The organism is Kitasatospora sp. NPDC024654, from assembly GCF_055559155.1.
The window spans coordinates 3,379-61,049 of sequence record NZ_JBVHLF010000012.1; the positions used below are offsets into that span (position 1 = coordinate 3,379).

General features: G+C 72.9%; 46 protein-coding genes and 3 tRNA genes (1 of these 49 running past the window's edge). 41 read left to right on the forward strand and 8 right to left on the reverse strand.

Annotated elements, in window-relative coordinates:
- Positions 1 to 131: 131 nt before the first annotated feature.
- Positions 132 to 974, reverse strand: coding sequence for a hypothetical protein (locus ACZ38L_RS09905; RefSeq protein ID WP_465691071.1), 843 nt, complete (start codon positions 972 to 974; stop codon positions 132 to 134).
- Between the two features lie 182 nt (positions 975 to 1,156).
- On the opposite strand from ACZ38L_RS09905, the gene ACZ38L_RS09910 reads away from it, so the two are divergent.
- From ACZ38L_RS09910 to ACZ38L_RS10020, 23 genes are all read left to right on the forward strand, one after another.
- Positions 1,157 to 3,787, forward strand: coding sequence for a valine--tRNA ligase (locus tag ACZ38L_RS09910; protein WP_465691278.1), 2,631 nt, complete (start codon positions 1,157 to 1,159; stop codon positions 3,785 to 3,787).
- Positions 3,788 to 3,965: 178 nt separating this feature from the next.
- Positions 3,966 to 5,000: a rod shape-determining protein gene (gene mreB, locus ACZ38L_RS09915; RefSeq protein WP_396564254.1), complete on the forward strand. Its 1,035-nt coding sequence runs from the start codon at positions 3,966 to 3,968 to the stop codon at positions 4,998 to 5,000.
- A gap of 201 nt (positions 5,001 to 5,201) precedes the next feature.
- Complete coding sequence (locus tag ACZ38L_RS09920; RefSeq protein WP_465691073.1) at positions 5,202 to 5,711, forward strand: hypothetical protein; 510 nt, start codon at positions 5,202 to 5,204, stop codon at positions 5,709 to 5,711.
- The gene (gene murQ / locus ACZ38L_RS09925) at positions 5,705 to 6,688 is read left to right on the forward strand and encodes an N-acetylmuramic acid 6-phosphate etherase (protein ID WP_465691075.1); all 984 of its coding nucleotides are present in this window, start codon (positions 5,705 to 5,707) and stop codon (positions 6,686 to 6,688) included. The genes ACZ38L_RS09920 and murQ overlap by 7 nt, the downstream gene beginning before the upstream one ends.
- Positions 6,689 to 6,727: 39 nt before the next feature.
- Positions 6,728 to 8,092, forward strand: a complete 1,365-nt coding sequence (gene folC / locus ACZ38L_RS09930) for a bifunctional tetrahydrofolate synthase/dihydrofolate synthase (protein WP_465691280.1) — start codon at positions 6,728 to 6,730, stop codon at positions 8,090 to 8,092.
- Between the two features lie 3 nt (positions 8,093 to 8,095).
- Complete coding sequence (locus tag ACZ38L_RS09935; protein ID WP_465691077.1) at positions 8,096 to 8,434, forward strand: DUF4233 domain-containing protein; 339 nt, start codon at positions 8,096 to 8,098, stop codon at positions 8,432 to 8,434.
- Between the two features lie 74 nt (positions 8,435 to 8,508).
- Positions 8,509 to 8,922, forward strand: a complete 414-nt coding sequence (ndk, locus tag ACZ38L_RS09940) for a nucleoside-diphosphate kinase (RefSeq protein ID WP_396564247.1) — start codon at positions 8,509 to 8,511, stop codon at positions 8,920 to 8,922.
- Positions 8,923 to 9,282: 360 nt separating this feature from the next.
- A complete protein-coding gene (locus tag ACZ38L_RS09945) occupies positions 9,283 to 10,308 on the forward strand; it encodes a rod shape-determining protein (protein ID WP_396564329.1) in 1,026 nt (341 codons plus the stop codon).
- A 69-nt stretch (positions 10,309 to 10,377) separates the two neighbouring features.
- A complete protein-coding gene (mreC, locus tag ACZ38L_RS09950) occupies positions 10,378 to 11,472 on the forward strand; it encodes a rod shape-determining protein MreC (RefSeq protein ID WP_465691079.1) in 1,095 nt (364 codons plus the stop codon).
- 3 nt (positions 11,473 to 11,475) lie between these two features.
- Positions 11,476 to 12,096: a rod shape-determining protein MreD gene (gene mreD / locus ACZ38L_RS09955; RefSeq protein ID WP_465691081.1), complete on the forward strand. Its 621-nt coding sequence runs from the start codon at positions 11,476 to 11,478 to the stop codon at positions 12,094 to 12,096.
- 39 nt (positions 12,097 to 12,135) lie between these two features.
- A complete protein-coding gene (mrdA, locus tag ACZ38L_RS09960; protein ID WP_465691083.1) occupies positions 12,136 to 14,373 on the forward strand; it encodes a penicillin-binding protein 2 in 2,238 nt (745 codons plus the stop codon).
- Positions 14,370 to 15,572, forward strand: a complete 1,203-nt coding sequence (gene rodA, locus ACZ38L_RS09965; protein WP_465691085.1) for a rod shape-determining protein RodA — start codon at positions 14,370 to 14,372, stop codon at positions 15,570 to 15,572. Before mrdA ends, rodA begins: the two co-directional genes overlap by 4 nt.
- A gap of 75 nt (positions 15,573 to 15,647) precedes the next feature.
- Positions 15,648 to 17,576 carry a TIGR03960 family B12-binding radical SAM protein gene (locus ACZ38L_RS09970; protein ID WP_465691087.1) on the forward strand — a complete coding sequence of 643 codons (1,929 nt, stop codon included), beginning with the start codon at positions 15,648 to 15,650 and terminating at the stop codon, positions 17,574 to 17,576.
- Between the two features lie 225 nt (positions 17,577 to 17,801).
- Positions 17,802 to 18,602, forward strand: a complete 801-nt coding sequence (locus ACZ38L_RS09975; protein ID WP_465691089.1) for a TIGR03936 family radical SAM-associated protein — start codon at positions 17,802 to 17,804, stop codon at positions 18,600 to 18,602.
- Between the two features lie 419 nt (positions 18,603 to 19,021).
- Entirely contained in the window at positions 19,022 to 22,453 is a 3,432-nt protein-coding gene (locus ACZ38L_RS09980; protein ID WP_465691091.1) for an Rne/Rng family ribonuclease, read from the forward strand.
- Positions 22,454 to 22,728: 275 nt separating this feature from the next.
- On the forward strand, positions 22,729 to 23,043 hold the full coding sequence (gene rplU, locus ACZ38L_RS09985) for a 50S ribosomal protein L21 (protein ID WP_465691093.1): 315 nt from the start codon (positions 22,729 to 22,731) through the stop codon (positions 23,041 to 23,043).
- A gap of 16 nt (positions 23,044 to 23,059) precedes the next feature.
- Positions 23,060 to 23,317, forward strand: coding sequence for a 50S ribosomal protein L27 (rpmA, locus tag ACZ38L_RS09990; protein ID WP_030058248.1), 258 nt, complete (start codon positions 23,060 to 23,062; stop codon positions 23,315 to 23,317).
- Between the two features lie 122 nt (positions 23,318 to 23,439).
- Entirely contained in the window at positions 23,440 to 24,915 is a 1,476-nt protein-coding gene (gene obgE, locus ACZ38L_RS09995; protein ID WP_465691095.1) for a GTPase ObgE, read from the forward strand.
- A 100-nt stretch (positions 24,916 to 25,015) separates the two neighbouring features.
- Positions 25,016 to 26,152: a glutamate 5-kinase gene (proB, locus tag ACZ38L_RS10000; RefSeq protein WP_396564210.1), complete on the forward strand. Its 1,137-nt coding sequence runs from the start codon at positions 25,016 to 25,018 to the stop codon at positions 26,150 to 26,152.
- A gap of 29 nt (positions 26,153 to 26,181) precedes the next feature.
- Positions 26,182 to 26,691 (forward strand): hypothetical protein, encoded by a 510-nt coding sequence (locus ACZ38L_RS10005; RefSeq protein WP_465691097.1) that lies wholly within the window; start codon positions 26,182 to 26,184, stop codon positions 26,689 to 26,691.
- Between the two features lie 59 nt (positions 26,692 to 26,750).
- Positions 26,751 to 28,049, forward strand: a complete 1,299-nt coding sequence (locus tag ACZ38L_RS10010) for a glutamate-5-semialdehyde dehydrogenase (RefSeq protein ID WP_465691099.1) — start codon at positions 26,751 to 26,753, stop codon at positions 28,047 to 28,049.
- Between the two features lie 67 nt (positions 28,050 to 28,116).
- Positions 28,117 to 28,689, forward strand: a complete 573-nt coding sequence (locus ACZ38L_RS10015; protein WP_465691101.1) for an SCO2584 family spore wall biosynthesis protein — start codon at positions 28,117 to 28,119, stop codon at positions 28,687 to 28,689.
- A 77-nt stretch (positions 28,690 to 28,766) separates the two neighbouring features.
- Complete coding sequence (locus ACZ38L_RS10020) at positions 28,767 to 29,831, forward strand: SCO2583 family membrane protein (protein ID WP_465691103.1); 1,065 nt, start codon at positions 28,767 to 28,769, stop codon at positions 29,829 to 29,831.
- Between the two features lie 9 nt (positions 29,832 to 29,840).
- Here ACZ38L_RS10020 and ACZ38L_RS10025 read toward each other — a convergent pair whose 3' ends face one another.
- Positions 29,841 to 30,938 (reverse strand): M48 family metallopeptidase, encoded by a 1,098-nt coding sequence (locus ACZ38L_RS10025; RefSeq protein ID WP_465691105.1) that lies wholly within the window; start codon positions 30,936 to 30,938, stop codon positions 29,841 to 29,843.
- A 185-nt stretch (positions 30,939 to 31,123) separates the two neighbouring features.
- Here ACZ38L_RS10025 and ACZ38L_RS10030 point away from each other — a divergent pair, with 185 nt between their 5' ends.
- From ACZ38L_RS10030 to ACZ38L_RS10070, 9 genes are all read left to right on the forward strand, one after another.
- Positions 31,124 to 31,270, forward strand: a complete 147-nt coding sequence (locus ACZ38L_RS10030) for a hypothetical protein (protein WP_396564200.1) — start codon at positions 31,124 to 31,126, stop codon at positions 31,268 to 31,270.
- 135 nt (positions 31,271 to 31,405) lie between these two features.
- Entirely contained in the window at positions 31,406 to 31,552 is a 147-nt protein-coding gene (locus ACZ38L_RS10035) for a hypothetical protein (protein WP_396564198.1), read from the forward strand.
- A 105-nt stretch (positions 31,553 to 31,657) separates the two neighbouring features.
- Positions 31,658 to 32,278 (forward strand): nicotinate-nucleotide adenylyltransferase, encoded by a 621-nt coding sequence (gene nadD, locus ACZ38L_RS10040; RefSeq protein WP_465691108.1) that lies wholly within the window; start codon positions 31,658 to 31,660, stop codon positions 32,276 to 32,278.
- Positions 32,279 to 32,347: 69 nt separating this feature from the next.
- Complete coding sequence (locus ACZ38L_RS10045) at positions 32,348 to 34,072, forward strand: LytR C-terminal domain-containing protein (RefSeq protein ID WP_465691110.1); 1,725 nt, start codon at positions 32,348 to 32,350, stop codon at positions 34,070 to 34,072.
- A gap of 85 nt (positions 34,073 to 34,157) precedes the next feature.
- Positions 34,158 to 34,601 carry a ribosome silencing factor gene (gene rsfS / locus ACZ38L_RS10050; protein ID WP_396564192.1) on the forward strand — a complete coding sequence of 148 codons (444 nt, stop codon included), beginning with the start codon at positions 34,158 to 34,160 and terminating at the stop codon, positions 34,599 to 34,601.
- Complete coding sequence (locus ACZ38L_RS10055) at positions 34,598 to 35,245, forward strand: histidine phosphatase family protein (RefSeq protein ID WP_465691283.1); 648 nt, start codon at positions 34,598 to 34,600, stop codon at positions 35,243 to 35,245. The genes rsfS and ACZ38L_RS10055 overlap by 4 nt, the downstream gene beginning before the upstream one ends.
- Before the next feature lie 127 nt (positions 35,246 to 35,372).
- Positions 35,373 to 35,445, forward strand: a tRNA-Ala gene (locus ACZ38L_RS10060).
- A gap of 37 nt (positions 35,446 to 35,482) precedes the next feature.
- Positions 35,483 to 35,555 (forward strand) — tRNA-Ala (locus tag ACZ38L_RS10065).
- A 171-nt stretch (positions 35,556 to 35,726) separates the two neighbouring features.
- A tRNA-Ala gene (locus ACZ38L_RS10070) sits at positions 35,727 to 35,799 on the forward strand.
- Between the two features lie 65 nt (positions 35,800 to 35,864).
- Here the strand turns inward: ACZ38L_RS10070 and ACZ38L_RS10075 are convergent.
- A complete protein-coding gene (locus ACZ38L_RS10075) occupies positions 35,865 to 37,142 on the reverse strand; it encodes an MFS transporter (RefSeq protein WP_465691112.1) in 1,278 nt (425 codons plus the stop codon).
- A gap of 197 nt (positions 37,143 to 37,339) precedes the next feature.
- Between ACZ38L_RS10075 and ACZ38L_RS10080 the strand changes: the two genes are divergently transcribed.
- The 8 genes from ACZ38L_RS10080 to holA all read left to right on the forward strand — a co-directional run bounded on the left by ACZ38L_RS10080 (position 37,340) and on the right by holA (position 50,420).
- Complete coding sequence (locus tag ACZ38L_RS10080; RefSeq protein WP_465691114.1) at positions 37,340 to 38,638, forward strand: hypothetical protein; 1,299 nt, start codon at positions 37,340 to 37,342, stop codon at positions 38,636 to 38,638.
- Between the two features lie 89 nt (positions 38,639 to 38,727).
- Positions 38,728 to 39,729 (forward strand): UDP-glucose 4-epimerase GalE, encoded by a 1,002-nt coding sequence (galE, locus tag ACZ38L_RS10085; RefSeq protein WP_465691116.1) that lies wholly within the window; start codon positions 38,728 to 38,730, stop codon positions 39,727 to 39,729.
- Positions 39,730 to 40,017: 288 nt separating this feature from the next.
- Positions 40,018 to 42,900: a leucine--tRNA ligase gene (gene leuS, locus ACZ38L_RS10090; protein ID WP_465691118.1), complete on the forward strand. Its 2,883-nt coding sequence runs from the start codon at positions 40,018 to 40,020 to the stop codon at positions 42,898 to 42,900.
- Positions 42,901 to 43,102: 202 nt separating this feature from the next.
- A complete protein-coding gene (locus tag ACZ38L_RS10095; protein ID WP_465691120.1) occupies positions 43,103 to 43,882 on the forward strand; it encodes a hypothetical protein in 780 nt (259 codons plus the stop codon).
- Positions 43,883 to 43,962: 80 nt separating this feature from the next.
- Positions 43,963 to 44,808 carry a DegV family protein gene (locus tag ACZ38L_RS10100; RefSeq protein WP_465691122.1) on the forward strand — a complete coding sequence of 282 codons (846 nt, stop codon included), beginning with the start codon at positions 43,963 to 43,965 and terminating at the stop codon, positions 44,806 to 44,808.
- 103 nt (positions 44,809 to 44,911) lie between these two features.
- The gene (locus ACZ38L_RS10105; protein ID WP_465691124.1) at positions 44,912 to 46,033 is read left to right on the forward strand and encodes a ComEA family DNA-binding protein; all 1,122 of its coding nucleotides are present in this window, start codon (positions 44,912 to 44,914) and stop codon (positions 46,031 to 46,033) included.
- Between the two features lie 54 nt (positions 46,034 to 46,087).
- Positions 46,088 to 49,450, forward strand: a complete 3,363-nt coding sequence (locus ACZ38L_RS10110) for a ComEC/Rec2 family competence protein (RefSeq protein ID WP_465691126.1) — start codon at positions 46,088 to 46,090, stop codon at positions 49,448 to 49,450.
- Positions 49,425 to 50,420: a DNA polymerase III subunit delta gene (gene holA, locus ACZ38L_RS10115; RefSeq protein WP_465691128.1), complete on the forward strand. Its 996-nt coding sequence runs from the start codon at positions 49,425 to 49,427 to the stop codon at positions 50,418 to 50,420. Before ACZ38L_RS10110 ends, holA begins: the two co-directional genes overlap by 26 nt.
- 300 nt (positions 50,421 to 50,720) lie before the next feature.
- On the opposite strand, the gene rpsT is transcribed toward holA, so the two are convergent.
- Both rpsT and ACZ38L_RS10125 read right to left on the reverse strand, forming a co-directional pair.
- A complete protein-coding gene (gene rpsT, locus ACZ38L_RS10120) occupies positions 50,721 to 50,984 on the reverse strand; it encodes a 30S ribosomal protein S20 (RefSeq protein ID WP_465691130.1) in 264 nt (87 codons plus the stop codon).
- A gap of 211 nt (positions 50,985 to 51,195) precedes the next feature.
- Positions 51,196 to 51,501, reverse strand: a complete 306-nt coding sequence (locus tag ACZ38L_RS10125) for an antibiotic biosynthesis monooxygenase family protein (protein ID WP_465691132.1) — start codon at positions 51,499 to 51,501, stop codon at positions 51,196 to 51,198.
- A 248-nt stretch (positions 51,502 to 51,749) separates the two neighbouring features.
- Here ACZ38L_RS10125 and lepA point away from each other — a divergent pair, with 248 nt between their 5' ends.
- Positions 51,750 to 53,618, forward strand: a complete 1,869-nt coding sequence (gene lepA / locus ACZ38L_RS10130) for a translation elongation factor 4 (protein ID WP_465691134.1) — start codon at positions 51,750 to 51,752, stop codon at positions 53,616 to 53,618.
- 112 nt (positions 53,619 to 53,730) lie between these two features.
- On the opposite strand, the gene ACZ38L_RS10135 is transcribed toward lepA, so the two are convergent.
- The 3 genes from ACZ38L_RS10135 to ACZ38L_RS10145 form a co-directional block, all read right to left on the reverse strand.
- A complete protein-coding gene (locus ACZ38L_RS10135) occupies positions 53,731 to 54,801 on the reverse strand; it encodes an NAD(P)/FAD-dependent oxidoreductase (RefSeq protein ID WP_465691136.1) in 1,071 nt (356 codons plus the stop codon).
- A 220-nt stretch (positions 54,802 to 55,021) separates the two neighbouring features.
- Complete coding sequence (locus tag ACZ38L_RS10140) at positions 55,022 to 56,920, reverse strand: ABC transporter ATP-binding protein (protein ID WP_465691285.1); 1,899 nt, start codon at positions 56,918 to 56,920, stop codon at positions 55,022 to 55,024.
- A gap of 71 nt (positions 56,921 to 56,991) precedes the next feature.
- Positions 56,992 to 57,671, reverse strand: the end of a protein-coding gene (locus tag ACZ38L_RS10145) for an ABC transporter ATP-binding protein (protein ID WP_465691138.1). The gene runs 1,054 nt beyond the window's last position; only the last 680 of its 1,734 coding nucleotides appear in the window; its start codon lies off the right edge, out of view — the gene reads right to left on this strand; the stop codon is at positions 56,992 to 56,994.

A 57,671-nucleotide genomic window follows, 5' to 3' on the forward strand; every position in this document is an offset into this window, starting at 1 on the left:
GCCCACGGCTTGAGCCCGGAGAAAGGGAAGAAGGGGGGAGGGAACAAAAAAGGGTCGGGGCCTCTAGGAACGGGAGAGGAGGACAAACAGGGGGGGGGTGCGCCCTTCCCCCGCGCCTGTGCCAACGGCGGTTACTTGGTCACCATGGCGTCGTGGATCGCCCAGGCCTGCTTGGCCGCGTCGGCCGGCGGCACCGTCTGCATCTGGATGCCGGACATCTTGGTGAAGCTCACCGAGGCGAAGGTCGAGCTGCTGGACCAGACGCAGACCGTCTGGCCGGTGGCCGGCGCACCGGCGATCTGCACCCCGAGGATGCCGCACTCCATGGTCGCGCCGTCCTTGTCGCTGCCGCCGGAGTACGCGGTGAGCGGGGTGGTCCAGGTGGCCCCGCTGGAGCCGGTGACCTGGCTGGAGTAGTCGCTGAGCGCCTTGGACGGGTTGGTGAGGTCGCCGTAGCGGCCGGCGATGCTGAGGCTGTCCAGCGCGTTGCCGCCCTTGGTGTAGCTGGCGCCCAGCGCGGTGACGTTGGTGCCGATCGCGGCCGCCTGGCCGGGGTCGGCGGGCTGGGTCTTGGCGGTCTTCTGGGTGTAGCCGCCGGGCAGGCTCTGCGGGGTGGTCAGCTGGTAGCTGCCGGCCGTGGCCGAGCCACCGCCCCCGCCGCCGGCCAGCTCGACGGCGGCGAACGCGCCGCCGCCGATCACCAGCACGCCGATCACCAGCCCGATCACCAGGCCGCCCTTGCCCTTCGGCGCCGGAGCCGGCGGGTAGCCGCCGTACTGCGGCTGCTGGGGGTAGCCGTACTGCGGCGGCGCGGGCTGCTGGGGGTAGCCGTACTGCGGGGGCGCCGGCTGACCGTACTGCGGTGGCGGCGGCTGCTGGGGGTAGCCGTACTGCGGCGGCGCGCCGTACTGCGGCGGCTGCCCGTAGGGCGGCTGGCCCTGTTGCGGATACTGCGGTTGACCCTGGCCGTACATCTGTGTGTCGACTCCCCCGCCGCCGTCGCGGCCTGTTACCGATTTGTCCGTACTCGCCCGATCACATGAACGAGTACCGGGGCACGGTACCGTACGGCCGCTCGGGCTGTCCCCGGAGTCCACCGGCCCTCCGGCGGACGGAGGGCGCCTTCGGGTTCCGTAAACTGTGTGTCGTGAGCGACATGACGAACCAGCGCCCCGACCTCGCGTCCGGGGACCAAGCGGCAGCCCTCCCGACCACCTACGCCCCGGCGGAGGTAGAGGGCGAGCTGTACGAGCGCTGGGTAGCGCGCGGCTACTTCACGGCGGACGAGAAGAGCGAGAAGCCCCCGTACACCGTCGTCATCCCGCCGCCGAACGTCACCGGCTCGCTGCACCTCGGCCACGCCTTCGAGCACACCCTGATCGACGCGCTGACCCGCCGTAAGCGGATGCAGGGCCACGAGGTGCTCTGGCAGCCCGGCATGGACCACGCCGGCATCGCGACCCAGAACGTGGTCGAGCGCGAGCTGGCCAAGGAGGGCAAGTCCCGCCACGACCTGGGCCGGGAGGCCTTCGTGGACCGGGTCTGGCAGTGGAAGGCCGAGTCCGGCGGCCAGATCTCCGGCCAGATGCGCCGCCTCGGCGACGGCGTGGACTGGTCGCGCGAGCGGTTCACCATGGACGAGGGCCTCTCCCAGGCCGTGCAGACCATCTTCAAGAAGCTCTTCGACGAGGGCCTGATCTACCGCGCCGAACGCATCATCAACTGGTGCCCGCGCTGCCTGACCGCCATCTCCGACATCGAGGTGGAGTACCAGGACGACGACGGTGAACTGGTCTCGATCCGCTACGGCTCGGGCGATGCGGAGATCGTCGTCGCCACCACCCGGGCGGAGACCATGCTCGGTGACACCGCCGTCGCGGTGCACCCGGAGGACGAGCGCTACGCCCACCTGATCGGCCGGGAGATCGAGCTGCCGCTCACCGGGCGCCGGATCCCGATCGTCGCCGACGCCCACGTCGATCCGGAGTTCGGCACCGGCGCGGTCAAGGTCACCCCGGCGCACGACCCGAACGACTTCGAGATCGGCCAGCGCCACGACCTGCCCAGCGTCACCGTGCTGGACGAGCGCGGCGTGATCACCGCGCACGGCCCGTTCGAGGGGCTGGACCGCTTCGAGGCCCGCTCGGCGATCGTCGCCGCGCTGCGCGAAGAGGGCCGGATCGTCGCGGAGAAGCGCCCGTACGTCCACTCGGTCGGTCACTGCTCGCGCTGCAAGACCACCATCGAGCCGCGGCTGTCGATGCAGTGGTGGGTCAAGGTCGGCCCGCTGGCGCAGGCGGCCGGCGACGCGGTGCGCGACGGCCGGGTGAAGATCCACCCGCAGGAGATGGAGTCCCGCTACTTCGGCTGGGTGGACAACCTGCACGACTGGTGCATCTCCCGCCAGCTCTGGTGGGGCCACCGGATCCCGGTCTGGTACGGCCCGGACGGCGAGGTGGTCTGCGTCGGCCCGAACGAGCAGCCGCCGACCGGCGAGGGCTGGCACCAGGAGACCGACGTCCTGGACACCTGGTTCTCCTCCGGCCTGTGGCCGTTCTCCACCCTCGGCTGGCCCGAGCGCACCCCCGCGCTGGAGAAGTTCTATCCGACCTCCGTGCTGGTCACCGGCTACGACATCCTCTTCTTCTGGGTCGCCCGGATGATGATGTTCGGCCTCTACGCGATGGACGGCACCCCGCCGTTCCACACCATCGCGCTGCACGGCATGGTCCGCGACCAGTTCGGCAAGAAGATGTCGAAGTCCTTCGGCAACGCGGTCAACCCGCTGGACTGGATGGACGCCTACGGTTCGGACGCGCTGCGCTTCACGCTGGCCCGCGGCGCCAACCCCGGCACCGACGTGCCGATCGGCGAGGACTGGGTCCAGGGCTCGCGCAACTTCTGCAACAAGATCTGGAACGCCACCCGTTTCGCGCTGATGAACGGTGCGACGGTGGACGGCCCGCTGCCCGCGCCGGAGGAGCTGACCGCGGCGGACCGCTGGATCCTGTCCCGGCTGAACGCGACCGTCGCCGAGGTGGACGACCTCTACGAGGACTACCAGTTCGCCAAGCTCTCCGAGGCGCTGTACCACTTCGCCTGGGACGAGGTCTTCGACTGGTACGTCGAGCTCTCCAAGACCACGCTGGCCAAGGGCGGCGCGCAGGCCGACGCCTCGCGCCGGGTGCTGGGCGAGGTGCTGGACGTGACGCTGCGGCTGCTGCACCCGGTGGTCCCGTTCGTCACCGACACGCTCTGGACCACGCTCACCGGCGCCGAGTCGGTGGTGATCGCCGAGTGGCCGACCGCCGACCCGACCCGCCGGGACGCCGCGGCCGAGGCCGAGATCGCCACGCTCCAGCAGGTGGTGACCGAGGTCCGCCGGTTCCGTTCCGACCAGGGTCTGAAGCCGGGGCAGAAGGTCCCGGCCGGCCTGGAGCTGACCGGTACCGTGCTGGCCGCGCACGAGGACGCGATCCGCTCGCTGCTGCGGCTGACCCTGCCGGAGGAGGGCTTCACCGCCACCGCCTCGCTCCCGGTGGCCGGCGCCACCGTGGCGCTGGACCTCTCCGGCGCGATCGACGTGGCCGCCGAGCGCAAGCGGCTGCAGAAGGACCTCGCGGTCGCCGAGAAGGAGAAGACCCAGACCGCCGCCAAGCTCGGCAACGAGGGCTTCCTGGCCAAGGCGCCGGAGGACGTGGTGGTCAAGATCCGCGCCCGGCAGGCCGCCGCCGAGGCCGACATCGCCCGGATCACCGCGCAGCTGGCCGCACTGCCGCAGGGCTGACGCCGGACGGTTGGTCAACACCGGGGCCGCATCTCCAACCGGAGCTGCGGCCCCGCGCCGTTTCCTTGCGCGGCAGGGGAGTTGGGGGCGCCGATTCGCCGTCCGGCCGGGCCGCGGACACGATGACGTAGGCTCGGGAGGGACCTGGTCGGCGGGGAAAAGGGTGAGGTGGCGCGGGATGCTGGGCAGTCAGTACGGGCGGGGACGCGACCTCGGGATCGACCTCGGCACGGCCAACACGCTGGTCTACCGGCAGGGTCAGGGCATCGTGCTCAACGAGCCCTCGGTGATAGCGCTGGACCGCCGGACCGGGGAGGTGCTGAGCGTCGGTGCCGAGGCCAAGCGGACCTTGGGTCGGACCCCCGGTGACATCGTGGCGGCCCGCCCGCTGCGCGGCGGTGTGATCGCCGACTTCGAGGGCACCCGGCACCTGCTGCGGCACCTGCTGCGCAAGGCGATGGGGGAGAAGAATCGTTTCGGCCCGCGACCGCGCGTGGTGGTCTGCGTGCCCAGCGGCATCACCGGGGTCGAACGGCGGGCCGTGATCGAGGCGGTGAGCAGCGCCGGCGCCCGCTCGGTCCACCTGGTCGAGGAGCCGATGGCCGCCGCGATCGGGGCCGGTCTGCCGGTGCAGGAGCCGACCGGCTCGATGGTGGTGGACATCGGCGGCGGTACCACCGAGGTCGCGGTGCTCTCGCTCGGCGGGATCGTCGCGGCCCGCTCGATCCGCACCGGCGGGGACCGGATGGACACCGTGATCGCCAAGCGGGTGAAGGCCGACCACGGCCTGGTGATCGGTGAACGGACCGCTGAGGAGGTGAAGTTGGCGATCGGCTCGGCCCAGGAGGTGGACGGGCTGCCGGAGGCCGCCGAGGTGCGCGGCCGGGACAGCGTCAGCGGGCTGCCACGGACCAGGGTGATCACCGCCGAGCAGGTCCGGGCCGCGTTGCACGAGCCGATCGAGGAGATCATCACCGCGGTCACCGGCACGCTGGACGAGGTGCCGCCCGAGCTGGCCGGCGACGTGCTGGACGACGGCATCGTGCTGACCGGCGGCGGCGCGTTGCTGCGCGGACTGGCGGAGCGGATATCCCGGCAGACCGAACTGCCGGTCCGGGTGGCCGAGAACCCGCTGGACTGCGTCGCGGTCGGTTCCGGCCGCTGCGTCGAGGAGATGGAGACCCTGCGCCGGGTCTTCGCGGTGAGCGGCTGAGCGGCTGCCGGTTCACTTCGCCCTTCTCCCGACGCGCCCGCCGAAGGCCGGATTCCCTCTCGAATTCCCCGATACGGAAATCGGTGGTGAATTTTCCGCTTTCTCGAACTTCTTCCGGCCCGGTCCGGTGACCTGGGAAGGCCTCCCGTATACGGTGTTCGGAAGTTCCGGGCGGTGGTGTTCGTGAGGGGAAGGCAGGGCATGGTGGCAGTGCACAAGTTGGCCGGCGAACTTCCTGCGCAACGAGTGGAGGAGGCCAAGGGGCGGGCCGCGACAATGCTGCTCGCCTTCCGGCACGGCAATCAACTCGCCTATGACGCCGCGTTGGACCGGTTGTTGGAGGACCAGGTCGAGCGCGAGGTATTGACCCTGCTGACCTGGATCGCCGCCGAGGCGGTCCGCAAGGCCTATGCGCCGGCGGTCGGCGACAAGGTGTTGCGGGCACTGGCCCGCCGGGCGCCGGCCGGACCGATCGGGGTCGCGGTGGACGAGGAGTCGGCCGACGCGGCCCGGCTGATCGAGGCGGTCCGCGGCGGAGAGGTCGAGACCGTGAGGGAGTTGGTCTCCTGCACCGCGGACACCACGTTCCTGCTCGGCGGGCTGCTGCAGGGGGTGGCGATGATGCTGCCGCTGCTGCCGGAGGAGGAGATCGACGAGGTGGTGGCCGAGTTGCGGGCCCGCCAGTCGCCCGAGGTGCCGGCGCCGTGTTGAACCGGCCGGCCGTCGGCGGGTCGCGGCCCGGGCTGCGGGCCGAGCTGGCCGAGCTGGCCACCGAGGCGGTCCGGCCCGAACTCGCCGAGCTGGACCGGCTCTCCACGCTGGAGATCGCCCGGCTGATGAACCGGGAGGACGCGCTCGTCCCGGCGGCGATCACCCCGCTGCTGCCGCGGATCGCCCTCGTGGTGGACGCGATCGCCGAACGGATGGCCCGCGGCGGCCGGCTGGTCTACGCGGGCGCCGGTACCGCCGGCCGGCTCGGCGTGCTGGACGCCGCCGAGTGCCCGCCGACCTTCCGCACCGGACCCGACCAGGTGACCGCGCTGCTCGCGGGCGGGCCGGCCGCGCTGCTGACCGCGGTGGAGGGCGCCGAGGACTCCGCGGCGAGCGCCGTCGCCGACCTGGAGGCGCTCGGGCCGCGGCCGGTGGACACCGTGGTCGGCATCTCCGCCTCCGGGCGCACCCCGTACGCGGTGGCGGTGGTGGCCCACGCCCGGGCGCTCGGCGCGCTCACCGTCGGCCTGGCCGGCAACCGGGGCTCCGCGCTCGGCGCGGCGGCCGAGCACCCGCTGGAGGTGGTGACCGGCCCGGAGCTGCTGGCCGGCTCGACCCGGCTGAAGGCCGGCACCGCGCAGAAGCTGGTGCTCAACCTGCTCTCCACGATCACCATGATCAGGCTCGGCAAGACCTACGGGAACCTGATGGTCGACCTGCTGGCGAGCAACGAGAAGCTCCGGGCCCGCGCCCACCGGCTGGTCGAGCAGGTCACCGGGGCGGGGGAGGCGGAGATCGAGGCCGCGCTGGCCGCGACCGGCGGGGAGGCCAAGCCGGCCGTCCTGGTCCTGCTCGCCGGGGTGGACGCCGCCACCGCCGCCGGTCGGCTGGCCGAGCACGGTGGTCGGCTGCGCGAGGCGCTGGCCGCCACGACGCTGCCACGCCCGGACGCGGGGGGCGGGCCCGGCACTCCGTAGACTGGGCACGTGAGCAGCGCCGAGCAGAACCCCTACACCATCCGCCCCAGCGGCGGGGACGCCGACCAGCCGTCCGGGCTGCGTGAGGTCGAGGCCGAACTGGCCAAGCGTTGGCCGGAGAACAAGCTGGAGCCGTCGCTCGACCGGATCGCGGCGCTGATGGACATCCTGGGCCAGCCCCAGCGGTCCTACCCGTCGATCCACATCACCGGCACCAACGGCAAGACCTCCACCGCCCGGATGGTCGAGCAGCTGCTGAACGCCTTCGAGCTGCGCACCGGCCGCTACACCAGCCCGCACGTCGAGTCGGTGACCGAGCGGATCAGCCTGGACGGGCAGCCGATCAGCGAGCAGCGGTTCGTCGAGGCCTACCAGGACATCGAGCCCTACCTCGGGATGGTCGACGCGGCCCAGCCGGTCCCGCTCTCCTTCTTCGAGGTGCTCACCGGCATGGCGTACGCCGCCTTCGCCGACGCCCCGGTCGACGTGGCCGTGGTCGAGGTCGGGATGGGCGGTACCTGGGACGCCACCAACGTGGTCGACGCCGCGGTCGCCGTGATCACCCCGATCTCCCTGGACCACACCAACTACCTGGGCGGGACCACCGGCGAGATCGCCGCCGAGAAGTCCGGGATCATCAAGCCCGGTGCGCTCGCGGTCGTCTCCCAGCAGCCGCTGGACGCCGCGCAGGTGATCCTGGAGCACGCCGTCCGGGTGGACGCCACGGTGGCCCGGGAGGGCATGGAGTTCGGCGTGCTGCACCGCGAGGTCGCGGTCGGCGGCCAGCTGGTGACGCTGCGGGGGCTCGGCGGCGCCGAGTACGACGACATCTTCCTGCCGCTGCACGGCGAGCACCAGGCGCACAACGCGGCGGTGGCCCTGGCCGCGGTGGAGGCCTTCTTCGGCGTCGGCGCCGCCCGCGAGGGCCGGCTGGACGTCGACAAGGTGCGGCAGGCGTTCTCCGGGGTCAGCTCGCCGGGCCGGCTGGAGGTGGTCCGGCGCAGCCCGACCATCGTGCTGGACGCCGCGCACAACCCGGCCGGCGCCGAGGCGACCGCGGCCGCGATCGGCGAGTCCTTCGGCTTCACCAAGCTGGTCGGGGTGATCGGAACCAGCGGGGACAAGGACGTCACCGGCCTGCTGGAGGCCTTCGAGCCGATCCTGGCCGAGGTCGTGGTGACCCAGAACTCCACCCACCGCGCGATGCCGGTGGACACCCTGGCCGCCCAGGCCGTCGAGGTCTTCGGTGAGGACCGGGTGCAGGTCGAACCACGCCTGGACGACGCCATCGACGCCGCCGTCACGCTCGCCGAGGAGGAGGGCGACCTCGGCGGCGCCGGCGTCCTGATCACCGGTTCCGTCATCACGGTCGGCGAGGCCCGGCTGCTCCTCGGGAGGAAGTGACCGATGCGCACCCTCTGCTCCTCGACGCTGATCGGCGAGGCGTTCGTGATCCTGTTCGCCGGGCTGGTGGCGATGCAGCTGTCGCACGTGTCGACCGGCACGATCTGGACCGTCAGCGGCATCGCGATCGCGCTCTGTGTGCTCCTCTGCGGTGTGATCACCCGCCCCGGCGCGGTGGCGGTCGGCTGGGCGCTGCAGCTCGGCCTGGTCGCCAGTGGTCTGGTGCTGCCCACCATGTACGGCCTCGGCCTGGTCTTCGCCGGCCTGTGGTGGTGCTCGGTGCACTACGGCCGGAAGATCGACGTGATCAAGGCCGAACGGGCGGCGGCGGCCGCCGCCTGACCCGTTGCTCACGCAAGGTAACCTCGGGGGCGGTGGCATACACCATCCCGCCCCGAAACACCTGGAGCCGCACCGTGTCCCAGCGCACTCTCGTCCTGCTCAAGCCCGACGCCGTCCAGCGCGGCCTGGCCGGCGAGATCATCAGCCGGATCGAACGCAAGGCCGGCTGGCGGCTGACCGCGGTCGAGCTGCGCACCTTTGACCGCGAGACGCTGGAGCAGCACTACGCGGAGCACGTCGGCCGGGACTTCTACGAGCCGCTGCTGGCGTTCATGACCTCCGGCCCGTCGATCGCGCTGATCGTGGAGGGCGAGAACGTGATCCCGGGCATCCGGGCGCTGGCCGGTGCGACCGACCCGCTGGTCGCCGGCGCCGGCACGATCCGCGGCGACTACGCCACGATCACCCGGGAGAACCTGATCCACGCCTCCGACTCCGAGGCCTCCGCCGAGCGCGAGATCAAGATCTTCTTCCCGGCCCACGCCTGATCAGTCCTCCTCCGGCGCGCGTCCGATCCGCTTTCCCGCGGACCGGCCGCGCGCCTGACTGTTTGTGGGCCTCCGGGTGACCGATCAGAATCAGCCAACCGTGGGAATTTGATCCTCAAATATGGAACTGGATCCGCCGACACGGCGTCCCAATGCTGGGAGAACTGATCCGCCGACGGAGAATGGACGCCATGCCCAGCCCGCCGACGCGATCGCCGGGCGTGGCTACGATGGAGACAACTCGCGGGCCGGACAGGTCTGGTGGTGTGCGTACGGCTGCCATTGCGGGTGACTGCGCGAGGCCTCTCCCTGCCCATGACATCTCGTTCGGAAGGCGTTCCTCACCCCATGGCCAACAATCTGTCGTTCATCGGGCGTGACCTGGCGATCGACCTCGGCACTGCCAACACGCTGGTGTACGTCAGGGGCAAGGGGATCGTCCTGAACGAGCCGTCAGTCGTGGCGGTCAACACCAACACCGGGGGCATTCTCGCGGTCGGTTCCGAGGCGAAGAAGATGATCGGGCGTACGCCCGGCAACATCATCGCCATCCGGCCGCTGAAGGACGGGGTGATCGCCGACTTCGAGATCACCCAGCGGATGCTCCGCTACTTCATCCAGAAGATCCACCGCCGCCGCTACCTGGCCCGCCCCCGGGTCGTGGTCTGCGTGCCGAGCGGGATCACCGGCGTCGAGCGCCGGGCCGTGGTCGAGGCCAGCCATCTGGCCGGCGCCCGTCAGGTGCACATCATCGAGGAGCCGATGGCCGCCGCGATCGGCGCCGGCCTGCCGGTCCACGAGGCGACCGGGAACATGGTGGTGGACATCGGCGGCGGCACCACCGAGGTCGCGGTGATCTCGCTCGGCGGCATCGTCACCGCGCAGTCGATCCGGGTGGCCGGCGACGAGCTGGACAACGCGATCGTGCAGCACATCAAGAAGGAGTACTCGCTGTTGCTGGGCGAGCGCAGCGCCGAGCAGATCAAGATGAGCATCGGCTCGGCGTACAGCTCGGAGACCGAGAAGGACGAGCACGCCGAGATCCGCGGTCGCGACCTGGTGAGCGGCCTGCCGAAGACCGTGGTGATCTCCGCCGCCGAGGTCCGCGAGGCCATCGACGAGCCGGTGAACTCGATCATCGACGCGGTCAAGACCACCCTGGACCAGTGCCCGCCGGAGCTGGCGGGCGACGTGATGGACCGTGGCGTGGTGCTCACCGGCGGTGGCGCGCTGCTGCGCGGCCTGGACGAGCGGCTGCGTCGGGAGACCGGGATGCCGATCCACATCGCGGAGAACCCGCTGGACTCGGTGGCGCTCGGCTCCGGTCGGTGCGTCGAGGAGTTCGAGGCGCTCCAGCAGGTGCTGGACGCGCAGCCGCGTCGTTAGACATCGGGTGCGGTCACCTGCGGCACCCGAGGACATCCGCCGACTCCCAGAAGGGGCAGCTCCAGCGTCGTGAGGGACACCCGAGAGAGCCGACTGCTGCTCGTTGTGCTGGTGGCGGTTGCCTTCGCGCTGATCACCGTGGACATCCGGGGCAGTGCGAACTCCCCACTGGGCGGTGCCCGCCGGGCCGCGGCCGGGGTGCTCGGCCCGGTCGAGCGGAGTGCGGCCGGGGCGGTCGACCCGATAGCTCGTACGGTTCGGGCGATCCGGGACTCCGGCACCCAGCAGCAGCGCCTCGACCAGCTCGGGGCCGAGAACACCGAGCTGCGCCAGCGGCTCGCCTCCTCCGACGCCGCGACCGGCCGCACCAAGCAGCTCGACGACCTGCTGCGGACGGCCGGCACCGGCGGGTACACGATCAAGGCCGCGCAGGTGATCGCCATCGGCGCGGCCCAGGGCTTCTCCTGGACCATCACCATCGACGCGGGCAGCGACGACGGCCTGCAGCGGGACATGACGGTGATCGACGGAGAGGGCCTGGTCGGCCGGGTCACCACGGTGGCCCGCGGCACCGCCACCGTGCTGCTCGCCACCGATCCCGGATTCACCGCGGGCACCCGGATGGAGAGCAGCGGTGAGATCGGCTTCGCCACCGGCCAGGGGAACGGCCCGCTACGGGTCGAGCTGCTCAACGGCAAGGCCCAGGTCAAGCCGGGCGACCGGATGGTCACCTTCGGCTCGCAGGGCGGGCGGCCGTTCGTTCCGGGCGTGCCGGTCGGCAAGGTGGTCTCGGTGGAGGCCACGCCCGGCGAGCTGACCAAGACCGTGCTGGTGGAGCCGTTCGTCTCGTTCACCCGGCTCGACCTGGTGGGCGTGGTGGTGGTGCCGCCGCGGACCGACCCGCGGGACTCGGTGCTGCCGCCGATGCCCAGCGGCACGCCTTCCCCGTCCGCCGCCGGCGCTCCCTCGCCGTCCGGCCAGCCGTCCGGCCAGCCGTCCACCCAGCCGTCCGGCCAGCCGGGCGGGTCGCCGGGGGCGGGCCCGTCGGCCGGTGCCGGCGCGTCCGCCACCACGTCCACGGCCACGGCGCAGGCGGCCGGCGCGTCACCGCCGGTGGCGCAGCCGTCGTCCTCGCCGTCGTCCTCGCCGTCCGGGGGGAACTGACCGATGCTCATCAGGCGCGTCCTGCTCGCCGCCGTCCTGGTCCTGCTCGCCCTGGTGCTCCAGGTGAGCGTCCTCGGAAGGCTCCAACTACCCGGCGCCACACCCGACTTGCTGCTGCTGGTGGTGGTCGGGCTGGCCCTGGTGTTCGGGCCGTCCGGCGGTTGCCTGACCGGCTTCGCGGCCGGGCTGCTGGCCGACCTGGCGCCGCCGTCCGACCACGCGATCGGGCGGTTCGCGCTGGTGCTCTGTGTGATGGGCTACGCGGCCGGGATGTGCCGGCCCGAGCCGGGCCGCCCCCGGTCGATGACCCTCCCGCTGCTGGTGGTGGCGGGGGCCGCGGTGTTCTCCACCCTGCTGTACGCGCTGGTGGGGGCCTTGGTCGGGGACACCGCCGCCCGGCACGTCGGGCTGTCCGGGCTGGTCGCCAGCGCGCTCCTCTACGACCTCCTGCTGGCCCCCTTCGTGGTACCGGGGGTGCTGCTGCTGGCCCGCCGGGCCGACCCGGGCGCGGTGGGGAGCGAGGTCACCGGCCCGGGCCTGGGCACCATCGCCCGCTACCGCACCACCCGGGAGGCCTCTCCGATGCCGCCCTCGAGCCGCAAGAAGCGCGTCACCGGCGTCTGAAATGTTCGGCATCCCCCGGTCACTATGGAGTCCCGACACGTGAGCAACATCCCGGAGAGCGGCCGCACCCGCCGGGTGACGATCCGTCTGGTCGTGCTGCAGATCCTGGTGCTCTCGCTGCTCGCCACCCTCGGCGGGCGGCTCTGGTACCTGCAGATCCGCAACGGCAGCGAGTACATCGCCAAGGCGTCCAGCAACCACATCCGCGAGGTGATCGACCCGGCCGTGCGCGGCGAGATCCTGGACGCGGACGGCCGGGTGCTGGCCGGCAACCAGACCAAGCTGGTGGTCTCGGTGAGCCGGACCTCGCTGCTGCAGCAGAAGGACCACGGCAGGGCGGCGCTCACCCGGCTCGCCCAGGTGCTCGGGATGGCGCCGAAGGACGTCGAGGACAAGGTCCGGCTGTGCGACGCCAAGACGCCGCAACCCTGCTGGAACGGTTCGCCGTACCAGCCGATCCCGGTCACCGACCAGGCCACCACCCAGCAGGCGATGCAGATCATGGAGCGCGACGAGGACTTCCCCGGGGTCAGCGCCCAGCCCACCGCCCTCCGGCAGTACCCCGGGCCGGACGGCGCCAACGCGGCGCAGGTGCTCGGCTACCTCTCCCCGGTCACCGACGACGAGGTGAGCAAGACCGCCAAGAAGACCGGCCGGGACAAGTACCTGCCGTCCGACCAGATCGGTCGGGCCGGCCTGGAGTCGGTCTACGACAACGACCTGCGAGGCACCAGCGGGGTCACCAGGCTGGAGGTGGACAACCTCGGCCGGGTGATCGGCAACGCGGGCGGGAACCCCGCCCAGCCCGGCGACAACGTGGTGACCAGCATCGACGCCCGGGTGCAGAAGGTGACCGAGGACAACCTGCTGCAGGCGATGGCGGACGCCCGGACCCAGTGGGACAAGGAGACCGAGAAGAACTACGTGGCCGACTCCGGTGCCGCGGTGGTGATGGACGTCCACACCGGACGGATCATCGCGATGGCCAGCGCGCCGAGCTACGACCCCAACCTCTGGGTCGGCGGCATCTCCGCCCGTGACTACGCCAACCTGACCAGCCAGGCCAGCAACTACCCGCTGCTCAACCGGGCCATCCAGGGCCAGTCCGCGCCCGGCTCCACCTTCAAGGTGGTCTCCACCAGCGCCGCCGTGCAGGCCGGCTACCCGCTGGACGGCCACTACCCGTGCCCGACCAGCCTGACCATCGGCGGTCGCGAGTTCAAGAACTTCGAGGGTGAGAGCTTCGGCGACATCTCGCTGGAGAAGGCGCTGGAGATCTCCTGCGACACCGTCTTCTACGGCCTGGCCTACAACGAGTGGCAGAAGGACGGCGGGATCAGGCCGAAGAACCCGAACGACTGGTTCTTCAAGACCGCCCACGAGTTCGGGCTCGGCACCAGGACCGGGATCGACCTGCCGGGCGAGGTGACCGGCCGGGTGCCGGACCGGCAGTGGAAGCAGGCCTTCTACGACGCCAACAAGGACGCCTGGTGCAAGCAGGCGGCCAGCGGCGGCACCGACTTCGCCACCCAGATCGCCCGCGAGAACTGCGTGGACGGCAACGTGATGCGCGCCGGTGACATGGTCAACTACGCGATCGGCCAGGGCGACACCTTGGTCACCCCGGTCCAGATGGCGCGGATCTACTCGGCGCTGGCCAACGGCGGCACGCTCTACCGGCCGTCGGTGGCCAAGGCCGTGGTCACCCCCAGCGGCCAGCTGGTCCGGAACATCGCGCCGCACGCCGACGGCAAGCTGCCGGACGACGACAAGACCCTGCAGTACATCGACGAGGCCACCGCGGGCGTGATCACCAGCGGTACCGCGGCGTGGAAGTTCACCGGCGCGGGCTGGCCGCAGGACAAGATCCAGCTGCACGCCAAGACCGGTACCGCCGAGGTCTACGGCAAGCAGACCACCTCCTGGCTGGCCACCTACAGCAAGGACTACGCCGTGATCATGACGATCAGCCAGGGCGGCACCGGCTCGGGCGGTTCGGGTGACGCGGTCCGCCGGATCTACCAGGCGCTCTACGGCGTGGACGACAAGGGCAACATCGACGCCGGCAAGGCGCTGCTGCCCTCGCCGCAGGCGGACCTGCCCAAGTTCAATCCGGACGGCACCGCGATCCTGAAGACCGCGAGCTACTCGATCGACCTGCCGCCGTCGGTCGGGACGCCGTCGGCGCCGGCGCGGACCGCCGGGTACACCGACCTGGTGGCCGTCGAGCCCACCCGGGCCGGCGGTGCCCGGAGCCACGGAAGGAGCCGGGCATGACCTCCTCCTACGGAACGTACCGGCAGGTCCGGCTCTCCCCGCGGCGGAGCGCGGTGACCCGGGCCTTGGCCAAGGACGCTCCGCTGCGGCGGATGGACTGGGTGATGGTGCTGAGCGCGCTGGCGCTGTCGCTGGTGGGTTCGGTGCTGGTCTGGTCGGCCACCCGGGGCCGAGACTCGCTGACCCACGGGGACCCGCAGTACTTCCTCTACCGCCATCTGACCAATCTGATGATCGGTCTGGTGCTCTTCGGGGTGCTGGTGTGGATGGGGCACCACCGGGTCCGGGCGGCCGTGCCGGTGCTGTACCTGTCGGCGCTGCTGATGCTGTTCGCGGTGCTCAGCCCACTCGGCTCGACCATCAACGGCGCGCACTCCTGGATCCAGTTCGGCGGCGGCTTCTCGATCCAGCCCGCCGAGTTCGCCAAGCTGGCGATCGTGCTGGGGATGGCCGTGGTGCTCTCCTCCCGGGTGGACTCCGGAGAGCGTGAGATGCCCACCGACCGCACGGTGGCACAGGGGCTGCTGCTGGCCGGGATCCCGATCGGCATCGTGCTGCTGATGCCCGACCTGGGCTCGGTGATGGTGATGGTGGTGACCATCCTGGGCATCCTGCTGGCCTCCGGCGCGCCCAACCGCTGGGTCTTCGGCCTGCTCGCGGCGGGTGGCGCGGGGGCGGCGGTGATCTGGAAGCTCGGGGTGCTGAGCAAGTACCAGATCGACCGCTTCGCGGCCTTCGCCAACCCGGCGCTCGACCCGGCCGGAGTGGGCTACAACACCGCGCAGGCCCGGATCGCGATCGGTTCGGGCGGGCTCACCGGCAAGGGGCTCTTCCACGGTACCCAGACCATGGGCCAGTTCGTGCCCGAGCAGCAGACCGACTTCGTCTTCACGGTCGCGGGGGAGGAGCTCGGCTTCGTCGGCGGGGCGGCCATCATCCTGCTGCTCGGCATCGTGCTCTGGCGCGCCTGCCGGATCGCCCGGCAGGCCGGTGACCTCTACGGGACCATCGTGGCGGGCGGGGTGATCGCCTGGTTCTCGTTCCAGGCCTTCGAGAACATCGGGATGACGCTGGGCATCATGCCGGTCGCCGGGATCCCGTTGCCGTTCGTCTCCTACGGCGGGTCGTCGATGTTCGCCGGCTGGATCGCGATCGCGCTTCTGCAGTGTGTGCGCACGCAACGGTTCGTGCTGGCCTGAGCGGCGGTCGGGCCGGCCCCGCGCACCGCGTTACCCTTGAGGGTCACCCCGTCCACGTCACGAAAGTCCCGGTGCATGACTGTCGAGTCGGTCTTCCCACGCCTGGAGGCCCTCCTCCCGCACGTCCAGAAGCCGATCCAGTACGTCGGCGGCGAGCTCAACTCGACCGTCAAGGACTGGGACGCCTGTGACGTCCGTTGGGCACTGATGTACCCCGACGCCTACGAGGTCGGCCTGCCGAACCAGGGCGTCATGATCCTGTACGAGGTGCTCAACGAGCGCGAGGGCGTGCTCGCCGAGCGGACGTACAGCGTCTGGCCGGACCTCGAGGCGCTGATGCGGGAGCACGGCGTGCCGCAGTTCACCGTGGACGCGCACCGGCCGGTCCGCGCCTTCGACGTGTTCGGGCTGTCCTTCTCCACCGAGCTCGGCTACACCAACATGCTGGCCGCGCTCGACCTGGCCGGGATCCCGATGGAGGCGGGGGACCGCACCATCGACGACCCGATCGTGCTGGCCGGCGGTCACGCGGCGTTCAACCCCGAGCCGATCGCGGACTTCATCGACTGCGCGGTGGTCGGTGACGGCGAGGAGGCCGTGCTCCAGATCACCGAGATCATCCGGGTCTGGAAGGCCGAGGGCCGCCCGGGCGGCCGCGACGAGCTGCTGCTGCGCCTCGCCCGCACCGGCGGGGTGTACGTGCCGCGGTTCTACGACGTCGAGTACCTGCCGGACGGCCGGATCGGCCGGGTCGTCCCGAACGCCCCCGGCGTGCCGTGGCGGGTCTCCAAGCACACCGTGATGGACCTGGACGAGTGGCCGTACCCCAAGCAGCCGCTGGTCCCGCTCGCGGAGACGGTGCACGAGCGGATGTCCGTGGAGATCTTCCGCGGCTGCACCCGCGGCTGCCGCTTCTGCCAGGCCGGCATGATCACGCGCCCCGTGCGGGAGCGAAGCATCACCGGCATCGGCGAGATGGTGGAGCGCGGGCTGAAGGCGACCGGCTTCGAGGAGGTCGGGCTGCTCTCGCTCTCCTCCGCGGACCACACCGAGATCGGTGACATCGCCAAGGGGCTGGCCGACCGCTACACCGAGGACAAGGTCGGCCTCTCGCTGCCGTCGACCCGGGTGGACGCCTTCAACATCGACCTGGCGAACGAGCTGACCCGCAACGGGCGCCGCTCCGGCCTCACCTTCGCCCCCGAGGGCGGCAGCGAGCGGATCCGCAAGGTGATCAACAAGATGGTGTCGGAGGAGGACCTGATCCGCACCGTCGCCACCGCCTACGGCAACGGCTGGCGCCAGGTGAAGCTGTACTTCATGTGCGGCCTGCCCACCGAGACCGACGAGGACGTGCTGCAGATCGCCGAGATGGCGAAGAACGTCATCCAGAAGGGTCGCGAGGTCACCGGGCAGAACGACATCCGCTGCACGGTCTCGATCGGCGGGTTCGTGCCCAAGCCGCACACCCCGTTCCAGTGGGCGCCGCAGCTCAGCTCGGCGGACACCGACGCCCGGCTGGCCAAGCTGCGCGACGCGATCCGCGGCGACCGCAAGTACGGCAAGAACATCGGCTTCCGCTACCACGACGGCAAGCCGGGCATCGTCGAGGGCCTGCTCTCGCGCGGCGACCGGCGGCTCGGCGCGGTGATCCGCGCGGTGTACGAGGACGGCGGCCGGTTCGACGGCTGGCGCGAGCACTTCTCCTTCGACCGCTGGATGGAGGCGGCCGAGAAGGGCCTGGCCGACAGCGGCGTGGACGTGGACTGGTACACCACCCGCGAGCGGACCTACGAGGAGGTGCTGCCCTGGGACCACCTGGACAGCGGCCTCGACAAGGACTGGCTCTGGGAGGACTGGCAGGACGCGCTGGAGGAGGTCGAGGTCGACGACTGCCGTTGGACCCCGTGCTTCGACTGCGGGGTGTGTCCGCAGATGGACACGGCCATTCAAATCGGCCCGACGGGCAAGAAGCTGCTGCCGCTGACGGTCGTCAAGCAGTAGCTCGATCCGGGTGAGGGCGCGGGCCACGGCGCGCGCTCCCACCCGGGGTCGCGTCCGCCGGAGCGCGCCGGGCTCGGCGCGAGCCCGCCGGCCGGGCGCGTACCCTTTGACCTGACAGAGTCCGGACGAACGCGCAGGACAACGCGCTGCCGGACGCGGCCACTGACGAAGGACTGAGCGACCCTGGCACGCCGCATGCCCGACGGCCCGCCTCCCGCACCGACGGTGCAGCGCATCCGTCTGCGCTACACCAAGCGGGGCCGTCTGCGTTTCACCAGCCACCGTGACTTCCAGCGCGCCTTCGAGCGGGCGCTGCGCCGGTCCGCCGTCCCGATGGCGTACTCGGCCGGGTTCACCCCGCACCCCAAGGTGTCGTACGCCAACGCGGCGCCCACCGGGGTGGCCAGCGAGGCCGAGTACCTGGAGATCGGTCTGGCCGACTTCCGCGATCCGCAGGAGCTCCGTGCCCAGCTGGACGAATCGCTCCCGGCGGGGCTGGACGTCATCGACGCGGTCGAGGTCCGCACCCCGAACTTCGTGGAGCGGCTGGAGGCCTCCCAGTGGGAGATCCGGCTCGACGGGGTGACCGAGGAGGAGGCCGGCCGCGCGGTCGAACTCTTCCTGGCGGCCGAGCGGGTCGAGGTGGAACGGCAGACCAAGAACGGATTGCGGGTCTTCGACGCGCGCGGTGCGGTGGCCGGCTTCGAGCTGGTCCCCGGCGGGAGCGGTGTTGGTCCGCTCGGGGAATCCGTGGCCACCTCCGATGTTCGGACCACCGGTCCCTGTGCGATACTGCGCCTGGTAGTACGACACGCCACACCCGCCGTACGACCAGACGACGTCTTGTCCGGTCTTCGTGCGACGGCCGACCTCGCGCCGCCGGTCCCCGCTGAGGTGACCAGGCTGGCGCAGGGGCCGCTCGACGAGGAGACCGGCACGGTGACCGACCCGCTGGCGCTCGACCGCGCTGCGGCCCAGGCCGTCCCTACCGAGACCGCCGGGCCGCAGGCCGTAGCGTCCGCCTAGCGGGCGGAGCCGAGGACCGGTCCAACCACCCGGTCCTGCGTGCTCCAGGCCCCCGCGGCTCCCCAGGGGAGCGAGCGTCGTCGCGCAGAGGCCATTCCTCCGGTGGCTCATCGGCCCGAGGGCAGATGGGCCCCAGGAAACCCCGCCGCCCGCAGGGCCGGCGGGACCCGCCCAGGGAGCCACCCGGGGTTGTGGGGCGGCGCAGCTAGGGAAAACCTGAGAAGACTGGTCAGACCAGAAGACTTTCGACACCCCGCACCAGCGGGGCGCCGAGCGAGACTACGAGCCCCTGTGCGGCCTCGCGTCCGCACGGCGGCGCTGTGGAGAGTCGGCCGGGGCGCCGAGCGCCCGGGGCCGGCCACCGGTGCCGCGCCGTGCCCGGATGCGGAGCCCGGGGGCCTGACGGGAGATCCACCCGCATGCCTGAGAACAACGACCCGCAGCAGAGCGCGGGCGACGATACCGCCGGCGACACCTCCGCCACCCCGCCGCGCCGCCGCCGGCGCGCGGTGTCCCGCCCGGCCGGCGCCCCGCAGGGCGCGGCCGCGGAGAGCGCCGAGACCGTGATTCCGGCGGAGACCGCCGCCGAGGTTCCCGCCGTCGAGACCCTGGCCGCCGAGGTGCCGGTCGTCGAGGCGGAGAAACCGGTGCGGGCGCGCCGGACCCGTAAGCGGGCGGAGGCGCCGGCCGGTGCCCCGGTGGTGGCCGAGCCGGCCCCCGTGGAGGTCGTCGAACCGGTGGCCGAGCAGCCCGCCGAGCCGGAGAAGCCGGTGCGGGCTCGGCGGACCCGCAAGCGCGCCGAGACCGCGCCGGTCGCCGAGACCCCCGTCGCCGAGACCCCGGTCGTCGAGGCCGAAACCCCCGCCGCCCCGGCCGCCGAGGCCGCTGAGCCGGAGAAGCCGGTGCGGGCGCGCCGGACCCGTAAGCGGGCGGAGGCGCCGGCCGGTGCCCCGGTGGTGGCCGAGCCGGCCCCCGTGGAGATCGTCGAACCGGCGGCCGAGGTCGCCGAGCCCGAGGAGACCGAGGAGGAGCCGGTCGCCGAGCAGCCGGTCGAGCCCGCCCCGGAGCCGGTGGCCGAGGCCCCGCGCGCCCGCCGACGGGCGGTCCGCCCGTCCACCGCGATCTTCCAGGCGCCGGTCTTCCAGGAGCCGACCGCCTACACCCCGCCCGCCGCGCCGGCACCCGCCGCCACCCCGGCCGAGGCCCCCGCCGCGCCGGCCGCCGCGGAGGACGAAGAGTTCGAGTACAGCGGCGTCGGCCGGCGCCGCCGCGGCCGCACCCCGGTCCGAGTGGCCGGCCCGGTCCGCCCGCCGGTCGCCGAGGCGCCGGTCGCCAAGGCCGCCGAGACCCCGGCCGTCGAGGCCGAGGCCGTCGAGGCCCCCGCCGCCGGCCCGGAGCAGGAGGCGGAGTGGGAGGAGGACGGCCGTCCCTCGCGTCGTCGTCGCCGGGGCGGCCGCCGCCGCCGCCGTGGTGAGGCCGAGGAGTTCGAGCCGGAGGCCCAGGAGGCCGAGCAGGCCGCCGAGGCCGAGGCGCCCGTCGAGGCCGGCGCCGAGGAGGAGGAAGAGGACGAGCTGGCCGGTGGTCTGGCGTCCTCGCGTCGCCGCCGTCGCCGTCGCCGCCGCAGCGGGGACACCGGTCCGGAGCTGGCCGCGGAGACCGCCGAGGACGGTGTCCGCACGGTCGTGAAGGTTCGCGAGCCGCGTCGCCGCTCCACCGAGCCGTCCTTCGACCCGGACGAGGTGCAGTCGATCAAGGGCTCCACCCGCCTGGAGGCCAAGAAGCAGCGCCGCCGCGAGGGCCGCGAGCTGGGCCGCCGCCGGGTGCCGATCATCACCGAGGCCGAGTTCCTGGCCCGCCGCGAGTCGGTCGAGCGGGTCATGGTGGTCCGGCAGAACGGCGAGCGCACCCAGATCGGCGTCCTGGAGGACGGCGTCCTGGTCGAGCACTACGTCAACAAGGAGCAGGCCACCTCGTACGTCGGCAACGTCTACCTGGGCAAGGTCCAGAACGTGCTGCCGTCGATGGAGGCCGCGTTCGTGGACATCGGCAAGGGCCGCAACGCGGTGCTGTACGCCGGTGAGGTGAACTTCGGGCAGCTCGGCCACAGCGGTCCGCGCCGGATCGAGTCGGTGCTGAAGTCCGGCCAGTCCGTGCTGGTGCAGGTCTCCAAGGACCCGATCGGCCACAAGGGCGCCCGGCTGACCAGCCAGATCTCGCTGCCCGGCCGCTACCTGGTCTACGTGCCCGAGGGCTCGATGACCGGCATCAGCCGCAAGCTGCCGGAGAACGAGCGGGCCCGCCTGAAGCAGATCCTCAAGAAGATCGTCCCGGACGACGCGGGCGTCATCGTGCGCACCGCCGCCGAGGGCGCCAGCGAGGAGGAGCTCACCCGCGACGTGCAGCGGCTGCAGTCGCAGTGGGAGGAGATCCAGAAGAAGGCGGCCAGCGGCAACGCGCCGACCCTGCTGTACGGTGAGCCGGACATGACCGTCCGGGTGGTCCGCGACATCTTCAACGAGGACTTCAGCAAGGTCATCGTCTCCGGTGACGAGGCGTGGAACACCATCCACGAGTACGTCTCCTCGGTCGCCCCGGACCTGGCCGAGCGGCTGCAGAAGTGGACCTCCACGGTCGACGTCTTCGCCACCTACCGGATCGACGAGCAGCTGATGAAGGCGCTGGACCGCAAGGTCTGGCTGCCGAGCGGCGGCTCGCTGGTGATCGACCGGACCGAGGCGATGGTCGTGGTCGACGTCAACACCGGCAAGTTCGTCGGCCAGGGCGGCAACCTCGAGGAGACCGTCACCCGCAACAACATCGAGGCGGCCGAGGAGATCGTCCGCCAGCTGCGGCTGCGCGACCTCGGCGGCATCATCGTGATCGACTTCATCGACATGGTGCTGGAGTCCAACCGCGACCTGGTGCTGCGCCGGCTGCTGGAGTGCCTGGGCCGGGACCGGACCAAGCACCAGGTGGCCGAGGTCACCTCGCTGGGCCTGGTGCAGATGACCCGCAAGCGGGTCGGCCAGGGGCTGCTGGAGTCCTTCTCCGAGTCCTGCGTGCACTGCAACGGCCGCGGCGTGATCGTCCACATGGAGCAGCCCACCTCGCCGGGTGGCGGTGGCGGCCCGGTGGGCACCGCCGGCGAGGCCGCGGCCAGTGGCGGCAAGCGCCGCCGGCGCGGCAAGGGCGGGGCCGCGGTCGAGGAGCCGCAGCCGGTCGAGGCCGAGGTGGCCGCGGAGCACGAGCACGAGGAGTTCGAGCTGGTCCCGGCGGTCGAGGTCGCCCCGGCCGTCGAGGAGGCCGTCGAGGCTGCCCCGGCCGTCGAGGAGGCCGAGCCGGCCGCGGCGCAGCCGGAGCCGGTCGTCGCCGAGCAGCCGAGCCTGGTCGAGATCGCGCCCGCCCCGGCCCCCGCGGCCGGTCGGACCCGCCGCCGTGCGGTGCGCAAGGCGACCGCGCCGGCCGGTGCGCCGGGCGAGGCCGAGATCGTGGTGCTGCAGTCCCGGGCCGAGGCCGCGATGCAGGCCGCGTTCGCCGCCGCCGAGGCGCCGAAGCAGGCTGTCGAGGAGGCCGCGGCCGTCGAGGAGGTCGTTGAGGAGGCCCAGGTCGCCGAGGCGATCGCGGAGGCCGCCGAGACCGCCGTCGCCGCGGAGCCGACCGAGGCCGAGCCGGTCGAGGAGGCCCCCGCGCCGAAGAAGCGGGCCCCGCGCAAGGCCGCCGCGAAGAAGACCGTCGCCGCCAAGAAGACGACGACGGCGAAGAAGACCACCGCCCGCAAGACCGCCACCAAGCGGACCAGCGCGGCGGCCAAGAAGGCGGCCGCCGCCGAGGGTGATACGGCGGCGGAGTAGGACCTGGGCGCCCCCTGGGCGAGCGGCCGCGTGCCGCCCGCCCGGGGGCGCGGTCCGGCCCGAGCCGGCCGGCGTGCCCCCGCGGCACCCGGCCGGTCCGTACGGTCCGGTTTGCCCTGTCGGCGACCGATCCGTATTCTTGACCATCGGCGTGTCTCACGCCTGCTCCCGAGCAGATCACCTCCCGGATCGCCCGGCGACCGGGGGAGGCCCCTGTGTCCATACCCAGGTGCTGGCATCGAGAGTTCCGACCGAGTAGAGAAAGCAGGTACCGCATGTACGCGATCGTTCGCGCCGGCGGCCGCCAGCACAAGGTCGCCGTGGGCGACGTGCTGGAGATTGACCGTGTTGACGCCAAGCCGGGTGACTCGGTGGAGTTCTCGACCATCCTGATCGTCGACGGTGACGCTGTCACCTCCGACCCCTGGGTGCTCGCCGGCGTGAAGGTTCACGCCGAGGTCGTCGACCACACCAAGGGCGACAAGATCACCATCCTGCGCTACAAGAACAAGACCGGCTACCGTCGGCGCCAGGGTCACCGCCAGCGCCACACCGCCGTCCGCATCACGAGCATCGACTCCGCGAAGTAAGTAAGGGGATAGCGAGATGGCACACAAGAAGGGCGCAAGCTCTACCCGCAACGGCCGTGACTCGAACGCCCAGCGCCTCGGCGTGAAGCGCTTCGGCGGCCAGGTCGTCAGCGCCGGCGAGATCCTGGTCCGCCAGCGTGGCACCCACTTCCACCCGGGTGCGGGCGTCGGTCGCGGTGGCGACGACACCCTGTTCGCGCTGACCGCCGGTGCGGTTCAGTTCGGCAACCGTCGCGGCCGCAAGGTCGTCAACATCGTGGCCGTCGAGGCCTGATTCCACTGACGCCGCGTTACTGACGCGGCTCGGTTGGATCCTGGAGGGTGGACCGGAACATTCCGGTCCACCCTCGCTGTTTCACCCCCCGTTGTTCTTCCCCCGGCTTGGAGGCCACCGTCATGACCACCTTCGTGGACCGCGTCGAACTGCATGTCGCCGCGGGTAACGGGGGCCACGGCTGCGCCTCCGTGCACCGGGAGAAGTTCAAGCCGCTCGGCGGGCCGGACGGCGGCAACGGCGGCGAGGGCGGCAGCGTCACCCTGGTCGTCGACGCCAACATCACCACCCTGCTCGAGTACCACCACTCGCCCAAGCGCAAGGCCACCAACGGCAAGCCGGGCGCGGGCGGCCACCGCACCGGCGCCAACGGCGAGGACCTGGTGCTGCCGGTGCCGGACGGCACCGTGGTGCTGGACAAGCAGGGCAACGTGCTGGCCGACCTGGTCGGCCACGGCACCACCTTCGTCGCCGCGGCCGGCGGTCGCGGCGGGCTCGGCAACTCGGCGCTGGCCTCGGCCCGTCGCAAGGCCCCCGGCTTCGCGCTGCTCGGCGAGCCGGGCGAGGCCCGCGACATCGTGATGGAGCTCAAGTCCGTCGCCGACGTCGCCCTGGTGGGGTACCCGAGCGCGGGCAAGTCCTCGCTCATCTCGGTGCTCTCCGCGGCCAAGCCGAAGATCGCCGACTACCCGTTCACCACCCTGATCCCCAACCTGGGGGTGGTCACCGCCGGCGAGACGGTCTACACCATCGCCGACGTCCCTGGGCTGATCCCGGGCGCCAGCCAGGGCAAGGGGCTGGGCCTGGAGTTCCTGCGGCACGTCGAGCGCTGCTCGGTGCTGGTGCACGTGCTGGACTGCGCCACCCTGGAGCCGGGCCGCGACCCGCTCACCGACCTGGAGACCATCGAGGCCGAGCTGGCCGAGTACGGCGGCCTGGAGGACCGGCCGCGGCTGGTCGCGCTCAACAAGGTGGACGTCCCGGACGGCCAGGACATCGCCGACCTGACCCGGGCCTCCCTGGAGGAGCGCGGCTACCAGGTCTTCGAGGTCTCCGCCGCCTCCCGGGCCGGGCTGCGCGAGCTGAGCTTCGCGCTGGCGAAGATCGTCGCCGACGCCCGGGCCGCCAAGCCGGTCCAGGAGGCGACCCGGATCGTGCTGCGGCCCAAGGCCGTGGACGACGCCGGCTTCACCGTCACCGAGGAGGACGGCGCCTACCGGGTGCGCGGCGTCAAGCCGGAGCGCTGGGTCCGGCAGACCGACTTCAGCAACGACGAGGCTGTCGGCTACCTGGCCGACCGGCTGGCCCGCCTCGGCGTCGAGGAGGAGCTGTGGAAGGTCGGCGCGCACGAGGGCGACACCGTCATCATCGGCCCGGACGAGAACGCGGTGGTCTTCGACTGGGAGCCGACCATGGCCGCCGGCGCCGAGATGCTCGGCCGGCGCGGTGAGGACCACCGCTTCGAGAGCCCGCGCCCGGCGGTCGACCGCCGCCGCGAGAAGCAGAAGGGCCGGGACGCCGCCGAGGCCGAGTTCCTCGCCTTCGAGGCGCTCTCCTCGGGCCGCCCGGCGGTCGAGGGCGACGACGAGGACTACTGAGTCACCGTCACGTCCGGCGGGTGATATCCGGTACGGACCGGTGCGGCTTTTCGCGTAGATTGCGCGCAAAGACGCACCGGAACGGCATGAGGGACGGCTGATGAGCGAGCAGGAACTGCGGCAGGACGTGCTGACCGCGCGGCGGATCGTGGTCAAGGTCGGCTCCTCCTCGCTCACCACGGCGGCCGGCGGGCTGGACGCCGACCGGGTGGACGCCCTGGTGGACGCGCTCGCCAAGGTGCTCGGCCGGCCGCGGCCGCCGGAGGTGGTGCTGGTCTCCTCCGGGGCGATCGCCGCCGGGCTGGCCCCGCTCGGGCTGGACCGGCGCCCGAAGGACCTGGCCCGCCAGCAGGCCGCCGCCAGCGTCGGCCAGGGCCTGCTGGTGGCCCGCTACACCGCCTCGTTCGCCCGCTACGGCCTGCGGGTCGGCCAGGTGCTGCTGACCGCCGAGGACGCCAGCCGCCGGGCCCACTACCGCAACGCCTACCGCACCCTGGACCAGCTGCTGGCGATGGGCGCCGTCCCGATCGTCAACGAGAACGACACGGTGGCCACCGCGGAGATCAAGTTCGGTGACAACGACCGGCTGGCCGCCCTGGTCGCCCACCTGGTCCGGGCCGACCTGCTGATCCTGCTCTCCGATGTGGACGGCCTCTACGACGGCGACCCGAGCCGCCCGGGCAGCAGCCGGATCGCCGAGGTGCACGGCCCGCAGGACCTCGCCGGCATCGAGATCGGCAGCGCCGGCAAGGCCGGGGTGGGCACCGGCGGCATGGTGACCAAGGTCGAGGCGGCCCGGATCGCCACCGGCGCCGGCATCCCGGTGGTGCTCACCGCCGCCCGGCACGCCGCCGACGCGCTGGCCGGCCGTCCCACCGGCACGCTCTTCACCCGGACCGGCTCGCGGACCGCCGACCGGCTGCTCTGGCTCGCCCACGCGAGCAGCCCGCGCGGCGCCCTGCACCTGGACGCTGGCGCGGTTCGCGCGGTGGTGGAGGGCGGCAAATCGCTGCTGCCGGCCGGGGTCACCGGGGTGGACGGCGACTTCGCCGCGGGTGATCCGGTGGACCTTCTTGCCGAAAACGGCCACATCGTCGCGCGTGGGCTGGTCAACTTTGATGCGAGGGAGCTGCCGCGCCTGCTCGGCCGGTCGACGCGAGACCTGGCCCAGGAACTCGGCGCCGCCTACGAGCGCGAGGTCATCCACCGGGACGACCTGGTCGTGCTGCGGGGCTGACGGGAGCAGCGTCGGACAGGAGGCCGCCGGTGGGACGCAGGCGCATGGGGGCGCTGCCCGGAGCGACGGCCGGGCCGCGGAGCCCGGGACGGACCGCGGGGGAGCGCGGCGCCACCGTCCGTGAGCTGCGCCCGGGGACCGGCACGGGCCAGCCCGGCGAGGTCGCGCGGCCGAGCGACGCCGTGGAGGGGACCGAGCAGGGCCGGCTCTGGCACGTGGTGCTCAGCGTCGCGGGCGAGGCCACCCCGCTGGCCGCGCTGCGGGCCTCGCTGGAGCGGCTGGCGCACGACCACTCGTTCTTCCTGACGGCCCGTTACGCGGCCGACCACGCCGAGATCCGCTACTGGGAGCAGGCCCGCGACCTGCATGACGCGGCTGCCATCGCGCTGCGGCTCTGGGGCGAGCACAAGGCCAGCGCCAAGCTGCCGCCGTGGGAGATCGTCGGCCTCGAGGTGGTCGACCGGGCCACCTACCACCAGCGCGTCGCGGAGGGTTTCGGTGATCCGCCGCCGCAGCTGGGCAGCGTCCACCCCTACTAGCCGTCTCAGCGGGTGGTTGACCGGCCCGGCGGGTCCGGAGAAGTGACTACCCTGCAGGCATGACTACCGACAGCCCCGTCCTCGCCACCGCGCGCCGCGCCCGTACGGCCGCCGCCGCACTCGCCCCGCTGCCGCGCTCGGCCAAGGACGCCGCGCTGCTGGCGATCGCCGATGCCCTGGTGGCCCGCGGCGCCGAGATCACCGCTGCCAACGCGGAGGACGTCGAGCGGGCCCGGGCGGCCGGCGCACCGGAGTCGGTGGTCGACCGGCTCAGCCTCACCACCGAGCGGGTGGCCGCGATCGCCGCGGACGTCCGCCAGGTGGTCGGCCTGCCGGACCCGGTGGGCGAGGTGGTGCGCGGCTACACGCTGCCCAACGGGCTGGACGTCCGCCAGGTCCGGGTGCCGCTGGGCGTGGTCGGGATCATCTACGAGGCCCGCCCGAACGTCACGGTGGACGCCGCCGCGCTCTGTCTGAAGTCCGGTAACGCGGTGCTTTTGCGCGGCTCGGCCTCCGCCTACCGCTCCAACACCGCGCTGGTCGAGGTGCTGCGGGAGGCCGTCGCCTCCGCCGGGCTGCCGGCCGACGCGATCCAGCTGGTCCCGGGCGAGAGCCGGGACTCGGTCACCGAGCTGATGCGCGCCCGCGGCCTGGTCGACGTGCTGATCCCGCGCGGTGGGGCGGCGCTGATCAGGACGGTGGTGGAGGGTTCCACCGTGCCGGTGATCGAGACCGGCACCGGCAACTGCCACGTCTACGTGGACGCCCGGGCCGACCTCGCGGTGGCGGTGGGCATCCTGCTGAACTCCAAGGCCCAGCGGGTCAGCGTCTGCAACTCGGCCGAGACCCTGCTGGTCCACCAGGACGTCGCGGACGCCTTCCTGCCGCTCGCGCTGGAGGCGCTGGCCGAGGCCGGGGTGACCGTGCACGGGGACGCGGCGGTGCAGGAGGCCGCGGCGGGCGGCCCGGCCACGGTCGTGCCGGCCACCGAGGAGGACTGGGCGGCCGAGTACCTCTCGCTCGACCTGGCCGCCGCCGTGGTGCCCTCGCTGGACGCTGCGGTCGAGCACATCCGGCGCTGGTCCTCGGGCCACACCGAGGCGATCGTCACCACCTCGCAGGCCGCCGCCCGCCGTTTCACCCAGCTGGTGGACGCCGCCGCGGTGGCCGTCAACGCCTCCACCCGGTTCACCGACGGGGCTGAGTTCGGTTTCGGCGCCGAGATCGGCATCTCGACCCAGAAGTTGCACGCCCGGGGCCCGATGGGGCTGCCCGAGCTGACCTCCACCAAGTACATCGTCACCGGCGACGGTCATGTCCGCGGCGAGGCCCGACAGACCGTCAGCGGATCCGAGTGAGCCGGTTCCCGGTTCCAAGTGCCGGGAGCCACAGACAAATCGCGCGACCGGTAATACGCTGAATCCCGTGGCTGAGGATGTGGGGGGCTTGCCGTACCCCGACGGCGCCGACCACGGTGGTGCGGACGACGAGTTCGCCACCGTGGTCCTTGATGAGGCCTTTGTCCGTTCCGCCGCCGTGCACGAGCCCAGCGCCAAGGAGCGGCAACTGGCCGCCGCCGAGGCGCGGCTGGAGCCGGAGGCGACCGTGCCGGGCTGGGGGCTGGACCCACTCGGGACGGAGGGGGTGCCGCTGGAGCTGCGCCCGCACCCCTCGGGCCTGGAGGACGACCGGATCTACACCGAGCCCTGGGTCGGCGCCGGGCGAACCGGCGGCCGGCGCGCGGTCCGCTGGCCGGGCTACAGCCCGCGCGGTCAGGTCGCCCAGCAGCGCTGGCACCGGCCGGTGGCCTGGGTGCTGGTGATGGTGATGGGGGTCAGCCTGGTGGCGGTCGCGGTGGCGGCCATCTACCGGGGCACCGGCGGCACGGGCAGCGCGCCCGGTCGGCGGCCCGAGGTCGGCACCAGCACGGTCGGCACCATCCCGGCGGCCGTCCCCGCCGGGCCGACGGTGTCGGCCGTGCCGCAGCCGGCCGGGTGAGTCCGGCCCGGCCCGCGGGCCAGGAACCTGCTCCCCGGGCCTCGTTCCGGACCGGCCGGCGGCTCTACCCTTGATGCATGGGTGACCCGGGTGAGCCTCCGGAGGGTGTGCCCGAGGGCGGTTCCGGAAGCGATGACGAGTATCGGTCCGTCGTTTTCGACGAGTCCTTCGTTCGTGCTGCCCGGATCACCGAGCTCTCCGCCCAGGAACGGCTCGGCGGCGGCTTCTCGCACCCGGTCCGCCGCCGGCTCGGCCCACTCACCTCGCTGCCCCGGCAGGCGCTGACCCTGCTGCTGCTCATCGTGGTGGCCTTCGCCGCCGCCGTGTACTTCGGGATCAGCGCGCCGCGCCGGGACACCGGGCTGGCCGCCGGCACCCAGCTGACCACCGGGATCACCGCGCTGGCCCCGGCCGGCGCGACCGTGCCGGCGGTCTCCGGGCCCGATCCGTTCGGCTCGCTCAGCCCCGCGGCGGGCTACGCGGACGGCGCCGCGGGCCTCGGCCTGCCCGCGCCGACCGCCACCGCGCACTTCTCCAAGGCCCAGGTCGGCCGGGCACTGGCCGTCGTGCGCCGCTACCTGGAAGCCTCCGCGCTGTCGCCGGCGGTGTTGGTGCAGGGCGACACCTCGCCGGTCCGGGTGCTGCTGGCGCCGGCCGCGACGGGCCAGTTCGACGACAGCCTGGCCGCGCCCACCGACGACCAGCACCACGAGCCGACCGGCTGGCTGGTCCGCTTCGACCCGGCCAGGGTCGCGTTGGCCTCGGACAACGTCAAGGTGGCCGGCAAGGTCACGGTGACCGAGGCGGACGCCGCCACCCTGGAGATCACCACCGACCACACCATGGTCTACGCCCTGCGGCCGGCCGGGACGGCGGTGAGTGGGCCGGTGAGCCTCTACTCCGTCCGCCGTGAGCTGCACTTCTACCTGGACGGGACGGACGTCGCGGCCGGGCAGCTGCAGCCCGTGGACGCGGTGCTGCAGGCCGGGCCGACCGCCTGCGGCAGCGTCCAGACCAGCTACCTCCAGCCGCTGCTGGCGGGGCCCGCCGAGCCGGCCGCGGGGACGCCGGGCGCCGTCAACCCGGGCGACCGCTCGGAGCCGGCCTGGCAGCAGTGCTCGGTGCTGGCGCCCGGGTCGTGAGGGTCGCGGCTACTTCTCGTCGGTGTCCCGCGGGGCGTCGGCGTCCCGCGGAGCCGAGCCGCGCGAGCCGGCGAAGGTGTCGCGGAGCTTGCCGCCGACCGAGCCGGCGCCGTCCGCGATGTCGCGCAGCAGGCCGAAGAGCGGGTCCTTGCTGTCCTTGATGGACTTGCCGTAGGAGTCCGCGGCGGCCTTCCACTGCTCGGAGACCGAGGTGTCCGGGTCGTCCTCGCGGCGCGGGTAGGCGCCGGCCAGGATCGAGCGGTACTCCTCGCCCTCCGACCACTGCTTCAGCTTGGCGACCCGGACCACCGCGAACGGGTGGGTCTGTGGCAGCACCTGGAGCAGCTTGAGCACGCCGTCGCGCAGGTCGCCGGCCTTCTCGTACTCCTCGGCCTGCTCCAGGAACGCGTCCACGTTCATCTCGCCCAGCCGGTGGCCACCGGCCAGCTTCATCAGCCCGCGCATCGCCGCCTGCGGGTCCTGGCCGACCAGCAGACCTGCCCGGTCGCAGGAGAGTTCCGCCTTGCGGAACCACTCCTTGAGCGCGCTGACCAGCGCGGTGATCGCCAGGTTGCCGAGCGGGATCCAGCCGACCCGGCTGGCCAGGTTGGTGAGGATCAGCAGCATCGTCCGGTAGACCGCGTGGCCGGACATCGCGTGGCCGACCTCGTGGCCGATCACGGCCCGCAGCTCCTCCTCGTCCATCAGTTCGACCAGGCCGGTGGTCACCACGACGACCGGGCTGTCCATGCCGATGCACATCGCGTTGACGTCCGGATCCTGGGTGACGTAGAGGTCGGGCACCCGCTCCAGGTCCAGCGTGTACGCCGCGTCCCGGACCATGTCGTACAGCTCCGGGAACTGGCGTTCGGAGGTCTTCACCGCCGTGGCCAGGAACATCAGCCGGACGCTGCGCTCGGAGACCAGACCGGCCAGCTTCTTCAGGACCTCGTCGAAGCCGCTCAGCCGGCGCAGCGCGACCAGCGCGGAGCGGTCGGCCGGGTGCTCCCAGGCCCGGGTGGAGATGCCGGCGAAGCGCTGCCGCCGCCTGCTCGGGGTGTTGTCGCCGGTGTCGGGTCGGTCACTGCCGCGGTTGGACGTGGTCATGTTCTGAGTACCTCCTGCTCGACGCCGGTCCCGGCGGTCTGCCGGCCCCCGCTGCTCGACAACGTGTCTGCCCTGCGTACTCGTCCCCGGGCTCAGCGTACGACCTGCGGGGGCGGTGACTGCCGGCCGGGAGACCCGGGGCTACGCTGGATTTCCCAGCGACAACACCCCTAGGAGCTCCCCCGATGTCCCCTGAAGCCCTGGTGAACCTGGCAGCGATCTCCAATGCTCCGGGCCCGGGTCTCTTCCTGCGCCTTGTCGTGCTGGGCTCGATGGTCGGCGTCTGCCTGCTGGCGTGGATCATGGTGCGGGCCCACCGCGACGACGAGTGACACCTCACCCAAGGTCAGACGCGGGGAGCCGCCGAGCGGTTGCCGTGAGCGGCCCCGTACGATGACCCCGCGGCCGTCCCGGTCGCCGGGACCCGCGCGCTGGCCCGCCACCGAGTCGAGAAGGCCCTGCCGATCATGACCCACGCCGCTCTGCCCGCCCTCAGCACCCTCGCCGAGGGGGGCAACCACCCCAGCCTGCAGCCGGCGCTGACCGGCGGTAGCGCGCTCTTCATCCTGCTGCTGCTGCTCTTCATCACCACCCGGTTCAACAAGGACCGCTGACCCGCGCGGTCCGCAGGGGAGCGCCCGGTCCACCGGACGCTCCCTTCGGCGTACGCGGTGGGCGGGGCGATCGGCTGCCATTCGGGTCGCGTAAGGTGTGGCGGCATGGGAGAGAGCAGGCCGACAGCGAACCGGCGGCGCGAGCGGCTCGGCGTGATGGGCGGGACCTTCGACCCGATCCACCACGGCCACCTGGTCGCCGCCAGTGAGGTCGCCAGCGCGTTCCACCTCGATGAGGTGATCTTCGTGCCGACCGGGCAGCCGTGGCAGAAGAGTGACACGACGGTCTCGTCCGCCGAGGACCGCTACCTGATGACGGTGATCGCGACCGCCGAGAATCCGCAGTTCTCGGTCAGCCGGATCGACGTCGACCGCCAGGGCCCCACCTACACCGTGGACACCCTGCGCGAACTGCGCGCCCTGCACCCCGACGCCGACCTGTTCTTCATCACCGGCGCGGACGCGCTCGCCCAGATCCTCTCCTGGCGCGACGCCGAGGAGCTCTTCTCGCTCGCCCACTTCATCGGCTGCACCCGTCCGGGGCACACGCTCTCGGACGCCGGCCTGCCCGCCGGCCGGGTGTCGCTGGTCGAGGTGCCCGCGCTGGCCATCTCCTCCACGGACTGCCGGGACCGGGTGGCCAAGGGCGAGCCGGTCTGGTACCTGGTCCCGGACGGAGTGGTCCGCTACATCGACAAGCGGGCGCTCTACAGGAACGCCGGCTGATCCGGCAGGCTGCGGACGTACGACGGCGGGGCGGCAGCCCGGCCCACACGGAAGACCTTGAGGGACGGCGTGACCGGAACGGCAGACCGCAGGGGGCCCGAGAACGGCGACTGGTCCGGCGGGCAGCACCCGCAGGCCCAGCAACAGGGGTACGAGCAGCAGCCGTACGACCCGTACCAGCAGCAGTCGGTCTACGACGGGTACGGGCAGCAGCAGGGGTACGTCCAGCCCTACCAGCAGCAGGGGTACGAGCAGCAGCCGTACGACCCGTACCAGCAGCAACAGCAGCCGGTCTACGACGGGTACGGGCAGCAGCAGGGCTACTACCAGCAGCCGTACGACCCGTACCAGCAGCAACAGCCCGTCTACGAGGCCTACCAGCAGCAGGCCTACCAGGCGCCCGCCGCTCCGGTCGCCCCCGCCGCCCCCGTCACGCCGGTGCCCCCGCGCCCGCGCCCGGCTCCCGGGGCGGAGTCGGCGAGTACCCCGTCCGAGCAGGTCGGCGGCCGCCGCAACATCCCGCAGCAGACCCGGGAGGGTGGCCAGGACCCGTACCAGACCGGCGAGTTCACCTTCGTCGACGAACCGGCCGAGGAGTCCGAGGACGTCATCGACTGGCTGAAGTTCGCCGAGTCGCGCACCGAGCGGCGTGACGAGCGCCGCCGCAGGCTGCGCACCCGGGTGATCGGCGCGGCGGTGACCCTGGTGCTGCTGGCCGGCGGCGGCGCCGGCTACCTCTGGTACACCGGCGCCTTCAGCGGCTCGCAGAGCGCCGCGGCGGCCGCCGGGTCGCGCAGCGTGATCGTCGTCCACCTGCGCGACCTGCAGGGCAACGTCAGCTCCGCACTGCTGGTCAACGACGCCGCCGGGCACAAGGGTTCGGCCCTGCTGCTGCCGGACGACCTGATGCTGCCGCCCACCGGTGAATCGCCCGCCACCCCGGTCAACAAGGCGCTGGACGCGCTCGGCGCGGCCCCCACCCGGGACGCCCTGAGCAGCCTGCTCGGCGCCCCGGTGGCCGGCACCTGGCGGCTGGACACCCCCTACCTGCAACTGCTGGTCTCCCAGCTCGGTGGGATCAAGGTGGACACCAACGCCCAGATCCTCGGCCCGGACGGCAAGGTGCTGGTCGAGCAGGGTAGCCAGCGCACCCTGACCGGCCAGGCCGCGGTGGCCTACGCCACCTACCAGGCGCCCGGCGAGGGCCCGGACGCCCGGCTGGCCCGGTTCGGTCAGGTGCTCGACGCGCTGATCAACACCCTGCCCACCGACCTGCCGGACACCACCGACGACGTGAACCGGATGAACGCCGTGCTGGACCCGTCGCTGCCCGCGAAGGCGCTGGCCGGGCTCCTCACCGAGCTCGCCCAGCAGGCCAAGGCCGGCCACTTCGGCTCCACCACGCTGCCGGTGAAGTCGGACGGCTCGCTGGACGCCAACACCGCCGGCCCGGTGGTCAGCCAGGTGCTCGGCGGCACCGTGCACGCCGCCGCGGTGACCAACGCCCCGGCCCGGGTCGGCATCCTGGACGCCAGCGGCAACGCCCAGGCGGCGCAGGCCGCCCAGATCCAGATCATCAACGCGGGCCTGAACTTCGTGGCCGGCGGGGGCACCGCGCCCAGCCCGCAGGCCAGCACCGAGATCCGTTACACCGACGACTCCCGGGCGGCCGCCGCGAAGGCGCTGGCGACCACCCTCAACCTGCCGCCGAGCGCGGTCCAGAAGACGACCAACCCGCAGACCGTGGACATCCTGGTGGTGCTCGGAAAGGACTACCAGCCGCCCCAGCAGTAGCCGGCCCCCGGATATCCGGCCGGGCCGGCGGCGCCGGCGTGAGATCCTGGGAGGCGAGAGAACGCCACCGAGCCGGAAGAACACCGTGACCGCAACAGACCGCTCGCAGGAAATGATCACCGTCGCCGCACAGGCGGCGGCCGACAAGCTGGCCCACAACGTGATTGCCTTCGACGTCAGCGACGTGCTGTCGATCACCGACGCCTTCCTGATCGCGTCGGCCGCCAACGACCGCCAGGTCAAGGCGATCGCCGAGGAGATCGAGGACCAGCTGCGCGAGCGGCTGGACATCAAGCCGGTGCGTCGCGAGGGCGAGCGCGAGGGCCGCTGGATCCTGCTCGACTACCTGGACATCGTGGTGCACGTCCAGCACGCCGAGGAGCGCTCCTTCTACTCGCTGGACCGGCTCTGGAAGGACTGCCCCGAGCTGCCGCTCCCCGAGGACGCGCTGGCCACCCGCAACCGTCCGGAGGAGGCCGTCACCGACCAGGCGGGCAACGCCGTCGGCTTCATCCAGGACTTCAGCTGACCGGCCGGGCGGGGGGACCGCGGATCGTCTTCTGGCGGCACGGCCAGACCTCCTGGAACCTGCAGTCGCGCTTCCAGGGCAGCACCGACATCCCGCTGACCGAGGCCGGGCTGGCCCAGGCCAAGCGGGCCGCCCGGCTGCTCGCCGGACTGCGCCCGGACCGGCTGATCTCCTCCGACCTGCAGCGGGCCGTCGACACCGCGGGTGAGCTGGCCCGGTTGACCGGGCTGGAGGTGAGCCACCACGAGGGCCTGCGGGAGACCTACGCCGGCGAGTGGCAGGGCCTGACCAACGCCGAGATCCGGGCCCGCTACCCCGAGCAGTACGCGGCGCACGGCCGTGGCGAGCCGGTGCGGCGCGGTGGCGGCGAGCTGAGCACCGAGGTCGCGGAGCGGTCGGTGCCGGTGGTCCTGGAGGCGGTCGAGAAGCTGCCCGAGGACGGCACGCTGGTCGTGGTCAGCCACGGCGGCACCATCCGCACCATGCTCGGCCGGCTGCTCGGCCTGGAGCCGATGCAGTGGGAGTGCTTCGGCGGCCTGTCGAACTGCTGCTGGTCGGTGCTCGGCCAGGGGATCCGTGGCTGGCGCCTGCTGGAGCACAACGCGGGCACCCTGCCGGAGCCGGTGATGGGCGACGACACCTGAGGCCCGGCCTCAGCGGGAGTGGACGGCCTGGACCCCGGGATTTCGTAGTTCCGGGCCTGACCAGCTAGAGTCTTCCTCGTTCGCAGGAAAGAACGCGGCCCGGTCCGGGCGGCGGGGCTTCCTCCGAGGGGCTGTAGCTCAGTTGGTAGAGCGCTTGCATGGCATGCAAGAGGTCCGGGGTTCAATTCCCCGTAGCTCCACTCCGCACCCGGGGTCCGTGAGGGCCTGGCGTGTCGCGGGGCTGTAGCTCAGTTGGTAGAGCGCTTGCATGGCATGCAAGAGGTCCGGGGTTCAATTCCCCGTAGCTCCACAACGGATCGAAGGCCGGTACCCGACGGGTACCGGCCTTCGTCGTCGTCCGGTCCGGTGGGTGCGTCGCCCGGCCGGGGCGGTGCGGGAACCGATTCGTGGAGCACCCCGCCGACCGTGTAAAGTAAGACGTGTCGCCGCGGGAAACCGCCGGTGGCAAAAAAATGCACATGGGGCTGTAGCTCAGTTGGTAGAGCGCTTGCATGGCATGCAAGAGGTCCGGGGTTCAATTCCCCGTAGCTCCACAGTCGGCCGAGGGCCGCCTCCCGTACCGGGAGGCGGCCCTCGGCCGTTCGTCCGTGCCGCTGCTTCAGACCGAACGGGCCGGCAGCGGCTTCGGACGGGACGTCAGGCGCGGCAGCGCCGCGGCGGCCACGGTGATCGCGCCGAGCACCAGGAACGCGGTCCGGTAGCCCGAGTCCGCGGCCAGTCGGGAGACCAGCAGCGGCCCGGCGATCCCGGCGAGGCTCCAGCCGACCAGCATCAGCCCGTAGATCGCGCCGGCGTGCGCCAGGCCGAAGAACTCGGAGGCCGCGGCCGGCATGGTGGCGAACCCGCCGCCGAAGGAGAGGCAGACCAGCGCGGCCAGTGGCAGGAAGAGCGCCGGCGAGCCGACCTGGGAGAGCGCGATCAGGCCGAGGCCCTGGGTGAGCAGCATCAGCACGAAGGCGGCCATCAGCCCGGTGCGCCCGGAGAGCCAGCCCCAGAGCGGGCGGCCGACGGTGTTGAAGACGCCCAGAGCGCCGGTCAGTGCGGCCGCGGCGGTCGGGCTGAGGCCGGTCAGGCTGCCGGCCGCAGGGGCGACCACCGCCAGCATGCTGATCCCGGCGGCGGTGTTGCAGAGCAGGATCAGGGTCAGCAGGTACCACTGCGGCGTGCGCAGCGCCTGGCCGGGCCGGTGGCCCGGGGCGGCGGACTGCGCGGGGAGGACCGCCGGCTTCGGCGGGTTCCGGAAGAACGCCGCGCCGGTCAGGGTGGTCAGCAGGAAGAGGCCGCCGAGGACCAGCAGCGCGCGGGCCGGGTCGGCGGAGTAGTGCGCCACCAGCGCGCGCATCAGCGGCGCGCCGAGCACCGAACCGAGCCCGAAGCCACCGGTGGCCACCCCGGCCGCCAGCGCCCGGTGCGAGGGGAACCAGCGCTGCAGCAGGGTGGTCGGCACGATGTACCCCAGGCCCAGCCCGAACCCGCTGACCACGCCGTAGCCCAGCAGCACCAGCCAGAAGTCGCCCCGGCCGTCCGCGCAGCCGGCCAGCAGGAACCCGCCGGCGTAGAGCACCCCGGCCAGCAGCGCGATCCCGCGCGGCGCGCGGCGGCCCATCAGCACGCCGCCCAGCACGGTGCCGAGGAAGACCAGGGCGTGCATGGTGGCGAACGGCAGCCCGGCCTCGTCCCGGCCCAGTGCGAAGCCGCTGTGCGGGGACTGCAGGCCCGCGGAGAGGATGCTCCAGGAGTAGACCGACCCGTAGGCGAGCTGGTTGAGCACCACGGCGGCCGCCACCAGGCCCCGGCGGCGGCCGATCCGCCGGCGTGGCCTGGGTGTGGTCGGCGGCCCGGCGAGGGGGTGGAGCAGAGTGGCAGAGCGCAGCAAGAGGTCACCGCTTCCGGGAGAGCCAGGGAGTTTCGGGCTGTGTTACGGCGAATGAGCACGCTCGGTAACGCCACTACCGGTGAAGCGGACCAAACCGGGTGAATGTACTGGGCCGTTCGGCTGTATATGAGCACGGAGAGTCACTTAACCTGGTAGCGCAAGTGTCCTGAACCCGCGCGGCCGCTAACGTCGTCCCCATGGCCGACCTCGCGCGCAAGCGGAACGAAGAGCTGGCCCGGCTGCTGCACCAGCTCGTCTGGAGCCCCGAGCGGCTGGCCCGCGAGGTCAACCTGATGTTGCCGCCGGCGATGGCGATCAGTTCCACCGCGCCCTACAAGTGGCGCGACCGCGGCATGGTGCCGAGGGCCCCGCACGACCAGACCGTCTGTGAGGTGTTGAGCCGGGCCGCCGGCATCGCGGTGACCTACGAGCAGCTCTGGGGACGGATGGGCAGCCACCGCGGCGCCAAGGTGCTTTCGCCCCGGCTGCTCACCGACCCGTGGACCGCCGACACCGCGCAGACCGCGCTGCGCGAGGCCGGGGCGGACGCCGCGCCGGTCCGCTTGACGGACCTCTTCCGCGGCGACGAGCTGGAGCGGGCGGCCCGGCACTGGGCCTCGCCGCCGCCCCGGGTCACCGGCGGCGAGGGGGCGCTGGCGATCGCCCCCGAGCAGCTGGCCGACCTGCGGCGCAGCCACGACGGCAAGCAGCGGCTGGAGCGCTGCTGCGGCGGTGGCCTGGTGGTCGGCGCGGCCCGGTCCGAGCTGGCGATGGCCGGCAAGCTGCTGGAGCTGGGCTCGTACGCCTGGGACGAGAGGCTGGGCCGCTCGCTGTACGGGGCGGCCGGGCGGCTGGCCCGGCTGGTCGGCTGGGCCAACTTCGACCTGGGCAACGAGGCCGCCGCGCAGCGCGCCTTCGTCGCCGCGCTGCGGGCCGCGCACGTCTCGGGCGACCTACGGCTCGGGCTGAGCGTGGTGGGCTGCCTGGCGGTGCAGGCCACCCACAACCCGGTCGCCCGCGGCCTGGACGCGGTGGCGATGCTGGGCGCCGCGCTGGAGGTGGCCGGCCCGCGGGCCACCCCGTGCGAGCGGGCGCTCCAGCTGGGGCGGATCGCCCGGGCGCACGCCCGGCGCGGCGAGCGGGACGGTGCCGAGGCGGCCGCCGAGCGGGCGTTCGGCGAGCTCGGGGACGACCCGGAGCAGCCGCTGGAGCGGGCCGACCTGGCCGGGATGGTGGGGGAGGCCTACCTGCTGCTGGGCGACCACGGGCGGGCCCGGCCGCTGCTGGACACGGCGGTCGGCGGGCTGACCGCCGAGCGGGCCCGGGCCCGGGCACTGCTGCTGGTCCGACTGGCCGACTCGTACCGGCAGACGGGGGAGCGCGAGGCGGCCGTGCGGACCGCCGACCAGGCCCGCCGGCTGGCCGCCGGCATGCAGTCCGGCCGGGTCGCCCGGGCGCTGCGCGACCTCGACGCCGAGCTGCGCCGGGCGTCCTAGCCGCCGTGGCGGGACCGTCACCGGCCGCCGGTTAGGCTCGGTGCCGGCAGCCCGCGCGATCGGGCGGACAGGAAGGGTGGCCCATCTCCATGAAGGTACTGATCTCCGGCGGCGCCGGTTACATCGGCAGCACCGTCGGCTCGGCCTGCCTGGACGCCGGGTTCACCCCGGTCGTGCTGGACAGCCTGGTCACCGGCCGCCGTGAGTTCACCGACGGCCGGGCCTTCTACCAGGGCGACATCGCGGACGGCGAGCTGGTCGACCGGATCTTCGCCCAGCACCCGGACATCGCCGCGGTGGTGCACTGCGCCGCGCTGATCGTGGTCCCCGACTCGGTCGGCGACCCGGTCGGCTACTACCGGGCCAACGTCGCCAAGAGCCTGGAGTTCGTCGGCCACCTGATCCGCAACGGCTGCGGTCGGATGATCTTCAGCTCCTCCGGCTCGATCTACCAGCCCGGCGAGGACTTCAGCGTCGACGAGGAGTCCGTGATCGCCCCGCAGAGCCCGTACGCGCGGACCAAGGCGGTCTGCGAGGGGATGTTCGCGGACATCGCGGCCGGCGAGCCGATCCGGATCCTGTCGCTGCGCTACTTCAACCCGATCGGCGCCGACCCCGAGCTGCGCACCGGTCTCCAGGTGCGCCGGCCCAGCCACGCGCTCGGCAAGCTGATCGAGGCGCACGAGGAGGGCGTGCCGTTCCGGATCACCGGGACCGACTACCCGACCCGGGACGGCTCGGGGATCCGCGACTACGTGCACGTCTGGGACCTGGCCGCCGCGCACGTGGCCGCGCTGCGGAAGTTCGACGAGGTGCTGGCCGGCCCGGTCCGCTCGTCCGTGATCAACCTGGGGACCGGCACCGGGACCACCGTGACCGAGCTGGTCACGGCGTTCAACAGCGTGGTGGAGCGGCCGGTCGCGGTGGTCGAGACCGAGCGGCGGCCGGGCGACGTGGCCGGCGCGTTCACCCGCAGTGACCGGGCCAAGCGGCTGCTCGGCTGGGAGCCGGAGTTCGGGATCGCCGACGGGATCCGGGACTCGCTGCGCTGGGCGGAGATCCGCGACCAGCGGCTGGCCCCCCGGGACTGAACGGGCCCGCACTGCCCGGGGCCGTGGCGGCCCGCTCGCCACGGCCCCGGCGTGCCTGGGGTACCCTGACCCCATGCGAACCGTGCGCCTGCTTCTTAGCCGGCCGCGCTGACCAGCACCGGCCGACCCGTCAGGGCAGCGCCGGAGTCAGCGTGGCGTCCCCTCCTGCGAGGGGCTTTTTTGTTTCCCCGGCCAGTTTCCGCGGCTGCCCGGGCGCGCCGCGGTCACCGCGGCGGCGCGGCCCGCCGGCTGACGATTCGCAATCTGACAGATGGAGCCTGAAGGACCATGAGCGAGACGACCCCTGCCGCCGGAGCCACCGAGCCCGCCACCGAGCCGTTCCGATACTCCGCCGCCCTGGCAGCCGACATCGAGTCACGCTGGCAGGACGTCTGGGAGAAGGAAGGGACGTTCAACGCGCCCAACCCGGCCGGACCGCTGGCCGATCCCGCCGCCGGCGACTTCGCCACGAAGCCGCACAGCTTCATCATGGACATGTTTCCGTACCCGTCCGGGGCCGGTCTGCACGTCGGGCACCCGCTGGGCTACATCGCCACCGACGTCTACGCCCGCTACCAGCGGATGACCGGGCACAACGTCCTGCACACCCTGGGCTACGACGCCTTCGGCCTGCCCGCCGAGCAGCACGCGGTCGCCACCGGCGTGCACCCGCGGGTCTCCACCGAGGCCGCCATCGCCAACATGCGCTCCCAGCTGCGCCGGCTGGGCCTGGGCCACGACGCGCGCCGGTCGATCTCCACCATCGACCCGGAGTACTACCGCTGGACCCAGTGGATCTTCCTGCAGATCTTCAACTCCTGGTACGACACCGAGGCCGGCCGGGCCCGCCCGGTCGCCGAGCTGATCGCCCAGTTCGAGAGCGGCGCCCGGCCCACCCCGGACGGCCGCGCCTGGGCGGAGCTGTCCGGAGTCGAGCGGGACGAGCTGCTGGGCGAGTACCGGCTGGCGTACGCCAAGGAGGTGCCGGTCAACTGGTGCCCCGGCCTGGGCACCGTGCTGGCCAACGAGGAGGTGACCGCGGACGGCCGCTCGGAGCGCGGCAACTTCCCGGTCTTCAAGTCCAAGCTGCGCCAGTGGATGATGCGGATCACCGCCTACGGCGACCGGCTGATCGCCGACCTGGACCAGCTGGACTGGCCCGAGGCGATCAAGCTGCAGCAGCGCAACTGGATCGGCCGCTCGGAGGGCGCCCGGGTGGACTTCCCGGTCGCCGGTGACCGGGCGATCACCGTCTTCACCACCCGCCCCGACACCCTGTTCGGCGCCACCTACATGGTGCTGGCCCCCGAGCACGAGCTGGTCGACGCGATCGTCCCGGCCGCCTGGCCGGCCGAGACCCACAACGACTGGAAGGGCGAGGCGCACACCCCGGCCGAGGCGGTCGCCGCCTACCGGACCGCCGCCGCCGCGAAGTCGGACGTCGAGCGGCAGATGGACGCCAAGGTCAAGACCGGCGTCTTCACCGGTGCCTACGCGACCAACCCGGTCACCGGCAAGCCGGTCCCGGTCTTCATCGCGGACTACGTGCTGATGGGCTACGGCACCGGCGCGATCATGGCGGTGCCGGCCCACGACCACCGCGACTTCGCCTTCGCCCGGGCCTTCTCGCTGCCGATGCGCTGCGTGGTGCAGCCGACCGACGGGCGCGGCGATGACCCGCTGAGCTGGGACGACGCCTTCGACACCTACGACTCGACGATCGTCGGCTCGGCCAACGGCGAGATCTCACTGGACGGCCTGTCGGTGACCGGGGCCAAGGCCCGGATCACCGCCTGGCTGACCGAGCGCGGTATCGGCGAGGGCACCGTCAACTTCCGGCTGCGCGACTGGCTGTTCAGCCGCCAGCGGTACTGGGGCGAGCCGTTCCCGATCGTCTACGACGAGGACGGCGTGATGCACGCGCTGCCCGAGTCGATGCTGCCGGTCGAGGTCCCCGAGGTGGAGGACTACTCTCCGCACACCTACGACCCGGACGACGCGGCCAGCTCGCCGAAGACCCCGCTGTCCCGCAACGAGGACTGGGTCAACGTCGAGCTGGACCTGGGCGACGGCGTCAAGCGCTACCGCCGCGAGACCAACACCATGCCCAACTGGGCCGGTTCCTGCTGGTACGAGCTGCGCTACGTCGACCCGGTCAACCCGGAGCGAGTGGTCGACCCGGCCAACGAGCGGTACTGGCTGGGCCCGACCGAGCAGAAGCCGGCCGGTGGCGTCGACCTGTACGTCGGCGGTGCCGAGCACGCGGTGCTGCACCTGCTGTACGCGCGGTTCTGGCACAAGGTGCTGCACGACCTGGGCCACGTCTCCTCGGTCGAGCCGTTCCACAAGCTGTTCAACCAGGGCATGATCACCGCCGACGTCTACCGCGACGACCGCGGCTTCCCGGTGCCGGCCGCCGAGATCGAGGAGCGCGACGGCGGGTACTTCTGGCAGGGCCAGGCCGTCAGGCGCGAGGCCGGCAAGATGGGCAAGTCGCTGAAGAACGCGGTCGCCCCGGACCAGATCTGCGACGAGTACGGTGCCGACACGCTGCGGCTGTACGAGATGGCGATGGGCCCGCTGGACGTCTCGCGGCCGTGGGACACCCGCGCGGTGGTCGGCTCGTACCGCTTCCTGCAGCGGCTGTGGCGCAACGTCGTCTCGGAGAGCACCGGCGAGCTGGTGGTCACCGACGAGCCGGCCGACGAGCCGACGCTGCGCGCGCTGCACAAGGCGATCGACGGCATCCGCGGCGACATGGCCGGACTGCGCTTCAACACGGCGGTCGCCAAGGCCATCGAGCTGAACAACTTCCTGGTCAAGCGCGGCAGCACGCCGCGCGAGGTGGCCGAGCAACTGGTGCTGCTGGTCGCGCCGCTGGCGCCGCACATCGCCGAGGAGCTGTGGCGGCGGCTGGGGCACCAGGAGTCGCTGGCCTTCGCCGACTTCCCGGTGGCCGACCCGGCGTACGTGGTCGACGAGTCGGTGACCTGCGTGGTCCAGATCAAGGGCAAGGTCAAGGCGCGGCTGGAGGTGCCGCCGACCATCTCGGACGCCGAGCTGGAGGCGCTGGCGCTGGCCGACCCGGCGGTGGTCGCCGCGATCGGGGAGGCGCCGGTGCGCAAGGTGATCGCGCGGGCGCCGAAGCTGGTCAACATCGTGACCGGCTGACGTAGCGCCAACCCGCTCGCGGGCCGGCCGCTCCCCCGAGGAGCGGCCGGCCCGCGTTCCGCTGTTCCGGGCGGATCAGGGACATCCCTGATCCGCCCCTGATCCAGCCCCGGGGAACCCCGGGCATCCCGCTCCGGCGGACCGGCCGGCGGATACCGTGGTACTGCACACCGGACCGGCCCACGCGGAAGGCGGCACCATCATGGAAGCGATCGGCGTACTGGTCGGGCTGGCCGCCCTGATCGGGATCAGCATCGTGGTGCTGCTGGTGGTCGCGGCGGTGAAGGCGACCAAGGCCGTCGCCGCCAAGGTCGAGCAGACCGAGGCCACCGCCCGCCGGGCCGTCGAGAACGTCACGCTGAAGGCCAGGACCTTCACCAAGCCGGGCCCGCAGGGGGAGCTCGCGGCCGTCCGGCTGGACCTGCGCACCTCGCTCGTCAGGACCCGCGAGGTGCTGGAGGGCGGTGTTGGCGCGGACGGCCAGCTCACCGAGGCGCTGCAGTTGCTGACCCGGCTGGACGCGCACGCGGCCGAGCTGGACGGCGAGCTGCGGATGCTGGAGCGGGAGCCGGAGCCGAGCCGGGTGGCGGCCAGGCTGCCCGAGCTGCGCGAGCGGGCGGAGCGGATCACGCGGTCGGCGGAGTCGATGCGGTGGGCGGCGCAGGACCGGATGCACCGGTTCGCGGAGGACGAGCTGAGCCGGCTGAGCGCGGAGTGCGAGAGCGAGGCGGGGGCGCTGCGGCACTGGGACACCGGGGGGCCGGCGGGTGCGTCCGCGGGGCGCGCCGCCGCGGGGGCCGCTGCCGGCGCCGGGGCGGGTGGCACGTCGTTCGGCGGGCCGTCGTCCGGTGCGGAGGCCCGCGCCGGCATCGCCGCCGCCGTGGACCGGGCGAGCGCGGAGGACGTGCTCGGTCTGGGCGAGCCGCTCGCCCGCCTCGCCCAGCGGCTGCGCAAGCCCGCACCGGGGTCGTCGACCGGCTGACCGCCCCGGCCTCGGGCCCTGCCCGTTCGCCCTCCGGCCTGCGCTGTCGTCCCGGACCTTCGGGGAGTAACCTCCGGCTCATGCCCGCCGACCTCGCTCTCGTCACTGACTCCACGGCCTATCTGCCTCAGGAAGCCGTCGACCGGCACGGGATCGCGGTGGTGCCGCTGAGCGTCGTGGTGGGCGACGAGGTGCTGACCGAAGGCGTGGAGATCTCGCCCAAGGACGTCGCCGAGGCGCTGCGCGCCAGGCGCCGGGTGACCACCTCGCGGCCCAACCCCGAGACCTTCGCCGCCGCCTACCGCGCCGCCGCCGAGGCGGGCGCCGAGGGCGTCGTCTCCGTGCACCTCTCCGCCGAACTCTCCGGGACCTGCGAGGCGGCCCGGATGGCGGCGGCCGAGTCGGAGATCCCGGTGCGGGTGGTGGACAGCCGGATGGTCGGGATGGCGCTCGGCTACGCGGTGCTGGCCGCCGCCGAGGCCCGGGCGACCGGGCAGGGGCTGGACCAGGTGGCCGCCGCGGCCGAGCGGCGGGCCGGCCGCTCGCACGGCTTCTTCTACGTCGACACGCTCGAACACCTGCGGCGCGGCGGCCGGATCGGGACGGCCCGCGCGCTGCTCGGCTCGGCGCTCGCGGTGAAGCCGCTGCTGCACCTGTCGGGCGGGCGGATCGAGCCCTTGGAGAAGGTCCGGACCGCCTCCCGGGCGATCGCTCGGCTGGAGGAGCTGGTGGTGGAGCAGGCGGGCGAGGGGGAGGTCGATGTGACGGTCCACCATCTCGCCGCCGAGGACCGGGCGGAGCCGCTTGCCGAGCGCTTGCGCGAGCGGGTGCCGGGGTTGCGCGAGCTGTACGTGGGTGAGGTGGGCGCGGTGATCGGCGCGCACGTGGGGCCGGGGCTGCTCGCGGTGGTCCTCGCGCCGCGCTGAGCCGGGTCGGACCGACGTCAAGGGTTGTCCACAACCCCCGGTTTATCCACAGGAATTCAACGAGTTCGGCGTCGCCGTCGCCGCCCGGCCTACCGTCGTGGCCATGCGAAGCGTCAGCACCACTCTCAGCAGCACACTCCACCCCGTCCGAGCCCGGCGCGAGGAGGCCGCCGAGGTCGCCCGGCAGCGGATGGCCCGGCTCGTCGGCTCGCCCGGTGAAGCCCCCGCCGCGGCGCCGGGTCCGCCCACGCTGCCGGACGACTGGCCGCACGGTTACGGTCCGGGCCGCCGGCGCCACCCGCCCGCGCCCGCACTTCCGGAGCCGGACGGCGTCCACCTCGCCGAGCCACCGCCCGTGCCGGGCTCCGCCGACCCCGGCAGGGCACCGGGGCCGCCCGCGCCGCCCGACCACCCCGATCCGCCCACCTCGCCCGTCCCACCCACCGCGGCCACGGTCCCGTCCACTGCGCCCACGGAACCCGCACCCGTCGCGGTCCGGAGCACCCGCCCCCGGTCCCGGCTGCCCCCGTCACTTCAGCCGCTGCTCTGGGCGGACCGCCGGGCCCTGCTCGGCCTCACCGTGCTGCTCCTGCTCGCGGTGGCGTACGCGGTCCAGCACTTCTGGCTCGGCCGGCCGCAGGCGGTCGCCGTCCCGGTGGCCTCCGCCACGACCGTCGGCGCGGCCCGGCAGCTCAGCGGCCGTCCCGACGCTCCGGCGCTCCCGAGCGGTGCGGCGGACCAACCGTCCGAGTCGCTCCCCGGCACCGCCGCGCACCCCACCGCCGACGGCTCGGCAGGCCGGCCCGCCGGCGAGGTCGTGGTCGACGTCGCCGGGAAGGTCGCCCACCCGGGTGTGCTGTCCCTCTCGGCGGGATCGCGGGTCGCCGACGCGGTCCGGGCCGCCGGCGGCCCGTTGCCCGGGGTCGACACGGACGGGCTCAACCTGGCCCGGATGCTCACCGACGGCGAGCAGGTCCTGGTCGGCGCGCCGACCCCACCACCGGGCGGTGCCACCACGGGGGTCGGCCCGCGGGCGCCGGTGAGCCTGAACCACGCGACCGCGGCCCAACTCGACGCGCTTCCCGGCGTCGGCCCGGTCCTCGCCCAGCACATCGTCGACTACCGGGACTCCCACGGCGGCTTCCGCACGATCGACCAGCTCCGCCAGGTCAGCGGCATCGGCGAACGCAAGTTCGCCGACCTGAAACCGCTGCTCACCCTCTGATCCCGCCCACCCGCTACGACCTCGACCACCCGCCACCGGAGAGGCCGGAAGGACATGACGCCCACCCCCGCCGTCCCGCCCGCGCCCGCTCCCGACCCCCTGCCGCCGACCACCGGCGCTCTCGCCCCCACCCCGCACCCCCGGGGCGAGGCCGACCTCCGGCTGCTGCTGCCGACCGTCACCGCCTGGTGCCTCGCGGCCCTGTTGCCCGACGTCGACGCCCGGTACGCACCCCCGCTCCTCGGGGTCGCCGGGCTGGCCGCCCTGCTCGCCGCGGTCCTGCTGTTCGGCTGCCTTCGACGTCACCGATCGGCCTGGCGCCCGGGCCGGGTGCTGGCCGCCGCCGTGCTGCTGACCGCCGCGGCGGCCACCGCCTGCACGGTGCTGCACACCGCCGACCTGCACCGCGGCCCGCTTCCCGCGCTGGCCCGCACCGCGGGCGCCGGTGCCCCGAACCGCGGTTCGCCGGCCCGCCCTCGGGCGATCGCCGACCTCACCATCACCGGTGATCCACGCACTCGCACCACCCACGCCCGTGGCACCGCCCCCGGACAGACCCTGCTCACCGTGGCCGCCACCGCCGACGAGGTGGCCGTTCTCCCCTCGCCGACCCGCCCGGGCGACCCCGCGGCGACCCCCGCCGCCACCCGCATCCGTACCCGGACGCCCGTCACCGTCCTGGTCCGCGCCGCGGACGTGCCCGCGTGGCAGGACCTGTTGCCGTCCACCCGGCTCGCGGTCGAGGCCCAGGTGCTCCCCGCGCGGGAGGGGAGCGCGGACACCGGCGCCGTGCTGCTCGCCGAGGGGTCGCCTCGGCTGCTCGCCCGCCCCGGCACGGCCCAGCGGATCGCCGGGCGCCTGCGCGCCGGTCTGCGGCGCGCCTGCCAGGGCCTGTCGCCGGACGTGCGGGCACTACTGCCCGGCCTGGTGATCGGAGACACCTCGGCGATGCCGGAGGAGCTGGACGAGGCCTTCCGCAGTACCGACCTGGTCCACCTCACCGCCGTCAGCGGCGCCAACCTGTCGATCGTCCTCGCCGTCCTGCTCGGCACACCGGGCCGGGTGGGTACCGCCGAGCGCGGCGGCCTGGCAGCGCTGCTGGGGGTCCCACTCCGCGTCTCGGCCCTGCTCGGGACGGTGCTGACGCTGGCGTTCGTGACGCTCTGCCGGCCCGATCCGAGCGTGCTCCGGGCGGCCGCGACCGGGCTGGTCGGGCTGCTGGCGCTGGCCACCGGCCGTCCCCGGCAGGCCGTTCCGGCGCTGGCCGGGGCCGTGCTGGTGCTGCTGCTGGCCGATCCCTTCCTCGCTCGCTCGTACGGCTTCCTGCTCTCCTCGCTCGCCACCCTGGGCCTGCTGACACTGGGTCGGCGATGGACGGCCGCGCTCAGCGCGCGAGGGTGGCCGCACCATCTGGCGGGTGCGGTGGCGGCGGCGGCCTCGGCGCAGGCGCTGTGCGCCCCGGCGGCGGTGCTGCTGGCGCCCCGGGTGAGTCTGGTGGGCGTCCCGTGCAACATGCTCGCCGAGCTGGCGGTGACTCCCGCCACCCTGCTGGGGTTCGGCACCCTGGTGGTGGCGCCGGTCTGGCCGGCCGCGGCGCGGGTCCTGGCGGAGCTGGCGGCCCTGCCGACCGAGTGGCTCGCCGGTGTCGCCCGGTTCGGTGCCGCGCTGCCCGGCGCCGAACTCGCCTGGACTCCGGGCTGGCCCGGCGCGGTGACGCTGGCCGTGGCGATCGCGGCGGCCTGCTGGGCCGCGCCGCTGCTGCTACCGGCACCGGCCGGGGCGGCGGTGGAGCCGGGGCCCGTCGGGTGCCCCGGATCCGGGGGCCCTGCGGCCGCCTCCCGGGGTACCCCTACGGAGGCGGGCGACCACCACCCGGTTTCGCTCCTCCGGCCCGCCCGGCGCCGCCCGTGGTGGCGCGGGCTGCTCGTGGTGGCCGTGCTGACCATCGCCCTGATCGTGCTCCTGCTGCGGCCACCGGCCCTGGTCCGGATCGCCACCGGCTGGCCGCCGGCCGGCTGGCGGCTCGTCATGTGCTCGGTCGGGCAGGGCGATCTGGTGGTCCTGCCGGTCTCGGACGGCGTGGCGGAGGTCCCGGACACCGCGGTGGTGGTGGACGCCGGGCCCGATCCGGCGGCGGCCGACGCCTGTCTGCGCGGCCTCGGCATCACCCGGGTGGCGCTGGTCGTGCTGACCCACTTCCACGCGGATCACAGTGAGGGTCTGCCAGGTGTGCTGCGGAACCGCGCGGTGGGTGCCGTCGAGACCACCACGCTCGGCACGCCACCCGGTGAGCAGGCCAGGGTGCTGGGTTGGGCGGCCGCGGCGCACGTCCCGGTGGTGCGGGCCGTGCCGGGGGAGCACCGGACGGCCGGGCCGGGGCTGTCCTGGGACGTCCTGTGGCCGGCCGGACCGCTCGGGCCGGCGACCCCGGGGGCGAACAACGCGAGCATCGCGCTGCTGGTCCGTTCGGCCGGGCTGCGGCTGGCGCTGCTCGGTGATCTGGAGCCGCCGGCCCAGGCGGAACTGCTCAGCCACGCTCGCCCGGGACCGGTGGACGTGCTCAAGGTGGCGCACCACGGCTCGGCCAACCAGGACTGGGCGCTGGCCGAGGCGCTGCACCCCCGGCTGGCACTGATCTCCGCGGGCCTCGGCAACCCCTACGGGCACCCGGCCGCCCGCACGGTCGACCGGCTCCGCGCGCTCGGCGCCACGGTGCTGCGCACCGACCGCTCGGGTGACCTCGCGGTGCTCGGCGACACCCCGGCCGCGCTGCACGTCCTCGTCCATCCGCACGAGGCCACCGGTGAGGCCGAGGAGAACGCCGTCCTCGACCGCCCGAACCCGTCGAGCCCACCGGACCCCGAACCGGCCACCACGCCAGGGCACCCCCTCGGGAGGACCGCCGCCTCCGCCGCTTGGGCCCCCGCCGGCTCACCCGTCGTCGTGGTCCGCCGGGCGGTGTCCCTCAGCCGTCCTCGCGCCAGCCGTCGTGCTCCGCCAGCAGGGCGTCGATCTCGGCCAGCACTCGCAGGTCCCAGCCGTCCTCGGGGGCCTCCAGGACGACCAGCCACTGGGCGTCCTCGGCGTCGTCCTCACCGGCCAGGGCGTCCCGGACCAACTCGGGCTGGCCGAGCCGGGGGTGGGTCTCCGCGATCTCCTGGGCGATCTCCTCGGCCGCGTCGCGGTCGGCGAGGACGAGCAACTGGCGGCCGGTGCTCACGGGCCGGTTCTCGATGTCGTGGTCGGTCACCTCCCCATTGTGGCCGGTCGCGCGGGTGGACCTGGACGACCGCCGGCACGGCCACCGCCCCGCTCAGGGCCACCGCCCTGCCCACCGTCGCCGTCACCGGTGCGCCGGAGCTGTCCGTACCCCGTGGGATGCTGGTACGCGATGGCCAGGAAGAGTGCACCCGATGACCTGCTCGCCCCGCTGACTCTCGCGGTCGGCCAGGAGGAGCTGCTGCTCGACCGCGCGGTCGCCCAGGTGGTGGCCGCGGCGAAGGCGGCCGACCCCGACACGGACGTGCGCGACCTCGCGCCCGGTGGTCTCCAGCCCGGCGGCCTGGCCGAGCTGACCACGCCGTCGCTCTTCGCCGAGCGCAAGGTGATCGTCGTCCGGGCGGCCCAGGACCTCAGCGCGGACTCGGTCAAGGAGGTCAAGGCCTACCTCGACTCCCCGGCCGAGGAAGTGATCATGATCTTGGTGCACGCCGGGGGCGCCAAGGGCAAGGGCCTGCTCGACGCGGCCCGCAAGGCCGGCGCGCGCGAGGTCGCCTGCGCCAAGCTGACCAAGGCGAGCGAGCGGATCGCGTTCGTCCGCGGGGAGTTCAAGACGCTGGGCCGGTCCGCCAGCCCGGAGGCCTGTCAGGCGCTGCTGGACGCCCTGGGCGGTGACCTGCGCGAGCTGGCCGCCGCGTGCAGCCAGCTGGTGTCGGACGTCGAGGGCACGATCGACGAGCGGGTGGTCGCGCGCTACTACAGCGGCCGGGCCGAGGCGACCGGCTTCGAGGTGGCCGACCTCGCGGTGACCGGCCGCGCGGCCGACGCCCTGGAGCGGCTGCGCTGGGCGCTCGCGGTCGGCCAGCCGCCGACCGGCATCACCTACGCGCTGGCCTCCGGCGTGCGCAGCATCGGCCGGCTCGCCACCGCGGGCCGCTCGATGCGCCCGGCCGACCTGGCCCGCGAGCTGGGCATGCCGCCCTGGAAGGTGGACCGGGTGCGTCAGCAGATGCGTGGCTGGACGCCGGACGCCGTGGCGACCGCGCTGACCGCGATCGCCCAGGCCGACGCGGCCGTCAAGGGCGGCTCCGACGACCCGGCGTACGCGCTGGAGCGCGCCGTGGTCGCGGTCGCCCGTGCCGCCCGCGCGGGCGCCCGCCAGTACTGACCAGCGGCGGCCCCGTGCGGGCCGGGGCTGCCCCGGCGGTGTCCCCGCGGAGCGCGGTACCCCCCGAACGCCGACAGGCGCCGCAGCCGTCCCGGGGAAGGGGACGAGCCACGGCGCCTGGCGTTCGAGCTGTTGCACCGCACCCGCGTGGCGAACGCAGGCCGCGTGCGGTACGTGGTCGTGCACCTCGGGGGCTCCGGGTAGAGGGCCGGTCCTTCCCGAGGGGTGGTTCAGGGTGCTGCCTCCGAGTGCCTCCTCGCGCGGCGAGGGGGTCGCTCAGTGGTCGAGCGGAGGAAGACCTCAGGCGGCCTTGGCAACCTGCTTGGTGATCGCCGACTTCTTGTTGGCGGCCTGGTTCTTGTGGATGATGCCCTTGCTCACGGCCTTGTCGAGGGCCTTGGAGGCCTCGCGGGCCAGTACGGTGGCCTTCTCGGTCTCACCGGCGGCAGCGGCCTCACGGGCCTTGCGCAGAGCGGTCTTCAGCGAGGACTTGACGGCCTTGTTGCGCAGGCGCGCCTTCTCGTTGGTCTTGTTGCGCTTGATCTGGGACTTGATGTTCGCCACGAAGGAGCCTCAGTCTTTGTCTGTGCGGTTCACGGGTACCTCCCGTCGGAGGCCGGGGGAGGGGGCGCACGCGGCGCTCCGGACCAGCTGAGAGGGCATGCCGAAGCGAGGTGCAGCGCCCTACGCTACCAGGGCTCCCGTCCGCCACCCAAACCGCCCGCCGCGCCCGCGCGCAACGCCCGCCCGTGCGGCCACGTGCTCGCCAGCGCGGTCACGCGCTCGCCAGCGGCTCGCCGTAGTGCTCGACCTCCGGGAACGGCGCGTAGAAGTGGTGCAGCAGCTCCCGCCACCGCCGGTACTCGGGCGAGCGGCGGAACCCCTCGGTGTGGTCGGCCACCGTCCCCCACTCCACCTGCAGCAGGAAGCGACCGCCGCGCCCCTCGTCCAGGCAGCGCCGCAGCCGCAGCGAGCGGAACCCGCGCTGCCCCGCGATCAGCGGTTTGGCCTCGGCGAAGGCCGCGAGGAACTCCTCCTCGCGGCCGGGCAGGACATCGAGCAGCGCGCTCTCCAGGATCATGCCCGCATCCTAGGAGCGAGCGCGACCGCCCCCGCGGGGACCGCCCGGGAGGACCGCACGAGGGGGCCGGACAACGGCACCGCACAAGCTGGACGGCGCGGCGCGGCGCGCTCGTGGGAAGATGGTCACAGCCATATCGATCGGACGAGACCGTCCGGTCCCCGGGAAGCGGCTCCCACCGTTCCTGCTCTCGCAGCGGAAGAGGGGGCGAGCACCCGGCCCCCGGACCAACGGAGAATCGGACCAAGGTGCCCGCGACCCCTACGAACGTGCCAGAGCCCAGCCGTACCGACCCGGCGCTGATCCGCAACTTCTGCATCATCGCCCACATCGACCACGGCAAGTCGACGCTCGCCGACCGGATGCTGCAGATCACCGGCGTCGTCGATCCCCGGCAGATGCGTGCCCAGTACCTCGACCGGATGGACATCGAGCGCGAGCGCGGCATCACCATCAAGTCGCAGGCGGTCCGCCTCCCGTGGGCCCCGAAGACCGGTGAGCACGCGGGGACGACCCACATCCTCAACATGATCGACACGCCCGGCCACGTGGACTTCACCTACGAGGTCTCCCGCTCCCTCGCCGCGTGCGAGGGCACCGTCCTGGTGGTGGACGCGGCCCAGGGCATCGAGGCGCAGACCCTCGCCAACCTCTACCTGGCGCTGGAGAACGACCTCACGATCATCCCGGTGCTGAACAAGATCGACCTGCCGGCCGCCCAGCCGGAGAAGTACGCGGCCGAGATCGCCCACATCATCGGCTGCGACCCGGACGACGTGCTCAAGGTCAGCGCCAAGACCGGCCTCGGCGTCGAGGACCTGCTCGACCACGTGGTCGCCAAGATTCCCGCCCCGGTCGGCGTCAAGGACGCCCCGGCCCGCGCGATGATCTTCGACTCGGTCTACGACTCCTACCGCGGCGTGGTCACCTACGTCCGGGTGGTCGACGGCCAGCTCACCAAGCGCGAGCGGATCGCGATGATGTCCACCGGCGCCACCCACGAGCTGCTGGAGATCGGCGTCATCTCGCCGGAGCCCAAGGTCGCCCAGGGTCTCGGCGTCGGCGAGGTGGGCTACATCATCACCGGTGTGAAGGACGTCCGGCAGTCCCGCGTCGGTGACACCATCACCTCGATGAACAAGGGCGCCACCGAGCCGCTGGGCGGCTACAAGGACCCGCGTCCGATGGTGTTCTCCGGCCTCTACCCGCTGGACGGCTCCGACTACCCGCTGCTCCGCGACGCGCTGGACAAGCTGCGCCTCAACGACGCCGCGCTGGTCTACGAGCCGGAGACCTCGGTCGCGCTCGGCTTCGGCTACCGCTGCGGCTTCCTCGGCCTGCTCCACCTGGAGATCATCCGGGAGCGCCTGGAGCGCGAGTTCAACCTCGACCTGATCTCCACCGCCCCGAACGTGATCTACCGGGTGGTCATGGAGGACGGCAGCGAGCACACCGTCACCAATCCGAGCGAGTTCCCCACCGGCAAGATCGCCGAGGTCTTCGAGCCGGTGGTGCGCGGCACCATCCTCGCGCCCAACGAGTTCGTCGGCGCGATCATGGAGCTCTGCCAGTCCCGCCGCGGCAGCCTGCAGGGCATGGACTACCTCTCCGAGGACCGGGTCGAGCTGCGCTACACCCTGCCGCTTGCCGAGATCGTCTTCGACTTCTTCGACCAGCTGAAGTCCAAGACCCGCGGCTACGCCTCGCTGGACTACGAGCCCATCGGCGAGCAGAGCGCCAACCTGGTCAAGGTGGACATCCTGCTGCACGGCGACGCGGTGGACGCCTTCTCCGCGATCGTGCACAAGGACAAGGCCTACAACTACGGCGTGATGATGGCCGGCAAGCTGCAGAAGCTGATCCCGCGTCAGCAGTTCGAGGTGCCGATCCAGGCCGCCATCGGCTCGCGGGTGATCGCCCGTGAGACGGTCCGCGCGATCCGCAAGGACGTCCTCGCCAAGTGCTACGGCGGTGACATCTCCCGGAAGCGCAAGCTGCTGGAGAAGCAGAAGGAGGGCAAGAAGCGAATGAAGATGGTCGGCCGGGTGGAGGTCCCGCAGGAGGCCTTCATCGCCGCGCTGTCGACGGACGCGGAAGCTCCGAAGGACAAGAAGTAGTACCCACCGGAACGGGCCGAGGGCCCCGGGGCAGCCGCAGCCGTCCCGGGGCCCTCGGGCTGTCCGTCCCTGTCCTCCGCGCCCCGGACTTCTCCGCCCCGGACTTCTCCGTTCAGCGCAGCGTGCGGGCGACGTACGAGAGGATGGCCGCCTTCGTCAGCCGTCCGGCACCGCCGGTGAGCACGCTGGGCCGCATCGAGTCGTCGCCGTGGGTCAGCTGCGCCAGCCCGTCCCGGCGGCCCAGGCTCAGGCACTGGCCGGCGTAGCGGAACGCGAACGGCCGGTCGGTCCGGCCGGCCAGCACCCGGCCGAGGTACTGACCCATCGGCAGGGCGGTCGCGCAGCCCATCCGCAGCGTGCCGGTGCCGGGCACGGTGACCGCGGCCGCGTCGCCGGCCACCAGGACCTCCGGGTGGGAGACCGACCGCAGGTGCCCGTCCACCAGGGCGCGTCCGTCGGCGGCGACCGCCAGCCCGGCCTCGGCGGCCAGCGCCGGCGGCTCCATCGAGGCCGCCCAGGCCACCACGTCGGCCGGGATCGGCCCGGCCGTGGTGCGCAGCCCGTCCGGGCCGACCTCGGTCACTCTGGCCTGTGTGTGTACACGCACCCCGAGCTGGTCCAGGGTCCGCAGGATGTGCGCCCGCCCCCTGTCCGAGAGCCAGCCGCCGACCTGCCCGGCCGCGACGATCCGCACCCGGCACTCGGGGAACGCCTCGGCGAGCTCGGCCGCCAGCTCGATCCCGGTCGACCCGCCGCCGACCACCGCCACCGAGCCCGTCCGGTCCGCACCGCGCAGCCGGTCGCGCAGCTCGGCCGCCCGTTCCATCGGGTAGGCGTGCTCAGCGGCACCGGGGACGCCGTGCCAGGCGGTCCGGCTGCCCAGCGCGTACACCAGGGTGTCGTAGCCGACCGCCTGGCCGGAGTCCAGGAAGACCTTGCGGCCGGCCAGGTCCAGCCGGGTCACCCGGGCCGGCAGGTGGGTCACCCGCCGGCCGCGCAGCAGCCCCTCGATGGTCGGCCGCTGCTCGGGGTGGCCGGCGGCGGTCTCGTGCTGGCGGATCCGCTGCAGGAAGCGGGTCTCCGGGGCGACCAGGGTCACCGGGTGCCGGCGGCCCGCACCGCCGGCCGCGGTCAGTCCCGCGTAGCCCGCTCCGACCACCACGATCTGCTGTTCCTCGGTCATGTCGTCCTCACTCCGTGCGCCGTGGGCGTGTTCGAAGTGGGGACCGGGCAGCCGGCCGGGATGTGACAGTGACTCCGATCACATCGCCGGAGGGCGGGTCATCAGAGGCGGCATCACCAGAGGGCACCTCATCGGGCGGAAGGACAGGCGGGCGGATACGCCAACGGCCGGGCGCGGGAGGTCGGCCGGTCCGACCTCCCGCACCCGGCCGCCGGACGGGTCAGTCCGTCTCCGCGACGGCCTGGGCGAACTGAGCCTGGTAGAGCCGCGCGTAGGCGCCCTCCGAGGCGATCAGGTCGTCGTGCGTGCCCTGCTCGACGATCGAGCCGTTCTCCATCACCAGGATCACGTCGGCGTCCCGGATGGTGGAGAGCCGGTGGGCGATCACGAAGCTGGTCCGGCCGGTGCGCAGGGTGGCCATGGCCCGCTGGATCAGCACCTCGGTCCGGGTGTCGACCGAGCTGGTCGCCTCGTCCAGCACCAGGATGCTGGGCTGGGCGAGGAACGCCCGGGCGATGGTGACCAGCTGCTTCTCGCCCGCGCTGACCCCGGTGCCCTCGTCGTCGATCACCGTGTCGTAGCCGTCCGGCAGGGTGCGCACGAAGCGGTCCACGTGCGCTGCCTTGGCCGCCTCGATCACCTGCTCGCGGGTGGCGTTCTCGGAGCCGTAGGCGATGTTCTCGGCGATGCTGCCGCCGAACAGCCAGGTGTCCTGGAGCACCATGCCGATCCCGGAGCGCAGCTCCTCGCGCGACATCGCCGCGATGTCCACCCCGTCCAGGGTGATCCGGCCGCCGGTGACCTCGTAGAACCGCATCAGCAGGTTGACGAGGGTAGTCTTGCCGGCGCCGGTCGGGCCGACGATCGCCACCGTGTTCCCCGGCTCGACCTTCAGCGAGAGGCCCTCGATCAGCGGCTTCTCCGGCTCGTAGCGGAACGCCACGTCCTCGAAGGCGACCAGCCCGCGAAGCTCGGCCGGCCGCTCGGGCCGCTCCGGCTCGGCGGACTGCTCCTCGGCGTCCAGCAGCTCGAAGACCCGCTCCGCCGAGGCGACGCCGGACTGCACCAGGTTGGCCATCGAGGCCACCTGGGTGAGCGGCTGGCTGAACTGCCGGGAGTACTGGATGAAGGCCTGCACGTCACCGATGGACAGCGCGCCGCTGGCCACCCGCAGACCGCCGACCACCGCGACCGCCACGTAGTTCAGGTTGCCGATGAACATCATCGCGGGCTGGATGATGCCCGAGATGAACTGGGCCTTGAACGACGAGGCGTAGAGCGCCTCGTTCTGCCGGCGGAAGATCTCGGCGGCCTCGCGCTGCCGGCCGAAGACCTTGACCAGCGCGTGGCCGGTGTACATCTCCTCGATGTGCCCGTTCAGCGCGCCGGTGGTCTTCCACTGGGCGCTGAACTGCGGCTGCGCCTTCTTGCCGACCCGGGTCGCGACGATCACCGAGAGCGGCACCGAGACCAGCGCGATCAGCGCCAGCAGCCAGGAGATCCAGAACATCATCACCAGCACGCCGATGATGGTGAGCAACGAGTTCACCACCTGGCCCATGGTCTGCTGCATCGACTGGCCGATGTTGTCGATGTCGTTGGTGACCCGGCTGAGCACCTCGCCGCGCGGCTGCTTGTCGAAGTAGCTCAACGGCAGTCGGGAGAGCTTGGCGTCGACGTCGGTGCGCAGCCGGTTGACGGTCCGGTTGATCGCCCCGGCGGCGAGCCGGCCCTGCAGGGTGGCGAAGCCGGCCGAGGCCAGGTAGATCACCAGCACCCAGAGCAGCACGCTGCCGATGGCGTTGAAGTCGATGCCGTGGCCAGGGGTGAAGTGCACGGAGCCGAGCACGTCGGCGATGCCGCCCTTGCCCTGCGCCCGCAGATTCTGGATCACCTGGGCCTGGGTCAGGCCGGCCGGCATCTCGCGGCCCACCACGCCGGCGAAGATCAGGTCGGTCGCGTTGCCGAGCACCTTGGGCCCGATCACGGCGCAGCCCACGCTGAGCGTGCCCAGCCCGAACACTCCGGCCAGGGCCGCCCGCTCCGGGCGCAGTCGGTTCAGCAGCCGCTTGGCGGAGCCCTTGAAGTCCATCGACTTCTCGGTCCCCTGGCCGCCCATGAAGCGGCCCGGGCCGGCCGGGCCGCGGCGGGCGGCCGCCTCCTGCGAGCCGCCGGACTTCTGCGGGGTGGTCACGCCGCCTCCTGCTCGGTGAGCTGGGAGAGCACGATCTCCCGGTACGTCGGGTTGTCGGCCATCAGCTCGTGGTGCGTTCCGCTGCCGACCACGGACCCCTCGTCCAGCACCAGGATCCGGTCGGCGTCCCGGATGGTGCTCACCCGCTGCGCGACGATCACCACGGTGGCGTCCGCGGTCTCCCGGGCCAGCGCCTTGCGCAGCCGCGCGTCGGTGGCGTAGTCGAGGGCCGAGAAGGAGTCGTCGAAGAGGTAGATCTGGGGCTTGCGGACCAGCGCCCGGGCGATCGCCAGGCGCTGCCGCTGGCCGCCGGAGACGTTGCTGCCGCCCTGCGCGATCGGGGCCTCCAGGCCACCCTCCAGGCGCGACACGAAGTCCTTCGCCTGGGCGGTCTCCAGCGCGTGCCAGAGCTCCTCGTCGGTGGCGTCGGGCCGGCCGTAGCGCAGGTTGCTGGCCACCGTGCCGGAGAACAGGTACGGCTTCTGCGGCACCAGGCCGACCGACTCGGCCAGCTTGGCCGGGTCGAGCTCGCGCACGTCCACGCCGTTGACCAGCACCTCGCCGTCGGTGGCGTCGAACAGCCGCGGTATCAGCCCGAGCAGGGTGCTCTTGCCGCTGCCGGTGCTGCCGATCACGGCGGTGGTCTCGCCGGGCCGGGCGGCGATGTCGATCCCGC

Bases quoted from the DNA above. Each gene is read 5' to 3' on its own strand.
- ACZ38L_RS09905 (WP_465691071.1), bottom strand. From the start codon at position 974: ATGTACGGCCAGGGTCAACCGCAGTATCCGCAACAGGGCCAGCCGCCC.
- ACZ38L_RS09910 (WP_465691278.1), top strand. From the start codon at position 1,157: ATGACGAACCAGCGCCCCGACCTCGCGTCCGGGGACCAAGCGGCAGCC.
- mreB (WP_396564254.1), top strand. From the start codon at position 3,966: ATGCTGGGCAGTCAGTACGGGCGGGGACGCGACCTCGGGATCGACCTC.
- ACZ38L_RS09920 (WP_465691073.1), top strand. From the start codon at position 5,202: ATGGTGGCAGTGCACAAGTTGGCCGGCGAACTTCCTGCGCAACGAGTG.
- ACZ38L_RS09935 (WP_465691077.1), top strand. From the start codon at position 8,096: ATGCGCACCCTCTGCTCCTCGACGCTGATCGGCGAGGCGTTCGTGATC.
- mreD (WP_465691081.1), top strand. From the start codon at position 11,476: ATGCTCATCAGGCGCGTCCTGCTCGCCGCCGTCCTGGTCCTGCTCGCC.
- rodA (WP_465691085.1), top strand. From the start codon at position 14,370: ATGACCTCCTCCTACGGAACGTACCGGCAGGTCCGGCTCTCCCCGCGG.
- ACZ38L_RS09970 (WP_465691087.1), top strand. From the start codon at position 15,648: ATGACTGTCGAGTCGGTCTTCCCACGCCTGGAGGCCCTCCTCCCGCAC.
- ACZ38L_RS09980 (WP_465691091.1), top strand. From the start codon at position 19,022: ATGCCTGAGAACAACGACCCGCAGCAGAGCGCGGGCGACGATACCGCC.
- rplU (WP_465691093.1), top strand. From the start codon at position 22,729: ATGTACGCGATCGTTCGCGCCGGCGGCCGCCAGCACAAGGTCGCCGTG.
- rpmA (WP_030058248.1), top strand. From the start codon at position 23,060: ATGGCACACAAGAAGGGCGCAAGCTCTACCCGCAACGGCCGTGACTCG.
- obgE (WP_465691095.1), top strand. From the start codon at position 23,440: ATGACCACCTTCGTGGACCGCGTCGAACTGCATGTCGCCGCGGGTAAC.
- proB (WP_396564210.1), top strand. From the start codon at position 25,016: ATGAGCGAGCAGGAACTGCGGCAGGACGTGCTGACCGCGCGGCGGATC.
- ACZ38L_RS10010 (WP_465691099.1), top strand. From the start codon at position 26,751: ATGACTACCGACAGCCCCGTCCTCGCCACCGCGCGCCGCGCCCGTACG.
- ACZ38L_RS10020 (WP_465691103.1), top strand. From the start codon at position 28,767: ATGGGTGACCCGGGTGAGCCTCCGGAGGGTGTGCCCGAGGGCGGTTCC.
- ACZ38L_RS10025 (WP_465691105.1), bottom strand. From the start codon at position 30,938: ATGACCACGTCCAACCGCGGCAGTGACCGACCCGACACCGGCGACAAC.
- ACZ38L_RS10030 (WP_396564200.1), top strand. From the start codon at position 31,124: ATGTCCCCTGAAGCCCTGGTGAACCTGGCAGCGATCTCCAATGCTCCG.
- ACZ38L_RS10035 (WP_396564198.1), top strand. From the start codon at position 31,406: ATGACCCACGCCGCTCTGCCCGCCCTCAGCACCCTCGCCGAGGGGGGC.
- nadD (WP_465691108.1), top strand. From the start codon at position 31,658: ATGGGAGAGAGCAGGCCGACAGCGAACCGGCGGCGCGAGCGGCTCGGC.
- ACZ38L_RS10080 (WP_465691114.1), top strand. From the start codon at position 37,340: ATGGCCGACCTCGCGCGCAAGCGGAACGAAGAGCTGGCCCGGCTGCTG.
- galE (WP_465691116.1), top strand. From the start codon at position 38,728: ATGAAGGTACTGATCTCCGGCGGCGCCGGTTACATCGGCAGCACCGTC.
- leuS (WP_465691118.1), top strand. From the start codon at position 40,018: ATGAGCGAGACGACCCCTGCCGCCGGAGCCACCGAGCCCGCCACCGAG.
- ACZ38L_RS10095 (WP_465691120.1), top strand. From the start codon at position 43,103: ATGGAAGCGATCGGCGTACTGGTCGGGCTGGCCGCCCTGATCGGGATC.
- ACZ38L_RS10100 (WP_465691122.1), top strand. From the start codon at position 43,963: ATGCCCGCCGACCTCGCTCTCGTCACTGACTCCACGGCCTATCTGCCT.
- ACZ38L_RS10105 (WP_465691124.1), top strand. From the start codon at position 44,912: ATGCGAAGCGTCAGCACCACTCTCAGCAGCACACTCCACCCCGTCCGA.
- ACZ38L_RS10110 (WP_465691126.1), top strand. From the start codon at position 46,088: ATGACGCCCACCCCCGCCGTCCCGCCCGCGCCCGCTCCCGACCCCCTG.
- holA (WP_465691128.1), top strand. From the start codon at position 49,425: ATGGCCAGGAAGAGTGCACCCGATGACCTGCTCGCCCCGCTGACTCTC.
- ACZ38L_RS10125 (WP_465691132.1), bottom strand. From the start codon at position 51,501: ATGATCCTGGAGAGCGCGCTGCTCGATGTCCTGCCCGGCCGCGAGGAG.
- ACZ38L_RS10135 (WP_465691136.1), bottom strand. From the start codon at position 54,801: ATGACCGAGGAACAGCAGATCGTGGTGGTCGGAGCGGGCTACGCGGGA.
- ACZ38L_RS10140 (WP_465691285.1), bottom strand. From the start codon at position 56,920: ATGGGCGGCCAGGGGACCGAGAAGTCGATGGACTTCAAGGGCTCCGCC.